Origin of the sequence: Mucilaginibacter achroorhodeus, from assembly GCF_007846095.1 — a bacterium.
GTDB classification, from domain to species: domain Bacteria; phylum Bacteroidota; class Bacteroidia; order Sphingobacteriales; family Sphingobacteriaceae; genus Mucilaginibacter; species Mucilaginibacter achroorhodeus.
The window spans coordinates 1-53,950 of the sequence record NZ_VOEI01000002.1 but is presented as its reverse complement, the minus strand read 5'-3'; the positions used below and the strand labels follow the sequence as shown (position 1 = coordinate 53,950).

General features: G+C 42.6%; 66 protein-coding genes, 3 tRNA genes, 1 other RNA gene and 1 pseudogene (1 of these 71 cut by a window edge). 39 read left to right on the top strand and 32 right to left on the bottom strand.

The genetic code is table 11. The features are described from left to right. The 6 genes from FPZ42_RS06245 to FPZ42_RS06220 form a co-directional block, all read left to right on the top strand. Positions 1–363: the final stretch of a DMT family transporter gene (locus tag FPZ42_RS06245; protein WP_146269642.1), read on the top strand. The gene continues 516 nt to the left of window position 1, outside the view; only the last 363 of its 879 coding nucleotides appear in the window; its start codon lies off the left edge, out of view; its stop codon occupies positions 361–363. Continuing rightward, the gene (locus tag FPZ42_RS06240; protein WP_146269641.1) at positions 364–978 is read left to right on the top strand and encodes an IMPACT family protein; all 615 of its coding nucleotides are present in this window, start codon (positions 364–366) and stop codon (positions 976–978) included. 77 nt (positions 979–1,055) lie between these two features. Next, positions 1,056–2,405 (top strand): magnesium transporter, encoded by a 1,350-nt coding sequence (gene mgtE / locus FPZ42_RS06235; RefSeq protein WP_146269640.1) that lies wholly within the window; start codon positions 1,056–1,058, stop codon positions 2,403–2,405. A 115-nt stretch (positions 2,406–2,520) separates the two neighbouring features. Next, entirely contained in the window at positions 2,521–3,537 is a 1,017-nt protein-coding gene (gene bioB, locus FPZ42_RS06230; RefSeq protein WP_146269639.1) for a biotin synthase BioB, read from the top strand. A gap of 183 nt (positions 3,538–3,720) precedes the next feature. Then, positions 3,721–4,278 (top strand): DUF6624 domain-containing protein, encoded by a 558-nt coding sequence (locus FPZ42_RS06225; RefSeq protein ID WP_146269638.1) that lies wholly within the window; start codon positions 3,721–3,723, stop codon positions 4,276–4,278. Positions 4,279–4,325: 47 nt separating this feature from the next. Continuing rightward, a complete protein-coding gene (locus FPZ42_RS06220; protein WP_146269637.1) occupies positions 4,326–4,640 on the top strand; it encodes a ferritin family protein in 315 nt (104 codons plus the stop codon). 2 nt (positions 4,641–4,642) lie between these two features. Here the strand turns inward: FPZ42_RS06220 and FPZ42_RS06215 are convergent, their stop codons facing one another. Beyond that, positions 4,643–4,921, bottom strand: coding sequence for a UBP-type zinc finger domain-containing protein (locus tag FPZ42_RS06215; RefSeq protein WP_146269636.1), 279 nt, complete (start codon positions 4,919–4,921; stop codon positions 4,643–4,645). 46 nt (positions 4,922–4,967) lie between these two features. After that, complete coding sequence (locus tag FPZ42_RS06210) at positions 4,968–5,324, bottom strand: DUF3140 domain-containing protein (protein ID WP_146269635.1); 357 nt, start codon at positions 5,322–5,324, stop codon at positions 4,968–4,970. Between the two features lie 124 nt (positions 5,325–5,448). Here FPZ42_RS06210 and FPZ42_RS06205 point away from each other — a divergent pair, with 124 nt between their 5' ends. The 4 genes from FPZ42_RS06205 to FPZ42_RS06190 all read left to right on the top strand — a co-directional run bounded on the left by FPZ42_RS06205 (position 5,449) and on the right by FPZ42_RS06190 (position 9,812). After that, a complete protein-coding gene (locus FPZ42_RS06205) occupies positions 5,449–6,705 on the top strand; it encodes a putative DNA modification/repair radical SAM protein (RefSeq protein WP_146269634.1) in 1,257 nt (418 codons plus the stop codon). After that, the gene (locus FPZ42_RS06200; RefSeq protein ID WP_146269633.1) at positions 6,705–7,463 is read left to right on the top strand and encodes a TIGR03915 family putative DNA repair protein; all 759 of its coding nucleotides are present in this window, start codon (positions 6,705–6,707) and stop codon (positions 7,461–7,463) included. The genes FPZ42_RS06205 and FPZ42_RS06200 overlap by 1 nt, the downstream gene beginning before the upstream one ends. 551 nt (positions 7,464–8,014) lie before the next feature. Continuing rightward, on the top strand, positions 8,015–8,251 hold the full coding sequence (locus FPZ42_RS06195) for a hypothetical protein (RefSeq protein WP_146269632.1): 237 nt from the start codon (positions 8,015–8,017) through the stop codon (positions 8,249–8,251). A 211-nt stretch (positions 8,252–8,462) separates the two neighbouring features. Further along, complete coding sequence (locus FPZ42_RS06190) at positions 8,463–9,812, top strand: PhoH family protein (RefSeq protein WP_146269631.1); 1,350 nt, start codon at positions 8,463–8,465, stop codon at positions 9,810–9,812. On the opposite strand, the gene FPZ42_RS06185 is transcribed toward FPZ42_RS06190, so the two are convergent. Further along, positions 9,813–10,136 (bottom strand): hypothetical protein, encoded by a 324-nt coding sequence (locus FPZ42_RS06185; RefSeq protein WP_146269630.1) that lies wholly within the window; start codon positions 10,134–10,136, stop codon positions 9,813–9,815. 390 nt (positions 10,137–10,526) lie between these two features. Here FPZ42_RS06185 and FPZ42_RS06180 point away from each other — a divergent pair, with 390 nt between their 5' ends. Further along, positions 10,527–10,721 (top strand): cold-shock protein, encoded by a 195-nt coding sequence (locus tag FPZ42_RS06180; RefSeq protein ID WP_146269629.1) that lies wholly within the window; start codon positions 10,527–10,529, stop codon positions 10,719–10,721. Between the two features lie 104 nt (positions 10,722–10,825). After that, a complete protein-coding gene (locus FPZ42_RS06175) occupies positions 10,826–11,002 on the top strand; it encodes a hypothetical protein (RefSeq protein ID WP_261382237.1) in 177 nt (58 codons plus the stop codon). A gap of 2 nt (positions 11,003–11,004) precedes the next feature. On the opposite strand, the gene FPZ42_RS06170 is transcribed toward FPZ42_RS06175, so the two are convergent. Genes FPZ42_RS06170 through argB form a run of 3 tightly spaced genes read right to left on the bottom strand, consistent with a single transcriptional unit; the run spans position 11,005 to position 13,393 of the window. After that, positions 11,005–11,769 (bottom strand): GDSL-type esterase/lipase family protein, encoded by a 765-nt coding sequence (locus FPZ42_RS06170; RefSeq protein WP_146269627.1) that lies wholly within the window; start codon positions 11,767–11,769, stop codon positions 11,005–11,007. 9 nt (positions 11,770–11,778) lie between these two features. Further along, positions 11,779–12,594, bottom strand: a complete 816-nt coding sequence (gene proC, locus FPZ42_RS06165; protein WP_146269626.1) for a pyrroline-5-carboxylate reductase — start codon at positions 12,592–12,594, stop codon at positions 11,779–11,781. A 7-nt stretch (positions 12,595–12,601) separates the two neighbouring features. Beyond that, the gene (argB, locus tag FPZ42_RS06160; protein WP_146269625.1) at positions 12,602–13,393 is read right to left on the bottom strand and encodes an acetylglutamate kinase; all 792 of its coding nucleotides are present in this window, start codon (positions 13,391–13,393) and stop codon (positions 12,602–12,604) included. A 163-nt stretch (positions 13,394–13,556) separates the two neighbouring features. Here argB and FPZ42_RS06155 point away from each other — a divergent pair, with 163 nt between their 5' ends. Both FPZ42_RS06155 and FPZ42_RS06150 read left to right on the top strand, forming a co-directional pair. Next, positions 13,557–14,855 (top strand): NAD(P)/FAD-dependent oxidoreductase, encoded by a 1,299-nt coding sequence (locus FPZ42_RS06155; RefSeq protein ID WP_146269624.1) that lies wholly within the window; start codon positions 13,557–13,559, stop codon positions 14,853–14,855. 36 nt (positions 14,856–14,891) lie between these two features. After that, the gene (locus FPZ42_RS06150) at positions 14,892–16,142 is read left to right on the top strand and encodes a cation:proton antiporter (RefSeq protein WP_146269623.1); all 1,251 of its coding nucleotides are present in this window, start codon (positions 14,892–14,894) and stop codon (positions 16,140–16,142) included. On the opposite strand, the gene FPZ42_RS06145 is transcribed toward FPZ42_RS06150, so the two are convergent. From FPZ42_RS06145 to FPZ42_RS06115, 7 genes are all read right to left on the bottom strand, one after another. Beyond that, positions 16,139–16,750, bottom strand: a complete 612-nt coding sequence (locus FPZ42_RS06145) for an FMN-binding negative transcriptional regulator (RefSeq protein WP_146269622.1) — start codon at positions 16,748–16,750, stop codon at positions 16,139–16,141. The two genes, FPZ42_RS06150 and FPZ42_RS06145, sit on opposite strands and share 4 nt — an antisense overlap. A gap of 56 nt (positions 16,751–16,806) precedes the next feature. Next, the gene (locus FPZ42_RS06140) at positions 16,807–17,757 is read right to left on the bottom strand and encodes an acetylornithine carbamoyltransferase (protein ID WP_146269621.1); all 951 of its coding nucleotides are present in this window, start codon (positions 17,755–17,757) and stop codon (positions 16,807–16,809) included. A gap of 64 nt (positions 17,758–17,821) precedes the next feature. Continuing rightward, positions 17,822–18,952, bottom strand: a complete 1,131-nt coding sequence (locus FPZ42_RS06135; RefSeq protein WP_146269620.1) for an aspartate aminotransferase family protein — start codon at positions 18,950–18,952, stop codon at positions 17,822–17,824. 107 nt (positions 18,953–19,059) lie between these two features. Further along, entirely contained in the window at positions 19,060–20,073 is a 1,014-nt protein-coding gene (gene argC, locus FPZ42_RS06130) for an N-acetyl-gamma-glutamyl-phosphate reductase (RefSeq protein ID WP_146269619.1), read from the bottom strand. Continuing rightward, complete coding sequence (locus FPZ42_RS06125; RefSeq protein WP_146269618.1) at positions 20,054–20,404, bottom strand: cupin domain-containing protein; 351 nt, start codon at positions 20,402–20,404, stop codon at positions 20,054–20,056. Before FPZ42_RS06125 ends, argC begins: the two co-directional genes overlap by 20 nt. Positions 20,405–20,406: 2 nt before the next feature. Beyond that, positions 20,407–21,603 (bottom strand): argininosuccinate synthase, encoded by a 1,197-nt coding sequence (gene argG / locus FPZ42_RS06120; protein ID WP_146269617.1) that lies wholly within the window; start codon positions 21,601–21,603, stop codon positions 20,407–20,409. 109 nt (positions 21,604–21,712) lie between these two features. Beyond that, a complete protein-coding gene (locus FPZ42_RS06115) occupies positions 21,713–22,366 on the bottom strand; it encodes a GNAT family N-acetyltransferase (protein ID WP_146269616.1) in 654 nt (217 codons plus the stop codon). 433 nt (positions 22,367–22,799) lie between these two features. Here FPZ42_RS06115 and FPZ42_RS06110 point away from each other — a divergent pair, with 433 nt between their 5' ends. The 3 genes from FPZ42_RS06110 (at position 22,800) to FPZ42_RS06100 (ending at position 24,565) form a co-directional block, all read left to right on the top strand. Next, positions 22,800–23,306 carry a 2'-5' RNA ligase family protein gene (locus FPZ42_RS06110; protein WP_146269615.1) on the top strand — a complete coding sequence of 169 codons (507 nt, stop codon included), beginning with the start codon at positions 22,800–22,802 and terminating at the stop codon, positions 23,304–23,306. Between the two features lie 92 nt (positions 23,307–23,398). Continuing rightward, positions 23,399–23,497: signal recognition particle sRNA small type (gene ffs, locus FPZ42_RS06105), an RNA gene on the top strand. Positions 23,498–23,608: 111 nt separating this feature from the next. Then, entirely contained in the window at positions 23,609–24,565 is a 957-nt protein-coding gene (locus tag FPZ42_RS06100) for a YpdA family putative bacillithiol disulfide reductase (protein WP_146270791.1), read from the top strand. Between the two features lie 84 nt (positions 24,566–24,649). Here the strand turns inward: FPZ42_RS06100 and FPZ42_RS06095 are convergent, their stop codons facing one another. Together FPZ42_RS06095 and FPZ42_RS06090 are read right to left on the bottom strand one after the other, a co-directional pair. Next, complete coding sequence (locus FPZ42_RS06095; RefSeq protein ID WP_146269614.1) at positions 24,650–25,216, bottom strand: 2'-5' RNA ligase family protein; 567 nt, start codon at positions 25,214–25,216, stop codon at positions 24,650–24,652. A gap of 1 nt (position 25,217) precedes the next feature. Next, positions 25,218–25,820 carry a 2'-5' RNA ligase family protein gene (locus FPZ42_RS06090; protein WP_146269613.1) on the bottom strand — a complete coding sequence of 201 codons (603 nt, stop codon included), beginning with the start codon at positions 25,818–25,820 and terminating at the stop codon, positions 25,218–25,220. 71 nt (positions 25,821–25,891) lie between these two features. On the opposite strand from FPZ42_RS06090, the gene dinB reads away from it, so the two are divergent. Next, complete coding sequence (gene dinB / locus FPZ42_RS06085; RefSeq protein WP_146269612.1) at positions 25,892–27,076, top strand: DNA polymerase IV; 1,185 nt, start codon at positions 25,892–25,894, stop codon at positions 27,074–27,076. A gap of 81 nt (positions 27,077–27,157) precedes the next feature. Next, on the top strand, positions 27,158–27,910 hold the full coding sequence (locus FPZ42_RS06080) for a DUF481 domain-containing protein (protein ID WP_146269611.1): 753 nt from the start codon (positions 27,158–27,160) through the stop codon (positions 27,908–27,910). A gap of 12 nt (positions 27,911–27,922) precedes the next feature. Here FPZ42_RS06080 and FPZ42_RS06075 read toward each other — a convergent pair whose 3' ends face one another. Further along, positions 27,923–28,723, bottom strand: a complete 801-nt coding sequence (locus tag FPZ42_RS06075) for a hypothetical protein (RefSeq protein ID WP_146269610.1) — start codon at positions 28,721–28,723, stop codon at positions 27,923–27,925. Between the two features lie 401 nt (positions 28,724–29,124). Between FPZ42_RS06075 and FPZ42_RS06070 the strand changes: the two genes are divergently transcribed. After that, positions 29,125–29,784 (top strand): hypothetical protein, encoded by a 660-nt coding sequence (locus FPZ42_RS06070; protein ID WP_146269609.1) that lies wholly within the window; start codon positions 29,125–29,127, stop codon positions 29,782–29,784. A gap of 116 nt (positions 29,785–29,900) precedes the next feature. Here the strand turns inward: FPZ42_RS06070 and FPZ42_RS06065 are convergent. Then, positions 29,901–29,980, bottom strand: a tRNA-Leu gene (locus tag FPZ42_RS06065). Positions 29,981–29,999: 19 nt separating this feature from the next. Next, positions 30,000–30,524: a Fe-S protein assembly co-chaperone HscB gene (gene hscB, locus FPZ42_RS06060; protein ID WP_146270789.1), complete on the bottom strand. Its 525-nt coding sequence runs from the start codon at positions 30,522–30,524 to the stop codon at positions 30,000–30,002. 47 nt (positions 30,525–30,571) lie between these two features. On the opposite strand from hscB, the gene FPZ42_RS06055 reads away from it, so the two are divergent. The 5 genes from FPZ42_RS06055 to FPZ42_RS06040 all read left to right on the top strand — a co-directional run bounded on the left by FPZ42_RS06055 (position 30,572) and on the right by FPZ42_RS06040 (position 33,057). Continuing rightward, positions 30,572–31,381 carry an ABC transporter substrate-binding protein gene (locus FPZ42_RS06055; RefSeq protein WP_146269608.1) on the top strand — a complete coding sequence of 270 codons (810 nt, stop codon included), beginning with the start codon at positions 30,572–30,574 and terminating at the stop codon, positions 31,379–31,381. A 60-nt stretch (positions 31,382–31,441) separates the two neighbouring features. Beyond that, a tRNA-Leu gene (locus tag FPZ42_RS06050) sits at positions 31,442–31,523 on the top strand. Between the two features lie 39 nt (positions 31,524–31,562). Next, a complete protein-coding gene (locus FPZ42_RS06045) occupies positions 31,563–32,342 on the top strand; it encodes an AAA family ATPase (RefSeq protein ID WP_315898390.1) in 780 nt (259 codons plus the stop codon). 60 nt (positions 32,343–32,402) lie between these two features. After that, positions 32,403–32,564, top strand: coding sequence for a hypothetical protein (locus tag FPZ42_RS19135; RefSeq protein ID WP_186458695.1), 162 nt, complete (start codon positions 32,403–32,405; stop codon positions 32,562–32,564). Between the two features lie 4 nt (positions 32,565–32,568). Then, positions 32,569–33,057, top strand: a complete 489-nt coding sequence (locus FPZ42_RS06040) for a nucleotidyltransferase (RefSeq protein ID WP_146269607.1) — start codon at positions 32,569–32,571, stop codon at positions 33,055–33,057. Between the two features lie 27 nt (positions 33,058–33,084). On the opposite strand, the gene FPZ42_RS06035 is transcribed toward FPZ42_RS06040, so the two are convergent. Genes FPZ42_RS06035 through pbpC form a run of 3 tightly spaced genes read right to left on the bottom strand, consistent with a single transcriptional unit; the run spans position 33,085 to position 36,698 of the window. After that, positions 33,085–33,798 carry a 3'-5' exonuclease gene (locus FPZ42_RS06035; protein WP_146269606.1) on the bottom strand — a complete coding sequence of 238 codons (714 nt, stop codon included), beginning with the start codon at positions 33,796–33,798 and terminating at the stop codon, positions 33,085–33,087. A 1-nt stretch (position 33,799) separates the two neighbouring features. Beyond that, positions 33,800–34,246 (bottom strand): hypothetical protein, encoded by a 447-nt coding sequence (locus FPZ42_RS06030; RefSeq protein WP_146269605.1) that lies wholly within the window; start codon positions 34,244–34,246, stop codon positions 33,800–33,802. Positions 34,247–34,304: 58 nt separating this feature from the next. Beyond that, a complete protein-coding gene (gene pbpC / locus FPZ42_RS06025) occupies positions 34,305–36,698 on the bottom strand; it encodes a penicillin-binding protein 1C (RefSeq protein WP_146269604.1) in 2,394 nt (797 codons plus the stop codon). Between the two features lie 26 nt (positions 36,699–36,724). Here pbpC and FPZ42_RS06020 point away from each other — a divergent pair, with 26 nt between their 5' ends. Genes FPZ42_RS06020 through FPZ42_RS06010 form a run of 3 tightly spaced genes read left to right on the top strand, consistent with a single transcriptional unit; the run spans position 36,725 to position 38,646 of the window. Further along, positions 36,725–37,450, top strand: a complete 726-nt coding sequence (locus tag FPZ42_RS06020; protein ID WP_146269603.1) for a glycosyltransferase family 2 protein — start codon at positions 36,725–36,727, stop codon at positions 37,448–37,450. After that, positions 37,451–38,149 carry a tRNA1(Val) (adenine(37)-N6)-methyltransferase gene (locus FPZ42_RS06015; protein ID WP_146269602.1) on the top strand — a complete coding sequence of 233 codons (699 nt, stop codon included), beginning with the start codon at positions 37,451–37,453 and terminating at the stop codon, positions 38,147–38,149. It begins immediately after the preceding gene. Positions 38,150–38,151: 2 nt separating this feature from the next. Continuing rightward, the gene (locus FPZ42_RS06010; RefSeq protein WP_146269601.1) at positions 38,152–38,646 is read left to right on the top strand and encodes a metallophosphoesterase family protein; all 495 of its coding nucleotides are present in this window, start codon (positions 38,152–38,154) and stop codon (positions 38,644–38,646) included. 61 nt (positions 38,647–38,707) lie between these two features. Here FPZ42_RS06010 and rnhA read toward each other — a convergent pair whose 3' ends face one another. The 4 genes from rnhA to FPZ42_RS05990 form a co-directional block, all read right to left on the bottom strand. Further along, complete coding sequence (rnhA, locus tag FPZ42_RS06005; protein ID WP_146269600.1) at positions 38,708–39,172, bottom strand: ribonuclease HI; 465 nt, start codon at positions 39,170–39,172, stop codon at positions 38,708–38,710. A gap of 61 nt (positions 39,173–39,233) precedes the next feature. Further along, positions 39,234–39,482: a hypothetical protein gene (locus FPZ42_RS06000; protein ID WP_146269599.1), complete on the bottom strand. Its 249-nt coding sequence runs from the start codon at positions 39,480–39,482 to the stop codon at positions 39,234–39,236. 121 nt (positions 39,483–39,603) lie between these two features. Continuing rightward, positions 39,604–39,677 (bottom strand) — tRNA-His (locus tag FPZ42_RS05995). 95 nt (positions 39,678–39,772) lie between these two features. Next, positions 39,773–40,444 carry a MarC family protein gene (locus FPZ42_RS05990; protein ID WP_146269598.1) on the bottom strand — a complete coding sequence of 224 codons (672 nt, stop codon included), beginning with the start codon at positions 40,442–40,444 and terminating at the stop codon, positions 39,773–39,775. A gap of 151 nt (positions 40,445–40,595) precedes the next feature. Between FPZ42_RS05990 and FPZ42_RS05985 the strand changes: the two genes are divergently transcribed. The 5 genes from FPZ42_RS05985 (at position 40,596) to FPZ42_RS05965 (ending at position 44,360) form a co-directional block, all read left to right on the top strand. Continuing rightward, positions 40,596–41,567 (top strand): ABC transporter substrate-binding protein, encoded by a 972-nt coding sequence (locus FPZ42_RS05985; RefSeq protein ID WP_146269597.1) that lies wholly within the window; start codon positions 40,596–40,598, stop codon positions 41,565–41,567. Between the two features lie 2 nt (positions 41,568–41,569). Continuing rightward, on the top strand, positions 41,570–42,439 hold the full coding sequence (locus tag FPZ42_RS05980) for an ABC transporter permease (protein ID WP_146269596.1): 870 nt from the start codon (positions 41,570–41,572) through the stop codon (positions 42,437–42,439). Beyond that, a complete protein-coding gene (locus FPZ42_RS05975) occupies positions 42,436–43,185 on the top strand; it encodes an ABC transporter ATP-binding protein (RefSeq protein WP_146269595.1) in 750 nt (249 codons plus the stop codon). The genes FPZ42_RS05980 and FPZ42_RS05975 overlap by 4 nt, the downstream gene beginning before the upstream one ends. A gap of 34 nt (positions 43,186–43,219) precedes the next feature. After that, the gene (locus tag FPZ42_RS05970) at positions 43,220–43,462 is read left to right on the top strand and encodes a hypothetical protein (RefSeq protein ID WP_146269594.1); all 243 of its coding nucleotides are present in this window, start codon (positions 43,220–43,222) and stop codon (positions 43,460–43,462) included. 379 nt (positions 43,463–43,841) lie between these two features. Beyond that, entirely contained in the window at positions 43,842–44,360 is a 519-nt protein-coding gene (locus tag FPZ42_RS05965; RefSeq protein WP_146269593.1) for a tetratricopeptide repeat protein, read from the top strand. Positions 44,361–44,393: 33 nt separating this feature from the next. Here FPZ42_RS05965 and FPZ42_RS05960 read toward each other — a convergent pair whose 3' ends face one another. After that, entirely contained in the window at positions 44,394–45,701 is a 1,308-nt protein-coding gene (locus FPZ42_RS05960) for a PQQ-dependent sugar dehydrogenase (protein ID WP_146269592.1), read from the bottom strand. Between the two features lie 278 nt (positions 45,702–45,979). Between FPZ42_RS05960 and FPZ42_RS05955 the strand changes: the two genes are divergently transcribed. Beyond that, positions 45,980–46,828, top strand: coding sequence for a hypothetical protein (locus tag FPZ42_RS05955; RefSeq protein WP_146269591.1), 849 nt, complete (start codon positions 45,980–45,982; stop codon positions 46,826–46,828). Between the two features lie 80 nt (positions 46,829–46,908). Here the strand turns inward: FPZ42_RS05955 and FPZ42_RS05950 are convergent, their stop codons facing one another. The 6 genes from FPZ42_RS05950 to FPZ42_RS05925 form a co-directional block, all read right to left on the bottom strand. Then, positions 46,909–47,859: an aldo/keto reductase gene (locus tag FPZ42_RS05950; RefSeq protein ID WP_146269590.1), complete on the bottom strand. Its 951-nt coding sequence runs from the start codon at positions 47,857–47,859 to the stop codon at positions 46,909–46,911. A gap of 14 nt (positions 47,860–47,873) precedes the next feature. Continuing rightward, positions 47,874–48,089: a hypothetical protein gene (locus FPZ42_RS05945; protein WP_146269589.1), complete on the bottom strand. Its 216-nt coding sequence runs from the start codon at positions 48,087–48,089 to the stop codon at positions 47,874–47,876. Between the two features lie 160 nt (positions 48,090–48,249). After that, positions 48,250–48,768 (bottom strand): GNAT family N-acetyltransferase, encoded by a 519-nt coding sequence (locus FPZ42_RS05940; RefSeq protein ID WP_146269588.1) that lies wholly within the window; start codon positions 48,766–48,768, stop codon positions 48,250–48,252. Then, positions 48,768–49,358 carry a hypothetical protein gene (locus tag FPZ42_RS05935; RefSeq protein WP_146269587.1) on the bottom strand — a complete coding sequence of 197 codons (591 nt, stop codon included), beginning with the start codon at positions 49,356–49,358 and terminating at the stop codon, positions 48,768–48,770. Before FPZ42_RS05935 ends, FPZ42_RS05940 begins: the two co-directional genes overlap by 1 nt. After that, the gene (locus tag FPZ42_RS05930; protein WP_146269586.1) at positions 49,345–49,845 is read right to left on the bottom strand and encodes an RNA polymerase sigma factor; all 501 of its coding nucleotides are present in this window, start codon (positions 49,843–49,845) and stop codon (positions 49,345–49,347) included. Before FPZ42_RS05930 ends, FPZ42_RS05935 begins: the two co-directional genes overlap by 14 nt. Positions 49,846–49,887: 42 nt before the next feature. Then, positions 49,888–50,415, bottom strand: a complete 528-nt coding sequence (locus FPZ42_RS05925; RefSeq protein WP_186458694.1) for a hypothetical protein — start codon at positions 50,413–50,415, stop codon at positions 49,888–49,890. A gap of 47 nt (positions 50,416–50,462) precedes the next feature. Between FPZ42_RS05925 and FPZ42_RS05920 the strand changes: the two genes are divergently transcribed. The 5 genes and pseudogenes from FPZ42_RS05920 (at position 50,463) to rpmA (ending at position 53,706) form a co-directional block, all read left to right on the top strand. Next, positions 50,463–51,860: a dicarboxylate/amino acid:cation symporter gene (locus tag FPZ42_RS05920; RefSeq protein ID WP_146269585.1), complete on the top strand. Its 1,398-nt coding sequence runs from the start codon at positions 50,463–50,465 to the stop codon at positions 51,858–51,860. 90 nt (positions 51,861–51,950) lie between these two features. Next, positions 51,951–52,250: pseudogene (locus FPZ42_RS05915) on the top strand (four helix bundle protein); the annotation flags it as partial. 161 nt (positions 52,251–52,411) lie between these two features. After that, the gene (locus FPZ42_RS05910; protein ID WP_255563173.1) at positions 52,412–52,834 is read left to right on the top strand and encodes a hypothetical protein; all 423 of its coding nucleotides are present in this window, start codon (positions 52,412–52,414) and stop codon (positions 52,832–52,834) included. Positions 52,835–52,925: 91 nt separating this feature from the next. Then, positions 52,926–53,234: a 50S ribosomal protein L21 gene (gene rplU, locus FPZ42_RS05905; protein WP_146269583.1), complete on the top strand. Its 309-nt coding sequence runs from the start codon at positions 52,926–52,928 to the stop codon at positions 53,232–53,234. Positions 53,235–53,283: 49 nt separating this feature from the next. Continuing rightward, complete coding sequence (gene rpmA / locus FPZ42_RS05900; protein ID WP_146269582.1) at positions 53,284–53,706, top strand: 50S ribosomal protein L27; 423 nt, start codon at positions 53,284–53,286, stop codon at positions 53,704–53,706. The last annotated feature ends 244 nt before the right edge of the window (positions 53,707–53,950 follow it).

Here is a 53,950-nt window from a genome sequence, read left to right as displayed (position 1 = left end):
GCTGTACCCTATACCACTTCTTTATTTTTCATATATGCATTGTCTTTTGTTATTGCGCTCATAAGCCTTGCAGTAAAAGTTATTTCAGGTAAAACACGTGTACATTGGGCGCACATTATGTTTGGGTTAATATTGGGTGTAGCCAATTTTGGTAACATTTTATTTTATTTAAAAGCGCATAAGGCCTTGTCAACAAGCCCCTCGCTTGTGTTTTCCGCAATGAATATTGGGGTAATTTCTGTTGGCGCCCTGGTGGGTTTGGTTGTATTCCATGAACGGCTCAGCAAGCTCAACAAGTTAGGTTTGGCACTTGCCATCATATCAATTATCATGATCACTACGGTGAATATTATGCACTGGTAAATGCTTTTTCAAGATACTTACAAAACAATTTCCGAACCTGTCGAAGCTATTTTTCGCGACAGGGGCAGCAAGTTTCTTGCTTACGCTTACCCGGTTAGCAGCGATAGCGATATTAAGCCCATAGTCGCAAAACTAAAGGCAGATCATCCAAAGGCAAATCATCATTGTTGGGCTATCAGGCTTGGGATAGATCGCTCTGTATTCCGCGTTAATGATGATGGCGAACCGTCCGGTACAGCAGGAAGACCGATTTTAAATACGCTGCTATCCAAAGATATTACCAATACACTGGTGGTCGTTGTGCGCTATTTTGGAGGTACGCTTTTGGGTGTGCCGGGCTTAATAAACGCCTATAAAACGGCAACGGAAATGGCACTTGCCGAAGCAAGTATTATTGAGAAAACCATTAACGATATTTACACCATAAGCTTTGATTATCCGCAAATGAATGATGTAATGCGCATCATTAAAGATGAACAGCTACAAGTTTTAGAGCAACGCTCGGAATTAAATTGCTCTATCCAATTCTCCGTTCGTAAAACACAAATAGAAGTTGTAATGAGTAAGCTCAACAAGCTTACCGGCGCTAAGATCAGATACGATTACAGCGGCTGATATTTTGCAAAATTCTTCCTGAAACTACACGCTTTGCAGGCTCATTTTTTGTATAAAAATGCCTAAATTGCCTGCATATGCAATCATTTGAGATAGATAAATCAGATCTGCTCCGCATCAAAACCGCGCTTGAGGGTGGTGATGCTGAATTAGAGTTGGTTCTGAAGGATTACCATGCCTCAGAGATCGCTATTTTATTTGAGCGACTGCCGCAGGAAGCCCGCGAACGCATCATCAACATCCTGCCTGCCGAAGAAGCATCAGAAGTTATTACCGAGATGGACGAAGAAAGCCATCCGGAAGACTTACTGGTAAATCTTGACCCCGAGAAGCGTACCGAAATTGTTGAGGAACTGGATTACCATGTGGCTACCGACATCATCAGCCAGATGGACGAGGAGGATCAGCAGGAAATTCTACAGGAGATCGATCAGGAAGATGCTATCAGCATTCGTGCACTGTTAAACTACGATGAAGATACTGCGGGTGGTTTGATGAATTCGCAGGTGATCTGCGTGAACATTAATTCCGATAAGAAAGATGCTTTAGACGAGATCATCCGCCAGTCTGAAGAGATGGAGGAGTTTTACACCATTTATGTGGTGAACGATGACAAGATATTGCAAGGTATTGTCTCCATCAAAGATATCATCAAGGCGCGTAGTGAGGTTAAGATCCGTGATATATACCAGCACGATCCGGTGTTTGTAAAAGCTGATCTTGACCAGGAAGAGGTTGCTAAATTGATATCTCAATATAATCTGACCAGTATCCCCGTTGTTGACGACCATATGAAACTGCTGGGCCGCATTATGGTTGATGACATTATCGACGTAATGGAGGAGGAGAACACCGAGGATATCTTGAAGATCTCCGGTGTATCTGAAGATGAGGAATTGAGCGGTAACTGGAAAGATGCAGTAAAGAGCCGTTTGCCCTGGCTCGTTATTAACCTGGGCACAGCATTTCTGGCTGCGGCGGTTATCAGGCAGTTTACGCACGTAGAAGAGGAGTTGCCCATTATAGTTGCTTACGTAACCATTATTGGTGGTATGGGCGGTAACGCTGCAACACAAGCCCTGGCGGTTACGGTAAGACGTATCTCATTAAGTGACCTTACAGACAGGCAGACTTATCGCACGGTGATTAAAGAGATTTCAGTGGGCTTGATCAACGGCATGGCCAATGGACTGATCGTATTGTTGTTTGCTTTGTTGTATGATAAAAACCCGATGCTCGGTTTGGTGCTTTTCCTGGCTATGACTGGTAATCTCATTGTGGCAGGTTTAACGGGTGCGGGCATTCCGCTCATATTAAAACGCCTGGGCATAGATCCGGCAGTGGCATCGTCCATCATCATTACTACTTTTACAGATTGTATAGGATTTCTGCTACCTCTATGGTTGGCGAGCAAACTTTTATTGTAGCTTGATTTTCAAATCAATATCATTAAAGTGATTTGCATTTGTTGAAATAGAAAATAATCTTTGAATATTTGCATTGTTAAGCCACGCTTTTATTACTGTTAACGTAATCACACATATGACTGAAGTAAGATACGACTGGACCCAGGAAGAGATCTCAAAAATATACCACTCACCTTTATTGGATTTAATTTACCGCGCAGCTACTATTCACCGCGAGAATAAAGACTATGCAGAAGTGCAGATCAGTTCGCTGATTTCTATAAAAACAGGCGGTTGTCCCGAGGATTGTGCTTATTGCCCGCAGGCAGCACGTTATAGTACCGGTGTTGATGTGCATGCCTTAATGCCTAAAGAAGAGGTCATAGCTGCTGCAAAGCGCGCTAAAGAAGGTGGTGCGTCAAGGTTATGTATGGGCGCTGCATGGCGCGAGGTACGCGATAACCGTGATTTTGACAAAGTGTTGGATATGGTTACAGCTGTAAACGAATTGGATATGGAAGTTTGCTGCACCCTGGGTATGCTTACCGAAAACCAGGCACAACGCCTGGCTGATGCCGGTTTATATGCTTACAACCACAACCTGGATACCTCTAAGGATGATTATAAACGTATTATTACTACCCGTACCTATGATGAGCGTTTAACCACACTTGAGCACGTTCGCAAAGCGAAAATATCTGTGTGCAGCGGTGGTATCATTGGTTTGGGTGAAACTACAGCTGATAGGATCTCGATGCTTAAAACGCTTTCAAATCTGCCTAAACACCCGGAATCAGTGCCTATTAACGCATTGGTACCTGTTAAAGGAACGCCACTGGCAGAGCAACCCCGCGTGTCTGTTTGGGATATGGTTAGGATGATCGCCACAACGCGTATCATAATGCCTAAAACAGTGGTGAGGTTATCAGCTGGTCGCACTGAAATGAGTACCGTTGAGCAGGCCTTATGCTTTATGGCGGGCGCTAATTCGATATTTGCAGGCGAGAAATTGCTGACTACACCAAATCCTACGTTTGACGAGGACATGTTCATGTTTGAACTATTAGGATTAAAACCCCGCCAGGCATTTAAGAATGGCCGCCCTAACGAGCCTAAAGAACTGCGTGAAATGAGCATTAACGAGGTGTTCTAATTTCCTAATGTAAAGTTCGGTTTGTAGTTTTACGTAAATCGTAAACCTGCTATGAACCGCAAAGTATTCTTCTTTATAGTTCTTACGCTGTGTTTTATTCAAGTTAAAGCACAGCGTAAGATTAATCTTTCCCTCAAACATCAGCTCGACAGCTTGTATGCACTTGATCAACATTATCGGGCAATGATGTCAGAGAAGTTGACTATCAAACAGATAGATTCCATAAAGAAGGCATTGAATCTTAGGGATGGAGATTTTTTTTCACAGATAAATAAAATATCTGATCATACCGATTCATCAAACACAAAAAGGGTAGAAGCCATTATAGCGCAATATGGTTACCCTGGAAAGTCGCTTGTAGGTGAACCAACTAACGAGGCTGCTTTTTTTGTTTTGCAGCATTCAACGGTAATAGACAAGTATCTTCCCATTGTAGAAAAGGCAGCACACGAAAAGGAATTGCCGTTCTATTTATATGCCATGATGAAAGATCGTTCCCTGATGTATAACAACAAAGAACAAATTTGGGGTACGCAGGTTAAGGGCATGCGCATGACTAACAAGCAAACCGGCAAGCCTGAGTTTAAAATGTTTGTGTGGCCTATACAAGATGCGGCTAATGTGAACGAACGTCGAAAAGCTGCAGGCTTCCCGCAAACTGTTGAGGAAAATGCTAAACGCCTTGGTGTTAGTTATAAACCGTACACGCTTGAGCAAGCGCTTAAAGGCGATGTAAATTAAAAAACAAAATCTCATAGCATTGCTTTTATACTAAAAATATAAACGCCATGGGATTTGACCAATATCACGAACCTCCAGAAGAACTTTCTGCAGAAACACGCACTTTCGCCCGCATGATCGTATCATTAGGCGAAGAGGCTGAAGCCATTAACTGGTACGAGCAACGTATATCTGTTGAAACAGATGAACAAGCCAAAGCCATTATGCAAAACGCCCAGCACGAAGAATTTAAGCATTTTGGTATGGACTTGGAATTTCTGCTACGTAAAAAACCTGTTTGGCGTAAAACACTCGAAGCCATTTTGTTTAAGCAAGGCGATATAGTGGAGCTTGGCGAAAAAGGCGAGGAAGCTTCAGAATAAAATCAATATTCTGCAAATTGTTCATCCGGATAGCACCAAAGCCAACGTTCACCGGGTTGCGCAGAGGCAATAACAGGGTGACTGCTGGCATTGTAATGCTTGGTCATATGTTGTTCCGGCGATTGATCGCAGCAGAGTGTAACCCCGCAAGTTTGACAGGTACGTAAATGAAACCAGGTAGTACCTTGTTTTATGCATTCTACGCAAACGTGTTCGTCGCTTAATTTTATTTCGCTGATAGCTTGCAGGTGCTGGCAAAAGCCGGGATCTAAATCGGGCATATAGATAATGTTTGCCTAAATATAGTAAAGCTCAAAATATTGAGCTCTACTTTTTAGAAAAATCATGGCCCCAGTTCTTCAAAGAATAATCCCAATTAGAATCTTTTGCATCCTTTGGTTTTTGAGCTAAATGGCGGGAAATATAACCGTGCACCTTGGCCATGTGTTTATAATCGGTCGCCGTTAGCTCACTTTTCTTTTTGTGCAGTATATCTATTATCCTTTCACCGGATTTATGACCAACTGATTCGCCGTCGCCGCTGTCCCATCCAACCTTTTTTGACTCATCGGTTTTTAGCCACTTTTCGAGGGCCGAGGCGCTCATGTTAACAGCATTCTTAAATTCTTTGTAGATATTTTCCTTTTCCGCTTTTTGCTTATCTTCTTTTTCTGCAGTTTTCATAGTAGTACATTTTATTAAAAGCGTAACCAACATCATACCATCAGTAACGCTATACTCCTAAAAAGATTAATAATATTTCTTTTTAATTTAATAATGCTAAAAATATTAGTATTTTTGATTTGATATGGATGCAGACAGGATAACCGAAAAACTGAATATTTTAGCTGATGCAGCTAAGTATGATGTGTCGTGCTCAAGCAGTGGCAGCAAGCGTAAAAACGAAAATAAGGGCCTTGGCAATGCCAGTAACGGTATTTGCCATTCCTACACGGAGGATGGCCGTTGCGTCTCGCTATTGAAAATCCTGCTCACTAATCATTGCATTTTTGATTGTGCGTATTGCGTTTCTCGGAAGAGTAACGATATAAAACGTGCTGCCTTTACCGTACAGGAAGTGGTAGACCTTACCATTAATTTTTATAGGCGTAATTACATAGAAGGTTTATTTCTAAGTTCAGGTATTTTTAAAGATGCCGATTTTACCATGGAGCGTTTGGTGCGCGTGGCGAAGAAACTAAGGTTGGAGCATAATTTTCATGGTTATATCCATCTTAAGTCTATACCTGGTGCCAGTGACGAACTGATGAACGAGGCGGGGCTTTATGCCGACAGATTAAGCGTTAATTTAGAGATGCCTACAGAGGCTGGTTTAAAGTTACTGGCACCCGATAAGAGTCATCAGGAAATGATAAAGCCGATGGGCTATCTTAAAAACGCCATAATTAAACATACCGAAGAGAAAAAGCTGTTTAAGAAAGCGCCAATATTTGCGCCTGCCGGGCAAAGCACTCAAGTAATTATTGGTGCAACGCCTGAAAATGACAACCAGATACTGCACTCTGCTAATTATTTTTATAAGAACTTTAAGCTAAAACGAGTTTACTATTCCGGTTATGTGCCTGTATTGGAAGATAGCCGATTACCTGCACTTAATACCAGCGTACCCATGGTACGCGAGAACAGGCTTTACCAGGCCGATTGGCTGATGCGCAATTATGGCTTCCATGTAAGCGAAATTGTTAATAATCATCAGCCACACCTTGATCTTGATATCGATCCTAAATTAAGTTGGGCTATCAGGAATATGCAAGAATTTCCGATAGATGTTAATCGCGCTGACCTCAAAATAATATTGCGTGTACCGGGCATTGGCGTATTATCTGCTCAGAAGATAGTGAGTGCGCGCAAGTTCGGAAAACTTAATTGGGAACATTTGAAAAGAATGGGCGTAAGTGTTAATCGGGCTAAATATTTTATTACTTGTCAAAGTAAGGAGTTTGAGCGCCGGGACTTAACAGGTAACGCCATCAAGCAATTTATTTTGGCTACATCGCATAGCAAATACATCAAAAATGTTCACACCCAGCTTAACCTATTTTAATGACCACGCTTATTTACGACGGTACTTTTGAAGGATTGTTAACAGCAGTTTTTGATGTTTATGCACATAAACTGGATGTAGTTAAATTGCATCAGGGTGAGTGGTTAGAGGGGGCACTATTTGACGAAAAGATGCAGGTTATTACTGACGAAACCCGCGCAGGCCGTGTGTTAAAAGCCCTAAAGCTTAAATTATCAACCCTTGGAGTTCAACGTTTATATGCGGCGCATTTAGCTGAAATCCCCGGGGAGGATAATAATTTGCTTGGCTTTATTCGTTACGCTATTGATACCGATGAGAATATAGAAGAGGATTACGGAAACAGATATGTGATGCGGGTTTCAGAAATGGTGCGTATGGTAAGGCGCGAGAAACACCGTATGGAAGCCTTTATTCGTTTTCAAAAACTGCGTGACGGATCTTTCTACGCTGCTATCGAGCCGGATTTTAACGTGTTGCCATTATTGATCAAACATTTTAGAAGTCGGTACGCTGATATGAAATGGATGATCTACGACCTTCGGCGCAAGTACGGTATTTATTATGATCTGCACGACACGCAATTTATTACGCTCGATTTTGCTGAGAACAGTCGTCAGGCTGATATAGTTGCCGCTTATACCGAAGATGAAGGTATGTATCAAAATCTTTGGAAAAATTATTTTAAGAGTGTTAATATCACTTCACGCAAAAACACCAAACTGCATGTGAGGCATATCCCCAAACGATACTGGAAACATCTTACGGAGAAAATATAGTTACTGAAAATTGGAAATGCTTTCTTACGCCTCATTGCAAGGAACAAAGCAACCTCCCTTGAGGACATGCAGCTTTGTACGGATCGAAAACTTCGTCTTTCTTTGCAATTGCTAATTTAATTGCTCGTTCAAAGTGACAAATTCAGGCGTAATGTTAATAACCGTAAGTGTTAACAAACCAATCAAAACTCCTACTTTACCTTAAAAGCCCTGTTGATAACCATTATATAAATGTTAATAAAGTGTTTAAATAAAATACTTGACATGGGTATCAAAAAGTTCCGATATTGTAAATATCAAGAACGACGTACTTTGACAGCCTCACAGGATAACACAAACTGAATCGGGTGAACTTTCGGGCGAACTAAAGATCAGGGACGTGCCTGAATTACGAAAAGGAGCAAAGAGCTACGGCACTTTACCTGGAAGGTAATTAGCGGGGTATTATCATATAGCCAAGCAATTCTACGGAAAAAATGGCTTAGATAATGATCGCAGCAGGAATCGGCGTTAGCGTAACAAAGAGAAATCGGTATTCACTACAGAAGAAGATGATCAGTGTTGCACGGAACGATGACAGGGTCGACTTCCCCTCGGGAGGAAAGGCAGATCAGCATCCGCAAACATTAAGGCTGCCAGGCTCGCAAGAGCAGGGACATAGCGAAGGTTTGGCAGGGTATGATAAAGCACCTCCGCAAGGTAACAGACAATGTGCATTGTATACGTACCAACAAAGTGATCCATCGGTATTCTCAAGGATAAAAGATAGATCAGCGTTCGCAGTATAACAACGAGGAGAGCGGGTCGGTTAAAGATCACACAAAACTTGATGCTTCATTGCGGCTATGGCCAACATGAGGAAAGGAAAAACGGAAGTCGTTTCGCAAGAGAGGCTTCCGTTTTCCATTTTATATACCTGTTGTTGTTACTGATTCCAATCAAACATTTAGCAGCACAACAATTAAACATCTCACAACTATTTCGTTATTTTAGCCTTCTATGAAGGAATCTACAGGAAAAACAGACGGAAAAAAGAAAATATTTGTGCTGGATACCTCGGTTATCCTGTACGACCATAACGCCTTCGAAAATTTCCAGGAACATGACGTTGCTATCCCTATCCAAGTGCTGGAAGAGCTGGACAACATGAAAACCGGAAACGACACGCGCAACTTTGAGGCGCGTAGTTTTATCCGCATCATGGATGATCTGGCTAAGAACCGTCTCATCAATCAATGGTTGCCGCTAAATGGTAAAAGTCATGGCCAGTTTAAAGTAGTTTTAGATACCAAAAATACCAGCGCCGATGCCGAACTGGTTTTCGGCTCGGATAAAACGGACCACCGCATACTTAATGCTGCCCTCGGCGTACAATTTGAACATCCCGACAGGAAAGTGATTTTGGTATCAAAAGATATTTGCTTGCGCCTCAAAGCAAAGGCGTTAAACTTGTTCGCAGAGGATTACGAAACAGGTAAGGTTAAAAACCTGGAAGAGTTGTATAGTGGTAAAACCACTCTCAATAAAATCACAGAGAAAGTTTTAAGTAAGCTTAACAAACAAGAATCTATTGGTGCAGAGGTCGTTAACATACCCGAAAATGCGGGTAATCATTTTATTATACTTAACGGTAAAAACGGCACCACAGCGGCGTTCTATAATTCGCAGAGTAAAACGGTCGAGAAAGTTAATGAGCAGCCTGTATTGAATATAGAGCCCCGTAACCTTGAACAGGCCTTTGCCATACATGCTTTGCTTCACCCGGATATTAAACTGGTTACCATACAGGGTAACGCAGGCACAGGCAAAACCTTGCTCGCCCTTGCCAGCGCTTTGGAGCAACGCAAAAACTACCGGCAAATATTTGTTACCCGCCCAACCATCCCGCTTAGCAACCGGGATATAGGTTTTTTACCGGGCGATGTATCTTCAAAGATAGACCCCTATATGGCACCGATATGGGACAATCTTAAATTTATAAAAGACCAGTTTGTAGAGGATGCCAAAATGCAGGCTAAATTGGATGAATTGGTCACTAATGATAAAATATCCATTACTCCGCTGGCCTTTATAAGAGGGCGTACGCTAAGTAAGATCTTCTTCATAGTAGATGAGGCTCAAAATCTTACACCGCATGAAGTTAAAACCATTATCTCAAGGGCAGGGGAGAACAGTAAATTTGTTTTTACGGGCGATATTTACCAGATAGATACCCCATACCTTGATGCCGAAAGTAACGGCCTGTCATATCTTATTGATAAAGCAAAGGGACATCCGCTTTACGCGCACATTACCCTGCAAAAAGGTGAACGCAGTGAACTTGCAAATCTTGCGAACGAACTTTTATAGTTAATTACGCGGGCGCTTGGGATTATAGGCAACCAAATACTGCAGTTCATCTAAATTGATGGTTTGTTTATTCGCTGCCTCTTCTTCCTGCGTAAGCGGCAGGTTTAGCTTGGTTTTTATAGAGTGTAATACCTGAAGCAGTATATCCGGCGAAATTTTTGCTACATTATTGGGATAAAAATCACGCTGGATCCTGGTTTTGCCTACAGTACTTTGCATACTTAATTCCCAGTTCTCCTCTGGTTTAAAGCCGTGTTCTTTTGCAAGATTTGTCAGGTCATATACATACCTGCTGGTTTCAAATATTATATCTTTATCAGTCATGTTATTTCTTTTTAACAGGTATAACTGCGGACACTGAATTTTTTCCAGACTGATAATCAGACTGTTTTTTATTGACGTTAACAGATGGCGCTTTCTTGTTCTCTTTCGAACTTTTTTTCTCTTTACTCATTATATATAAGTTAAATTTTAAACGGCAGAAAATATTCAACCGCTTTGTTTTGCAGCGAAATGCAACTAAGGAGGTTTTTAAAGGTAGTCTTTATATATTGAAAATCAGCGCATTTTATTTTTAACAATTAACGCTTGCGGATAAGTTGTTACCATTCAGTAATATAGCTTCTGTAAATATTTAAAACAACGTTAAATAATTTTATTTTAAGTAAAAGGCGGATTTTATTGACTACATTGCGTACTTAATTAAAAATAATAATGCAAAAAGAAGGAACAGTAAAGTTTTTCAATGCCACTAAAGGTTTTGGATTCATTTCTCAGAGTGAAAGCAGAAGCGATGTTTTTGTACACTCGACTGGCCTCATTGACGAAATTCGTGAAAACGATAAAGTAACGTTTGATGTAGAAGAAGGCAAAAAAGGCCTTACCGCGGTAAATGTAAAAGTAATTTAAAAAATCACTATAAAATTTAATCGTAGCACCTGCCTAACCGGCAGGTGCTTTTTATTTCATTTAAACCCGATATATAAAATATGGCTAAATCACAAGCAACATTTATGAAGAAACAACTGGAAAAAAATCGCCAGAAAAAGAAAGAAGATAAAGCACAGCGCAAGCAAGAACGCAAAGAAAATGGTACTGGCGCAGATGATATAGCTTACGTTGATGAATTTGGTAACCTAACCTCTACACCACCCACTCAAAAACAAAAATCTGCCGACGAAGATCAGTAGAACTAATTACCGATAACCTTAGCCAAAGCCTTTCCCCAGTTTTGGCCTAATATTTTTGCACCCTCTTTATTGGGATGCAGGTAAAATACACCCTGATGGCCTTGTTCGGGTATAAAAAGGTGTAGATAGTCCTTTTTAAAATCAGCAAAGCCATTTGTGTAACCCAAATATACATGGTTGGGGTTGGCTGTGTTGTAATGCTTTACTAAAGCATCTACCTGAGGATAGTAAAGCTGCAAACGATCCAAACCCTCCTGCAAATACATCGCACCGTTATAGGTGTTGGGGCTGAAATAAATAGGGGAGTTGAAAACTATTTTGCTATTGGGGTAACGTTTTAAAATACTATCAGCAATTGTGCTTAGGTTTTTGAGATATTGTTCAGGAGAGACCGGCGCTCCATAAGGGCCATTTATAGCGCTATCATTAGTGCCCAGCATAACTGAGAATATCAACTGTGCAGAGTTGTCTCTGTAATAAACATCGGCATCTTTCACCACCTTTTCAAAGTCAGGTTCACCGGGTAAAAAATTTTTAGTGGTGTATCCGCTCACTCCTCGGTTGGCCTGTATGAATTGAATTCCTTGAAATTTCTCTTTCAGGAAATTCAGCGCATAAACCGAAGGCTGCAACTCGGCATTATTTTGGCCGTAAGTGATGCTATCGCCGATAAATACGATATTAACTTTAGATGGTCGAGTTACCGTAAAAGCAAGTAATCCTAATGAAAACATTGCGATCGCGGCTCTTTTAAGATACGTTTTCATAACGGTGTTTTATTCGCTTTTGTAAAGCGCACCAGCTTTTTCGGCTGATGTCTTGATGCCCTTAATTAGTGCCGAACTGAATCCGTTGTGTTCCATCTCGTTTAGTCCGGCTATGGTGCAACCCTTAGGAGAGGTAACCTTGTCTATTTCCTGCTCGGGATGCGATGCCAGTTGCAGCAGCAGATCTGCAGCACCTTTTGCCGTTTGTGCAGCCATTTTAAGCGCATCATGTGCATGAAAACCAATTTCGGTGCCGCCTTGCGATGCCGCACGTATAGAACGCAGGAAAAAGGCAATACCGCAAGCACATAAGGCCGTTGCTGAAGTCATCAACTCCTCGTTTATCTGTATGCTTACACCTACAGTATCGAAAAGTGATTTTACCAAACTGATATTCTCTGCAGAAGCCGTGTCTGTAGCAATACAGGTCATGCTATGGCCAATGGCTATAGCGGTATTGGGCATAGCGCGTATCACCTCAACATCAAGCCCAAGTTGATTGCGGATATCCTGGCAGCTTACCCCGGATACCACAGAGATGAGCAAATGCTTACCATAAGTAACAGCCGGTTTTATCTCATCAAGCAACTTATTTAGTTGTTGCGGCAATATGGCCAGGACAACAATATTAGCTTTGGTAACGGCTTCAGCATTATTGGCTGTAACTTTGTAACCTTCTATAGCAAGATGATCTAAAGCCGCAACGTTGCGGCGCGTTAGCGTAATTTGCGACGGCGCAAAAATGCCCGCCTTTACCAACCCCTTGGCTAAAGCCAAACCAATATTACCGCTGCCTAAAATGGCTATGTGTTGTTTTGTTTCCATGTGTGTTTTATTCGCTTAAACGTGTACCAAAGGCATGTTTGCCTTTCAATTGCCCCAGGTCGTCAGAATGGCCGATGACTACAGCTTTTACTCCGCAAGATATGGCTGCAAATGCATTATCCAGCTTAGGGATCATGCCGCTATGTATCACCTGTTCTTGTTTAAGTTTATGATAACGTTCGGGATTAATCTCCCTGATCAATGATTCATCGTCGTTAACATCGTGTAATACGCCTTTTTTTTCAAAACAATAAATAAGCGTGGTTTCATACTTATCTGATAGCGCCACTGCCAGCGCTGAGGCAATAGTATCTGCATTTGTATTAAGCAATTGGCCTTCGCCATCATGCGTTAAGGCACAAAAAACAGGGGTAAAGCCTCCATCAAGCAATTTGGCGATATTTTCAGCATTAACAGATTCTTCTTTAAGATCGCCCACAAAACCATAATCAATGGTTTTTACCGGGCGCTTTTGTGCGTGTATCAGGTTACCGTCTGCACCCGTGAGGCCAATAGCATTATTGCCGTATCGCTGCAATTGGGCTACAATGTTTTTGTTGATCAAACCGCCGTAAACCATGGTTACAATGCGCAAGGTATCAATATCAGTTATGCGGCGGCCATCAATCATTTTAGCTTCAATACCCATACTTTCAGAGATCTGGGTAGCAACTTTGCCGCCACCATGTATCAATATCTTATGGCCATCAAGTGCGGTAAAATCCTTTAGAAACCTGTGCAGGTTTTCAGAATTATCAATTACGTTACCACCAATTTTAATTACATGAAGCGCTTGCATATTATTTACTATATGAGTTCGGTAGCAATAATAGCTATTTTATGGTTGTAAGAATAATTTACTTGCTATTGTAAAAATACCTTCATTTAAAACACATAAGTGGTTATCATGTTAGCAATATTCATCAGGGTTTGTAGCTTAGATGCACAAGGCCATTGTTGCTATGAATAAACAGGAAAACAAACAACCACGAGTTATAATTATAGGCGGAGGATTTGGCGGGGTACAGTTAGCAAAAAAATTAAAAGATGCACCGGTAGATGTGCTGCTCTTAGATAAACATAATTATCACACCTTTCAACCGCTTTTATACCAGGTGGCCACAGGTGCAATTGAGGCCGATTCTATAGGTTTTCCAATCAGGCGGATTTTCAGCAGGCAAAAGAACTTTACTTTTCATTTGGCCAGCGTTGACAATATCGATACCAAAACCAATACAGTAGAAACCGATGCCGGTAATTACACTTATGATTACCTGGTAATAGCTACGGGGGCTAACACTAATTTCTTTGGCAACCAGGAACTTGAGCATTATGCCATGCCCATGAAAAATATTGCGGAAGCTTTAAACATTCGCAGTTTGATGTTGCAAAACCTTGAAAAGGCACTGGTGACTTCAGATAAAGCGGAACGTGATGCCTTGCTTACTTTCGTAATAGTTGGCGGAGGGCCAACCGGGGTGGAGCTTGCCGGGGCGATATCAGAACTGCGAAAATACATTCTTTGTAAAGACTATCCCGGCTTGTGCAATGCTGATATGAAGGTTTATTTGGTAGAGGGCAAGCCAGAATTGTTAGCCGCTATGTCATCAGAAGCTTCATTGAAGGCAAAGCAATTTTTAAAAGAGATGGATGTGAGCATACATACCGGTGTTCACGTATCAAGTTACAACGGGTCCATTTTAAAAATAGATGACGGTACGGTTATTCAAACGCGCAACGTGTTGTGGGCTGCTGGCGTAAAAGGCGAAGTACCCAACGGTATGCCCGAAGAAACAGTTGCAAAAGGTGGCAGGTTGATCACCGACGACATTAACCGCATAAAAGGCTACAGCAATATTTTTGCGATAGGTGATGTATCATTTGTACAAACTGATGCTAATCCGGCTGGCTACCCCGGGGTAGCGCAGGTGGCCCTGCAGCAGGGTAAGCATTTGGCAAAAAACCTCCGGAACATTATCGAGGGTAAACCGACAACGCCATTTGCATATCACGATCTGGGTACCATGGCCACCATTGGCCGTAATAAAGCGGTAGCCGACCTTAAGAAATTTAAGTTTCAGGGCTTTTTTGCATGGTTGTTGTGGATGTTTGTACACTTGTTATCGTTAGCCGGATTTAGCAATAAAGCGATTGTTTTCTTAAATTGGGCTATAAACTATCTAACCCGCAACAGTGATAACAGGTTAGTGATCCGATACTTTAAAACCGATACCATGACCGTGGATCCCGTCCCTCGTTAGGATGGCTTTCAGTTAAGGTATCTTCAAACCATGTAAATGCATCTCTTCTTTATAATTGCGCTACTTGTAATTTTAAGCGCCCTGTACTCATATATCAATGCCCGATGGCTTAAGCTGCCCGGTACTATCGGCATTATGTCCTTAGCTATCATTGGGTCGCTAATTACCATCGTAATAGACAAGTTAGACCCCAGCATTGCAGATTATCTTACCATGCTGGCTAAAAATATCAACTTCTCCAGAACGGTGTTAAATATTTTATTGGGGTTTTTATTGTTTGCAAGCGCTTTTAACCTGGATAAAAAGCGTTTGAAAAAGGAGATGAGGCCGGTTTTCGTGTTGAGTACCATAGGCGTTATCATATCTACTGCAATATTTGGTTCATTACTGTATTTCATAACCAATCTGCTCAAGATAGATATGCCCTACATATACTGCCTGCTATTCGGAGCACTTATTTCACCAACTGATCCGGTTGCAGTAAGTGCTATTATCACCGGGTCTAAGCTGCCAAACAATCTGGAAACCATTATATCAGGCGAATCATTGTTTAATGATGGTATAGGGCTGGTGCTTTTTATTACGCTATTGGAGATCACGCAATCAGGCGTTAACAATGTTGATTTTGGCAAAGCAGTAATACTTTTTGTGCAGGAAGTGTTTGGAGGTATTGCTTTGGGTGCAATCACCGGGTTTTTAGCACACAGGCTAATGAAATCGATAGATGATTTTCAAACCGTGGTATTGGTTTCGTTCGCTTTGGTTATGGCTAATTCTTTGATAGCTACTTACCTGCACCTGTCTATTCCTTTGGCTGTGGTTACTGCCGGGCTGTTTGCAGGTGGTCGCTCTATCAATGTTGATAAAACGGACCGCTCGCACCAGGCGCTTGAAAAATTCTGGACCTTGATAGACGAACTGCTGAATACTATGCTGTTTGTTATGATAGGCTTGCAAATGGTGAATTTTCCATTTTTACAGCATTACTGGCTATCGGGGGCTTTGGGTATTGCCCTTATCCTGATAGCACGCTGGGGAAGCATTATGCTGCCTTTAACATTTTTGCGCAGAAGTCTTAACGTTAATTATGGCAGCATCAATATATTAACATGGGCGGGTTTGCGTGGTGGTATTTCCATAGCTTTGGCGCTTTCTCTGCCAACATCTGAATACAAACATTTTATACTCGCCGGAACTTATTTTATTGTGATATTTTCAATCATTGTCCAGGGACTAACACTTAATAAGGTTATTAATGCCATTTACAAAAATGGCCCCGAGAGTTAGTGCTTTAATTGCTTCATGTAATCCGCAATTTCTTTTTCATTGTCGGTTTCTGAGCTGTCTAAGTTGTTGATTATATTTTGCTGCTCAATCTCGCTGCGATTTTGGCTTAGTTTATATTTGGCTTGCAGGTCCGTAACCACAAGCTCAAAAGCTACAATGCCGTTCATCATCTTGTGCTTATAATCGCCTGGCAATCTGTTCCACTGTTTCAGATAATCCTGCTCATAAGTGCTGATGGTTTTAGCCAGCAGGGCGCCTACGGCTGTTTCGTCTTTTAACAGTTTGGCTTTGCCGTAGGCATGTATAGCTATATAGTTCCAGGTAGGTACATTGGTTTCTTTCTCGTAATTCTTTGGCGAAATGTAAGCGTGTGGCTCGGTGAATATCACTAAAGATGCTTCCTGCTCAATTACATCAACCTGTGGATTTGCTTTCGCAAAATGTGAGAGCAATACAACCTCATCACCACGCACTTCAATCACAAAAGGCAAGTGCGTTGCCTCTGGTATGCCATTCAGTACCGTCACTATTGAAGCAAAGCTATACTTTCGCATAAAGTGGATAGCTTGCTGCTTTTCAGTTATTTGGAAGTGTTTAGGTATATACATTTTGCAAATAATCAGGAAATATAAGAGTCAGAAGTGAAGACAGTCGTGGATGCTTATTATAAGGCTTCCAGCATCTGTTTTAATACTGCCTGCGCAGCCCAAACACGGTTGCCGGCTTCATGTACTACGATAGAACGCGGGCCATCTAATATCTCTGATGAGAGCTCCAGGTCCCGGCGAACGGGAAGGCAATGCATTACCTTTGCTTGGGGTGCAAGCTCATTCAATTTGGCATTGGTCAGCATCCAATCTTCATTGCCGTTGGTAACAGCGCCATAAGGTTCATAAGCCGACCAGTTTTTTACATAGATAAAATCTGCGTCTTTTAATGCTTCTTCCTGATTGGTTGTTATAGTTGCTCCCTCAGTAAATTGTTCTGAAAGGGCATATCCTTCGGGATGTGTTACCACAAAATCAACATCTGCTTTACACATCCACTCTGCAAATGAGTTAGGCACTGCCTGCGGAAGTGCTTTGATATGCGGGGCCCATGTCAACACCACTTTTGGGCGTGACCTGGTTTTTAATTCCTCGATAGTTACCAGGTCGGCAAGGCTTTGCAGCGGGTGGCGTGTAGCAGACTCCAGGCTAACAACAGGTACCTTACAAAATTCAACAAACTTATTAAATATGCTTTCGCTATAATCCTCATCACGGTCTTTTAAACCTGGAAACGAGCGCACTCCAATGATGTCAGAATATTCACCCATCACTGCCGCAGCCTCGCGGATGTGCTCTACGGTAGTACCATTCATAATTACATTATCACGCAATTCTAAAGCCCATCCTTCTTTATCGATGTTAAGTATTATAACGTTCATACCCAAATTCATGGCTGCCTTTTGGGTGCTCATGCGTGTACGCAGGCTGGGATTAAGAAAAACCAGGCTTATGGTTTTGTTTTTGCCCAAATGCTGGTTAGCAAACGGATCTTTTTTTGCCGCTAAAGCCTGTTTTACCAGTGCCTGTAGATCAGTAACATCGTTTACAGAAGAGAAGAGTTTCATGAGCCTTGTTTTGCGTTATTCAAACCCTCGTTAAAAGAAGAGGGCTTGAATAGCGTATAATTTATTATGCGTTATTTAAAGTTGCGTCAAATGCCTCCAGGAACCTATCTGCGTAAGTTTTTGTTAAATTAAGTGCAGGTAAGAGCCTGATAACGTTTGGTTTAGCCTCTCCGGTAAAGATATGGTGCTTAAACAACAGATCTTTTTTCACATTAGATAATTCTTCCGGAAGATCAATGCCTATCATTAAACCCCTGCCGCGCACCTCTTTCACCTGATCAAATTTCTTAAGCTCTGTTATCAGATAATCGCCGATCTCTGCGGCGTTTTGCATCAGGTTATCTTGTTCAATAACTTCAAGAACGGCTAAGCCTGCCGCACAAGCCAGGTGATTACCACCGAACGTAGTACCTAACATACCATACGAAGGCGCTATCTTTGGCGAGATAATGATACCGCCGACCGGGAAGCCATTACCCATGCCTTTAGCCATTGAATAAATGTCAGCGTTGACACCGGCAAAATCGTGCGAGAAGAATTTACCTGTACGGCCATAACCACATTGCACGGAATCAGCTATGAAAACAGCGTTATGTTCGTCACAAAGTGATCTTATTTTTTGAAGGAAGTTAACCGCGGTAACTTGTATGCCGCCAACACCTTGTATGCCTTCAATGATAACTGAAGATACCTCGTGTTCTTTAAAAGCTTGCTCAAGAGCTGCCTCATCGTTCCACGGAAGAAAAACCACGTTATCGGTTTCGTTTACCGGTGCAACAATTTTAGGGTTATCAGTTGCCGCCACCGCCAACGATGTGCGGCCGTGGAAAGCTTTTTTAAACGCAATAATTTTCTTTTTACCATTGTAAAATGATGCAAGTTTTAGAGCGTTCTCATTTGCTTCAGCGCCCGAATTACAAAGGAACAACTGGTAATCTTCTTTGCCAGAAACACGGCCAAGTTTCTCTGCAAGTTGCTTTTGCAATGGTATCTCAATTGAGTTTGAATAAAAGCCTATCTGGTGCAGTTGATCCTCCAAACGTTTTACGTAATGTGGATTAGTGTGACCGATTGATATTACCGCATGGCCGCCATAAAGGTCAAGGTATGCTGTGCCTTTATCATCATAAACCAGGCTTCCCTGGCCTTTAATTATATTGATTGGATTGATTGGATATACGTCGAATAATTTCATTATACTGAGGTAAAAGGTTAACGGCGAAAGAATAAAGGTTTTGTCTTCCTTGTTGATGATTGGAATGGGGTCACCTTTCGCCTTTGACCTTTATCCGTTCATCCTAATTAAAATGCCACCCCCTTCAGTCGTAATCCGGCGCTCTCGTTCAGGCCAAACATTAAGTTCATGTTTTGTACTGCCTGGCCGGATGCGCCTTTAAGTAAGTTGTCTATAATACTGATAATAAATACCTTATTATCAAATACCTTAACCTGTATAAAGCATTTGTTTGTGTTAACGATCTGCTTAAGGTCAATATCTTTGTTAGTTACATGTGTAAACGGGTGCTCCGCATAGTAATCTTGGTAAAGCTTTAATGCTTCTGCTTCGGTAAGGTTGCTTTCCGTATACATGGATGCAATAATGCCACGGGTAAAATCGCCACGATATGGTATAAAATTTAGAGCCCCCCAACCCCCTGAAGGGGGAGTAAAAGCACTTGCAGCCTGATTAAGCGATTGTCCGATCTCGTTTAGGTGTTGGTGGTTAAAAGCCTTGTAAACAGATAGGTTATCGTTTCTCCATGTAAAGTGTGAAGTAGGTGACAAGCCTTGACCGGCACCGGTTGAACCCGTTGTCGCCGTAATATGTACCTCGTTTTTTAGTAAACCTTTTGATGCCAAAGGCAGCAGGCCTAATTGTAAACAGGTAGCAAAGCAACCAGGATTAGCGATGTTATCAGCTGATTTTATGGCATCTCTATTCAACTCGGGCAAGCCATATGTAAAGTTTTTGCTTTTGATTGTTGAATTTTGATTCAGCCTGAAATCCTGACTTAGGTCTATAACCTTTACATGATCGGCAATTTGATTTGCCTCTAAAAACTTACGAGCATCACCATGGCCAACACAAAGGAACAGCACATCAACGTTGTTTGATAGTTCAGCCGAAAACTTAAGGTCGGTATCGCCAAACAGGTCTTTATGAACATCATAAACATAGTTACCCGCATTGCTGTTGCTGTGAACAAAAATGATGTCAACGTTGGGGTGATTGATCAAAATCCGCAGCATTTCGCCACCGGTGTAACCGGCACCGCCAATAATGCCTGCTTTTATTTTAGAGGTTAATTCTGTCATTTTTAGTAGATGGTGAGGAGTAAAGGATGAACTCAAGGTCGTTGCTTTCTTTATTACTAATAAAATGCTGCTGACCGGGTTTTATCTCAATACCCTGCTCAGGTTTCAAAATGCTTGTCTCACCGTTAATGGTAAAAGTTGCTCTGCCTTTGAGCACAAAGAAAAACTGTGAAGCCCTCTCGTGATAATGCAGTTGCTCAGATGTATCAGGAGGCATCAATTCTTGTTTTATTGATAGCGCATCTGTGTCAACGTAGTTCCAGCCATAGCAGTCATCACCCCATTTGTAGGTGCTTAAGCATTCGCTTCTCGAAAAAATGGGGTTTGCCATAATTAGTCCTGTCCGTTTACTTTGTGATATATCATCACCTGGTTGCCAAATATCTTGCTGAAGCCTTTTACATCTTCGCCGCTCCATGCGTTGTTCATTTCGCCATAGCTGCCAAATTTATTGCTCATCAGGTCATGATCTGATTCGATACCAACAACCTGGAAGCGATACGGATGTAACTCAACAAATACTTTACCACTAACCTGTTTTTGGGTATCCGTTAGAAAAGCCTCAATGTTACGCATGATTGGATCATGAAACTGACCTTCATGCAACCAGTTGCCATAAAAAGAAGATAACTGGTCTTTCCATGATAACTGCCATTTAGTAAGAACATGTTTTTCCAGGGTGTGGTGCGCTTTAATGATCACCATTGGAGCAGCGGCTTCAAAACCAACGCGGCCTTTAATGCCGATGATAGTGTCACCAACGTGGATATCCCTGCCTATACCGTAGGGCTGTGCAATGGCTTGCAAAATTTGTATGGCTTTAGTTGGATGATCATAATGCGTCCCGTCAATAGCTTTCAATTCGCCTTTCTCAAAAACTAACTCGAGCGTTTTTGGCTCTGAACTGGTAACTTGTGTTGGCCACGCATCCTCGGGCAGGCCAAGATGTGATGTAAGGGTTTCCTTACCACCCACAGATGTTCCCCAAATACCTTTATTGATGGAGTACTTTGCTTTTTCAAAATTCATCTCTACACCATGTTTTTTCAGGTATTCTATTTCCTCCTCGCGGCTAAGTTTCAAGTCGCGTATAGGTGTAATGATCTGCACCTCGGGAACAAGGATGTTAAAGATCATATCAAACCTTACCTGATCGTTACCCGCACCGGTACTGCCGTGGGCGACCGCAACGGCGCCAATTTCTTTTGCATAGTTGGCAATGGCTGTAGCCTGACTCACGCGCTCGGCACTAACCGATAGCGGGTAAGTATTATTCTTTAGCACGTTACCGTAAATAAGGTAACGTACGCAGGTATTGTAAAAGTTTTCGGTCTCATCAACCACGTGGTGTGATGTAACACCCATCTGGTAAGCACGTTCTTCAACGTTTTTCAGCTCTTCTTCGCTAAAACCACCGGTATTAACAATTACTGAGTGCACTTCATAACCCAGGTCGCGTGTTAAATAAATACAGCAGAAAGATGTATCTAATCCGCCGCTGTATGCCAATACTACTTTTTGTTTGTCCATTGTTGTTTTCTCATGGTACAGATGCCGCGTGGCATCTGATGTTATCTAAAACGCGGTCACCGCGTGTTGTATTCTTTTTTGGGGGAGAAGCGAAGCGACGCAGCTCTTATTAATGCACGGTTACCAGTTTCTCCATTCTCCGCTTAATTGCTGCTTCTATGCGCTCTAAAAGCGTCGCTTTGTGCGTTATCTTTTTCATCTTCTCTTCGTATTGCTTTTGCACTTCTTCCGGGTCAAAAAGCATGGCAGTGCACATGCAATTCTTTCGGTTCTTGCTCATTAAGATATCGTAGTTAACGCAGCTTTTGCAACCTTTCCAGAAATCCTCGTCCTGGGTTAGTTCAGAATAAGTAACAGGCTCATAACCCAAATCTGAATTGATCTTCATAACAGCCAAACCGGTAGTCAAGCCGAATATTTTTGCATTGGGATATTTTTTGCGTGATAACTTAAATATTTCTTTTTTGATAGCTTTAGCCAAACCCACCTTGCGAAATATCGGACTTACAACCAGGCCGGAGTTGGCAACAAAATCGCCGTGGCTCCAGGTTTCGATGTAGCAAAAACCTGCCCATGTGCCATCTTTGTGCAAAGCAATTACAGCTTTACCTTCCAGCATCTTATTGGCAACATACTCTGGCGAACGCTGTGCAATACCGGTACCGCGTGCCTTTGCAGACTCGGCCATTTCATCACATATCATAGCGGCATAGTCTGCGTGCTGTGCAGATGCTACAATTATATCAAAATCTTGTATGGTCATTATTATAGGGAAATACCGTTAAATTATTGGCCTTTTAAGCCTTATAATTAGAGAAACATTGTTTAAAGAAGTTTGATCTTCTTTCCGGTTGATTGATGATTAAAATCAATTCAAACCCTTGGTATAAACAATCGTCGTCGGTTAGGAGGGAAGAACAAAACAACAGACATTAAAGCAGTGATAGCAGGCGCAATTACTGACCTGATATTCATTCTGTTTATGTTTTGTTTTTTCATTTTAATTAAAAGGTGGTTGCTTTTAAAATTTGTGCAAATTATTGCATTAAATTTTATTTATGCAAGAAAAAACTTCGATAATTTACACCTCAACTTAAAACATTACAATACGGAAATATTAATATAACTCACAAAATGCGTGTAAGCATTGATTGGTGGTAGAAACGTTCGGCACGAGTATTGTTTCCTGGTGAAATATGCATGCCGATCTATTATTATTAACATTAAAGATAGACAACAAAACACAAGAATATTTTGATGCCCTGCGCAAGCAGTATTTCCCTTCCGATCGCAACTGGCTTGATGCTCATGTAATGCTATTTCATCAATTGCCTGCGGGTGAACAGCAGATAATCAGAGATGTTGTCGATATCGCCACATCTACTTCCGTTTTTGAAATGGATATCACCAGCCCAAAACACATCGGCAGGGGCGTGGCCTATAAGATAGAGTCACCACAACTGTTGATGATGCACAAACACATGCAGGCACTTTGGGAACGATGGCTTATCCCGCAGGATAAACACACGCTTTGGCCACATATTACTATACAAAACAAGGTAGATCCTGTAGTTGCACAATCAACATTACTAAAAGTTTCTGACCATTTTGAGCCGTTTAAAGCGGTAGCCCAGGGCTTAACCCTTTGGGAATATAAGGGTAGCCCCTGGGAGTTTGTAGATGAATGGTTATTTAAAAGCTAAATAAAGCTTCTCATAATCAACCTACTAACCTTGTTAGGCTGCTTTTTTAACATTTTCTTAATCAAAAACGCATCTTTTTCTATCTTTGCCCCGGGTAAGTCTTTTACGGCCAGCTCCTCTTGAACTCCCCCAGGGTGGGAACGCAGCAAGGGTAGAGAGTTGAGCGGCGCGATAAAAGTAGCTTACCCATTTTTTATGCCCAAAAATTCGGTTTGGGCCGTAATAGTCTCCTCAAATTCATAATTCTAAATTAAGCACCCTTTACTAAGCATTCCTCGGCTGTGCTGCTTATATTAGCTGCCATGCTTGATATATTGATCATTGGTGGTGGCCCCATTGGTATTGCCTGCGGTTTGGTGGCTCAAAAAGCCGGACTAAGCTTTGTAATTGTTGAAAAGGGGTGCCTGGTTAATTCGCTGTACAATTACCCGTCTACCATGACCTTCTTTTCCACATCAGAGAAGCTGGAGGTAGGAGGCATCCCGTTCGTCACCATCAACAATAAACCTACACGTGCCGAAGCATTGGAGTATTACCGCCGTGTTGCAGTATCTAATCAATTGCCTATCAATTTGTTTGAAGAGATAACCGGCGTTAAGCCCATAGACGGTGGGTATGAGATCACATCAGCTAAGCAAACTTACCAGGCAAAAAAGGTAATCCTTTCTACCGGGTTTTATGATATTGCCGTGAACCTTGATATCCCCGGCGAAGACCTGCCAAAGGTTAAACATTACTACAAAGACCCGCACTACTATGCCATGCAGAACATTGTGGTAGTGGGCAGCAGCAACTCGGCCATTGATGTGGCCTTGGAAACCTACCGCAAGGGTGCCAATGTTACCCTGGTAGTACGCGATAGCGAGATCAGTCACCGGGTAAAGTATTGGGTAAGGCCGGATATCATCAACCGCATTAAGGAAGGTGCCGTTAAGGCTTACTTTAACAGCAACCTCGCAGCTATCCGCGAAACCGAAGTAGACATCGATACCCCCGATGGCCGTGTCACCATTCCGAACGATTTTGTAATGGCCATGACCGGTTACAAGCCCAATTTTGAGTTTTTAGCTAAGCTTGGCATCAACCTTACTGAAGATAAGTTCATACCCGAGTACAACCCGCAAACCATGGAGACGAACCAGCCGGGCTTATACCTTGCGGGCGTAGTATGTGGCGGGTTGGATACCCATTTGTGGTTCATTGAGAACTCGCGCATACACGCGGACATGATAATTAATGATATTTTGGCAAAAAAGTAAGTGTTCACGTTCACGGCATGAACACTTGTGAACATCGTGAACGCCTGTGAACGCTGACAAAAATTTGTCAGTAAGTATTGAAACCTAATTTCCTTTTCTCAGCGAGATATCCTTGTACAACTGGTAAGGCCCGGCCTGGTTGCTGGGATTATGCAGCACGGTTATGTTCCTTACAGTGAAGCGGTCTTTAAAATCGATCTTTTGAAAGTGCGGCCAGAGTTTATTGAATGAAGCCACAGGTATTTTGCGCGCGATAGTGATATGGGGTTTAATTTTCTGTTTAGCAGGGAAGATTTTTTCAAAAAAGCTAAACCAGCGCATAGTAACCGGATCAAGTTCAAGCGCAGCACATATGGTTCGATACTGGTCGCCGTGCTGCAGGTACTCGAAACCCTTCACTTTTAAACTGATTGCAGGCACGTTTCCCAAAATGCTTTCTATCACGCGGTAGTAATCATCATAATTAAAGGAAGTGGCAGAGGTATTTTCATCAAATACCAAAGCTGGGAACGAGATATGCGCCCTCGAGTTCATGCTTGCAAACTGGCCGATGTGTTTGGCACATGCGCGTTTAAACCGCATAATATGTGCGTTGCTCTCGTCGGGTAACGAGATCAGGTTCATAAACATTATTTGCCGCACGTCCGTCATCTTAAAACAAGTTTATCTGTTCGTTACTATCGGTCTTGTTAGTTGTTTCAGCAAGGCCCTTGTTCCCTTTGAAAGAAATGCGCTTTAGTGTTTGCCATTTGGCGAAGGGTTCAAAAGTCTCGCGGCGGGCTATGGTAAGCTCGTTGGCCCAAAACGGTTCCGTCCAGCGTTTGTGCCTAAAATGGGGCCACAACGTGTTAAACTGTTCATTTGAAATGTTGCGGCAAACCGTTACATGCGGCAAAAAAACTTTTTTGATACCCAGGTTCTTCCTCATCAATTCAAACCAATCATCAACAGCAGGCGTGTTCCTTATGGCTGCATAAATTGTTTTTTTATCGTGCAGGTGCTCAAAGTATTTAAATCCATCAATATGCAACAATATGGGCGGCATAATGGCCAGGCGCTGCTCTAAACGACTTAAAGTATTCTCCGCAAAATAAGGTTTCTGGCGTTCGGCTGTCATAACGCTGATATGCGCATTAGAGTTCATGCTGCTGAAATCGCCAATGTGTTTGGCCGAGGCTTTTTTGTACCGCGCAACTTCGTCAATAACAGGTTGCGGTGGCGATAATAAGAAAAGATAGTCGGCGTAACCTGTCATTTTGATGTGAATTGGTCTGACAAATTTTGCTAATTATTTTAGCAAATGAAAATAAATTTTCATATTTGTGTATGGATGCAAAGCGGTACATCGTACACATTGATCTCGACTCTTTCTTTGTTTCCGTTGAGCGAAAGTTTGATCCTTCGCTCATTGGCAAGCCGGTTATCATCGGCGGATCAAAGGACAGGGGGGTGGTATCATCTGCCAGTTATGAGGCCCGGGCTTACGGCATCCATTCTGCAATGCCTACCAGGCAGGCGCTTAAACTTTGTCCGCATGCTATTGTAGTTCGCGGCACCCATGGGCGCTATTCAGATGCCTCGCGCGAGGTAACGCAGATCATCCATGATATGGTGCCGCTATACCAAAAATCGTCGGTAGATGAGTTCTATATCGATCTTACCGGGATGGACAGGTTCTACGATCCATACAAACTGGCTACCGAGCTGCGGCAGAAAGTGATCCGAGATACCGGCCTGCCTATCTCATTCGGCATGGCATCAAGCAAAACCCTGGCAAAAATGGCTACTAACAGTGCTAAGCCTAACGGACAGCTTTGGATACCGCATGGTAAAGAGAAAGAGTTTTTAGCGCCGCTGAATATTCGGAAACTACCCGGACTGGGCGAGAGTACCTGCCAGAAGCTTTATCAATACGGACTGGAGAAAATAGGCGACCTGCAGCGCGTAAACCTTAAGTTTTTAGAAGCTGTTTTTGGGAAGATGGGTTTGTTTATTTACAACAAGGCCAACGGGATTGACGATAGCGAGGTTGCGCCGCATGGCGACAGGAAATCTATCTCTATTGAACACACCTTTGAAAGCGACATCAAAGATCAGCGTACACTGGAGAATATCCTGATAGCCATGACGGAAGAACTGGCAGGCAAACTGCGCCGCGAGAACAAGCTGGCATCATGCCTGGCCATCAAGATCCGTTATGCTAATTTTGAGACCCATACCCAGCAACAAAAGATAGCTTTTACGGCCGCAGAACATATTCTGATACCCGGCATAAAAAACCTGCTGCGTAAATCCTGGAACCATCACCGGCCCATCAGGCTGATAGGCGTGCGATTAAGCAACCTGTGCAGCGGCAGCTACCAGATCAATTTGTTTGAGGATAACGAGGAGCGCATACGGCTTTACCAGGCCATGGATGATATTAATTTCAGGTTTGGCGATAAAACCATTTGCCGCGCATCGGGCATGGAAATAGGGGCGCGAACTTTTAACCCGTTTCTGGCTAAATAGGCGATGTAATTTGTGGCTGATCATATCTGATAGACATTTCCGCAAACCATCCCGCTAAAAATATTGTTGCCTTTAAAGCTTATGGGAATAAAAAGGCCGTATTTAATAACCCTTATCGCAGCTGCCGTCTGTTTGCTGCTTGGCAATAAAACCTTTGCGCAATTTAACGACAGCACTTTTTACCACACCGCTTTCCAGTCTACCGGCTCCATCAATAAAACCCGCGATGGCAGTGCCTACCTGCTAAACAATGCCTTAAAGTTTAATGTAAAGCGTAAGGATATTTCGCTCAATTTTAATAACAGTTGGGTGTATGGCAAGCAGAACGGCATTTTAAGCAATAATGATTTTTCGTCGTCATTAGATTTTAACCTGTATAAGGGCATTCCGCACTTTTATTACTGGGGACTGGCCAATTATAACACCAGCTACTCGCTTAAAATAAATAACCAGTTACTAACCGGCGCGGGTATAGCCTATAACTTTATAGACAGCAAAAATAACTACCTTAACCTGAGCGAGGGCGTGCTTTTTGACACCAGCGACCTGATGCTGCCTGATAACACACGCGATGAGTACACAACCTTTCGCAACTCGCTGCGGCTGCAGTTCAGGTTTAACATAGGGGATAGGGTAGTGCTCGATGGTTCTAATTTCCTGCAAAATTCCTTCGACCGTGGCAGCGATTTCAATATCCGCTCAACCACCAACCTGTCCTTTAAACTGCAAAGCTGGCTGGCGCTAACCACCTCGCTCAACTACAACCGCGTAAACCGAACGCTAAGCGAGAACTTGCTGTTTACTTATGGATTGACTTTAGAGAAGTGGTTTTAATGAGAAGTTTTATCAGCTAAGCTGTGACTTTCGTTTCCTTTCGGTTAGCCATATTCCCAATGCAAGGCTTACCGGTATCAGGAGGAATATAGATACCTTGGATATCATGTGCGAGGTTTCACTGTCCTGGAGCAAACCTACAGCTCCGTAAAAACCGAACAAGGCGCCGCTGGTAAGTATAACGGTAACAACACGTCGGGCAGCTGATTGCGGGAAAATAATTTGAAGCGCTTTTGGCGCGAAAAGTGTCAGGAAATGTAGCAGAATGAGAATGAACAGAACGCCAAGCGTTATGCAGATGACCCAGGGCGAGATATTGAACCCTTTGGCAAGTGTATACATATCGCCCGACTTCCCGAACGTTCGCACCGGAACATAATCGATTAAATTACCCACGCTGGCTACACATAGCCAATAGCTGAAAAAGGCCAAGTATTCCTTCTTACGCCGTTTTGCATAATAATACAACCACAAACTAAGCGGATAAGTAATTAAAAGGTTGCCGATGAGTAGTCCAGCAAGCGCAATAAAGCCTGCCTGGTGCCCGTGGCCGCTTGAGAAGATAGGCGCGTAGTCTACATTTTCATCCATCTGGATCTGGATAAGTATATTAGCCAGATTAAAGTTCCCGTAATTTAAAGCTACAGGATTACTTTTCCAGCCGAGTATCCAGGCTGTAAAGGCATGCGCATATTCGTGCGGGAAGAAGGCAACCGCATGTGCAAGCCAAAGAACAGCAAGGGTTGCAAAAATAAAAGCTATCCAACTTTTACCCGGAAGCCAATCAATGGTATCACTGTGTAAGGTGTTCATTGTTAGTAATGATATGGAATTTCTACAGTATCACTGTCTTTGGTTTGTTAAGATTTATTTGGGTGGAGAATAGTTTTTAAGTATTCAAAGCTGCCTTTATTCGAAAATAAACAAAGGCGCTTAGACTGTAAATCTGTATGCGTGATTATTGCAAATTAAGAGCTGAAAGGTTTAGCTAAAAAACATACATTGCCAAACCGCTATCGACCCACATCGTCTGAAACACATTCGCGCGGATGGCCATTGATAAGGTCCACAAACCCCATGGCGACGAGAGCTCTTAGGGTAGAGTAGTTTTAAAGTGCACCGACAGTACTTCAAGGATATTCGGAACTATCAAATTCTTGACGATGCTGCGAATAAGATATTTAACTTATCTTAGCTCAGCCAAAATCTTATCCATGTCTAAAGCCACTTGTTATATGTGTGATCAGCCAGCCACCACAGTTGAGCACGTCCCCCCAAAATCTTATTTCCCAAAGAATAAAAGGGAAAATTTAATTACCGTCCCTTCTTGTACTTTACATAATAATGCAACATCAAAGGATGATGAATATGTAAGAGGAATCATAATTTCATCCTCAGGTAATAATGGAACTGCATTAGGTCTTTGGAAGGATAGTGTAAGGAGAGGTTACATTAATAGTCCAAAATTATTCTTACGGACCTTTAAGACCAGGTTTGAAGACTCATTTCTTCATGACCGTATAAGGGTTGACTCAGTGATGTGTAAAATCGGTTATGGACTATATTATCACATATACAAAAAGGTTTGGCAATCTCGACCTGCCCCATTCTATAATAGATTTTTGACCGATGACGGTATCACCGACATACAATTTCGATTAACAGGTTTCGAACATATTAATTACAATATCTTTGATGGCTCAAACCCGGAGGTATTTAAATTCCAGTTTTTTGAAGGAAACATAAATGGAGAATTTAACTGTTATTTCAGGCTAATTTTTTATGAAGGTTTCGAGGTAACGATTATGCCTGTTGTAGATAACAGTAAGGGAGCCAAGCTTCACATTGACCTTAAAAATCGCTTTATTCGATAAAGTTGTCGATATTGTACCGATAGTAGATAACAATACAGTCGTATATAATCATGTTTATCATAAAATAAAAATCCCCGTAACTTTTTAAAGTTACAGGGATCAATCGACGTCTGTCGTACCCAGAGCCGGAGTCGAACCGGCACGGTTTCCCACAGGTGTTTGAGACCAGCGCGTCTACCAATTCCGCCATCTGGGCATTTGCTAAGCGTGTTTGCTTATAAGCGGGCTGCAAATGTATCTAAACTCTCTTTAATTCGCAAAAGATATTTTTGTCTGTAGTAAATATTTGCAATTTCGTTAAGCCTGTTTTCTTTAGCGGTATCGTTCAAAGTATCGTAATCGCGGGTAAGGCTTTTAAGTTCTTCGTTCATATCGCCCTCAATGGCAGCAACTTCTGCGCTTATCTCCCCAAACTGCTCCGCATTTTCAATTTCCATAAGGCGCTCGTTGATGTCCATCATTTCCATTAAAAAATCTGCAGGTAATTGTGGTTTTGCACCCTCGCTAACCAGGTCGTGCAGCTTTAAAACGTACTCCAGCACCTTATTTGGGTCGCTTAAGGTCTGGTAAGCCTTGTTGTTCAGCGTAGAAAGTTCCAGTATTTCCTGCTGCTTTTCATCGTCGGCATTGGCATGGAAATCCGGGTGAAACTGCTTGCTTAAAGCATAAAACTGTTTCTTTATATGGGCGGCATCCGGGTGAAAGCTCTCGGGGATGTCGTAAAATTCAAAATAATTCATCATCGCAAAACTACTAATTTTACTGTTGTACAAATCAAGCCAAAAATATGCCGCTATTTGTTGATCAGATGAACCGTAATGTAGAGATGCCTGATAGACCAAAACGCATCATCTCGCTGGTACCTTCGCAAACCGAGCTGCTGTTTGATCTTGGCCTTGCGGACAGGGTGGTGGGCATCACTAAATTCTGCATCCACCCGGCAGACCAGGTGAAACGGGTAAGCAAAGTTGGCGGTACAAAGCAACTGAACATGGAGGAGATCCATTCCCTAAAGCCCGACCTGATCATTGCCAACAAGGAGGAGAATGAGCAAAGCCAGGTAGAAGACCTGATGCAGTATTATCCGGTTTGGATAAGCGACATTCACGACTTGGACACTGCGCTTGAAATGATCGAACGCGTAGGCCAGATTACAGACACAGCCGAAAAGGCCGTGCAGATGGTAAACAATATCAGATCGGGATTTGATGCGCTTGCAGGTCTACAAGCAAACCTTAGCTGCGTTTACCTCATCTGGAAGAACCCGTACATGGCCGCCGGTTCGGGTACCTTTATCAATGACATGCTCCAACGCTGCGGTTTTAAAAACCTGGTAACAGAAAGCCGTTACCCTCAACTTACAGATGATGCCCTCAAAGATTTGAACCCTGAAATACTGCTGCTATCCTCAGAGCCTTATCCCTTTGCAGAAAAACACGTTACTGAGTTTAAAGCGATGTTACCAAACGCCCAAATAAAACTGGTTGACGGTGAGCTTTTCTCATGGTATGGCAGTCGTTTATTGCATTCGCCGGGATACTTTAATACGCTAATTGAAAATTTATCGCCAAATAATGAGGCAGATACGCAAAATTGAATATTTTGATTTTATAGTTTACAGAGAAACGCTATCTTTGCGGTCTCTTAAAAACCAAACGCGGAAGTGGCGTAATTGGTAGCCGCACCAGACTTAGGATCTGGCGCCGCGAGGCGTGGGGGTTCGAGTCCCTTCTTCCGCACAGCAATTTTAAAGCCCTGATAGCAATATCGGGGCTTTTTTGTTGAGCACTCCGCAGGTTTACATTGCTCCATTTGATATATTTACCAAAGCGAAGCCTGCTTTAAATAAAATATTATGCCCGCCAATTGAGAACAGCTACTTGCAACAGATTTCCAGTCTAAGCAATGGCATAAATCTCGAGTTGAAAAGTAACGTCACGTTCTTTGTGGGCGAGAACGGTTCCGGAAAATCTACTTTGCTGGAGGGTATAGCAGAACAATGTGGCTTTAATTTGCGGGGAGGTAACCGGAACCATAACTTAAATACCGGTCACAGGTTTGAAGGCTATGAATCGGCACTGGCAGAGTACCTAAAATTGATCTGGTCGCCCAGGCGGGTAACAGAAGGTTTCTTTATGCGGGCGGAAAGCTTCTTTAATTTTGCTTCTTATATTGATGAGATCGCTAAAGAAGACAGTCGGATTTTAAACGCATATGGCGGGCGTTCGCTGCATCAACAATCTCACGGCGAATCTTTCTTAGCTTTATTTAACAACCAGTTCGAGAGTGGAGTTTATATACTTGATGAACCGGAAGCTGCTTTGTCGCCTGCAAGAGTATTGGCGTTTATGTCGGTGATCAGCGAATTGGAAAAAGGAGGCCGGGCGCAATTCCTGATAGCAACACACTCGCCCATATTACTTTGTTATCCGAGTGCCACGGTGCTGCAATTTGATGATAGTGGAATAACTGAAGTGAGTTACACTGACACTGAACATTTCACGCTTACCAAATCCTTTTTAAATAACCCGGAGTTATACCTGCGGCATTTGATGTAATGATGATCAATGAATTTGTTAGGGTATTGTTTTTGCGTAAATTTGTAATTAACAACGGTCATGACTGAAAAAGCAACACTTACTGAAGCTGAAATTTCCCAATTGAAAGAAGGCTTAAAACGGACTTACAAGGACCGTTTTCTTTTTTGTACCATGCTATATAAAACCCAGCTTACCATGCAAAAGGCCAAGATTACTCATAAATCATCTATAGCAAAATAAGCCAATGGATATTTTTGATGAAGAAATATTGGCGTTTTGGGGAGCACTTGAGAATAATCAGGTAAAATATATAATGGTGGGCGGATACGCTTTAAATTTACATGGTTATCAGCGCTTTACAGGAGATATGGATATTTGGCTTAAAGATACACTTGAAAATCGTAAAAGTCTCCGTCAGGCATTTTTAGATTATGGTATGCCCGATTATTCTATGATAGAAACAATGCAATTTATTGCCGGTTGGACATCGTTTCGCTTGAACAATGGTTTAGAATTAGACATCATGACTGAGATGAAAGGTCTGGAAACCTATTCATTTGATGAATGTATGTCAATGGCTTCAATTGCAGAAATCGATGGCGTGCAGGTTCCTTTTCTGCACATCAATCAGCTAATCGAAAATAAAAAGGTAATTGATCGGCCTAAGGACCGAAGCGATGTGCTCGCCTTAGAACAAATACGCAACTTAAGGAATAATGATGGCTCTATATAAGGTAGAGCCCGTTACCGGGAGTATTCCTCACTCCACCACCGTAACACATTCATCCTCGATCAAACTTTCTCCGCGGTAACGGCGTATGAGCTGTGCCGTAGCAACAACATCTTTTTGGCAATAGGTACAAATACGTTCTAAAGCTTCCTCAACCCAGTAAACGTGGCCTACCTGACTGCCATCTATATCATCCTTGGGTGTTGGTATATCAAATATCGCCGTTAGCAAATTCAGCGAAGTATAGCTCTTATAATCACCAAATTTCCAAAGCTCCATAGTGTCCAGGTGCTGTATTTCCCATGGTTTTTTGCCCTGCATTTGTAAGTGCGGTGGAAAAGGTATGCCGTGTATCAACATCCTGCGGCAGATGTATGGAAAATCAAATTCTTTGCCGTTGTGGGCGCATAGGATAACACTCAATGGTTGTCCGCTCAGCATCCTTGAAAACTCTTTCAGCAGTTCTTTCTCGTCGTGTCCCGCAAAGGATTTAATCCTTAACCCCGGCCGCTTGCCACTGCTATTGATGAAAATGCCAACGGAGATACAAACAATCTTACCAAACTCGGCCCAGATACCCGCGCGCTCGTAAAATTCCTCCGCTGTTGCTTCACCACGCATGTTGCGGGTTTTGTGCGCCCAAAGCTCCTTCAGTATTTCCGGCATGTCGTTATATAAAGGGTATTGCGGCACAGTCTCAATATCCAGCACCATAAGGTTGCCAAGGTCGTATTGTTCAAGCATGTTAAACTATTCTCCGGTTAAGTCTTATTTTCAAAGATAGCGAAAACGTATTTTCCTGATATCCCAAATAGGGAAGGTGAGCTATACCTTCTTCTATTTCATCGATGTTGTCATATTCAATACCTGTAATTTTGTATTTCACCCTGCGGTTTTTTATCAGATAGTAACATCTGTAGTCTTCGCTAAATCCGTCTGGGTTACCCTTGCTATCAACTGTTGATTCAACGTATCCCTCAAAATAATCAAATGGATACTTTTTAATTGTTCTAAATGGAAAAGCTTTGAATGTGACTGTTCTTTTCTCAGTATCGATAAAGATTTGTTTAAATTCATTATAGATGAAATAAGGCATCCAGGCCGCACCGATAAAGCAAAATGTGGCGAAAATAAATTGCCTTTCCGTAAAGAAACTCCATCCTAACCATGCAGTAGAAAAAACCAACAACATAGACGGGTATTTAAATATTCGATACCGAAATGTATGTCTGGAAACTATCATGACTGTTTTATTTATTCTTATCCAGTACTTCAAAATTTATGTTGATAGTGTTACCCTCGCCGTCAACAAGGGTAAGCTTATGTTTGCCCGGCTTAGGGTTTAGAGCCATTTGCTGAAATGCGCTGCTTTGCCCTACATATTCGCCATCCAGGTGCCAGAATATTTTACTGCCGGCAACGCGGTGCGCTGCATTGCAGATCATCCTGCCGCGTTTGCCATCTGCCTCAAGCGGTACGTAAACCTTTGCACCATCTTTGGGGTATATTAGTTCCATAGGGTTAGCGTCATTTTGTTCGCACCCCGGCGCAAAAGGTGGCAGCACGTGGTACTGGTAATTTTTTGTTTTGTAATAATACTCCATAGATGGCGGCAGCACAAACCAGGGCAGGTTCACCATCTTATCAGGCGAAACACAGTTGGCCGTTACCTGGTACTTTCGGTCTGCCGACAAGTGCACCATTTTATGCCATGGACAAACCGGTGCTTTTAAGCAAGTTTTGGGTACATATCGCTCAACGGGATCAGTACAATATTGGCCGGCACGGTAACCGCTTTCCCTACATATATTGATCTTCACCAATTCGCCTGATGGCACATCGAACCATTCGCGTGCAGCTGGCAACAAACGAAAGATCTCGAATAAAACTGGTGCGGCAGTGTTAATACCGGTCAATCCCGGACGGCCCTCGCCGTCGGTATTGCCAACCCAAACGCCAACCACGTATTTTGGCGTAACGCCAATTGCCCAGCCATCTCTAAAGCCAAAGCTGGTGCCGGTTTTCCAGGCTACCCGCTGGCTGGAGCTAAATTGCTGCCAAAGCATTTCTTCACCCGGTCGCATTACTTCTTCCATGGCCTGTAGGGTGTAGTAAATAGAACCGGCATCCAACAGGCCATTGTTTTGCAGATCAGGTTCTTTTGCGGCGGCGTAAAAGTATTGCGGGTGATGGTAATCTTTAGCATTGTACTTACCACCATTTTTGTTGTAATGGTTAAGCACGCGTGCCATATCCGCATAAGCGCCGGTTAATTCCCACAATGTGTTTTCCCCCCCGCCCAGGATCAGGGCAAGCCCATAGTGGTCGGCAGGTTGATTCAAGGTAGTGATGCCTGTGCGTTTCAGCATATCATAAAAACGCTCATACTTATACTGCTGCAGCATTTTTACTGCGGGCACATTTAATGATCTCGATAGCGCGTTCGATGCCGGTACGGCTCCATCATATCCAAGGTCAAAATTTTCAGGGTGGTAGCCAGCAATCTGCGTGGGTACATCAGGTATTAAACTATTTGGAAGAATCAAACCATCATGCAGCATACTGGCATAAAGCAAAGGTTTCAACGTACTACCCGGGCTGCGGGGTGCGCCTATTACATCTACATCGCTTTCCGTTTCAGGATCTTCACGGTGCGATACATTACCAACGTAAGCCAGCGTAGCACCCTTTTCCACATCGAGTACTACCGCCGCCAGGTTATTGATATCGTTAGCCTTTAAAACCTGGTGGTGCTTTTCTACCACATCTGCCACTTGTTGCTGCAGATTGCTTTTAATGGATGTTGCTATATGGGTGTCGGTTAAATGAGCCGCTTTTGCATCCGCTTTAAAGCGCTGCAGCAGGTGAGGAGCGAGTTGCGGCAATGGCATGGGCTTATCAGGCACGGGTTCAAAACGGGCCAGGGCAGCGGTGGTGCTGTCAATAGTGCCTTGCTGCTGCAAACGGGCGAGCAGCAGGTTTCGTTTCTTTAATAAGATCTGGCGGTTCTTGCCAGGGTGTACCAGCGATGGTGAGTTGGGCAGCACTGCCAATGCGGCCATCTCTCCCCAGGATAATTTATCTGCGCTTCGCCCGTAGTAGCGCCAGGCAGCAGCATCCAACCCAATAACATTGCTACCAAAAGGGGCATTGCTTGCGTACATGGCCATTATTTCTTTTTTACTGTAACCAATCTCCAGCCGGGTAGCCATTAATATCTCGGCAATTTTGTTCCATAGGGTACGGTTGTGGTGTGTTGCTAAACGGATCACCTGCATGGTAATGGTACTGCCACCGCTGGTTACACGCTTATTGCGCAGGTTTTGCCTAACGGCCCTGCCGAATGCCAAAGGATCAAACCCCCAGTGACTATTAAAGCGCTTATCCTCAAAAGCAATAATACATTTACTGAATTTACCAGGAACGTTAGAATTATAAGGGAAGCGCCATTGGCCGTCTGCAGCAATGGAAGCCCCGAGTAACTGGCCCTTATCATCGTCAATTACATAAGAAGTAGTGCTTTTAAATAAAGGTTTGGGCAGGCAAAATGAAAACCAAATCAACAAAGCCAGTAAAATAGCGGCACTAATAATTACTTTTGGCCGTTTAACGTACTGTTTTAAACTTTTTTTGCTGATCCGCATTATTTAGCTGGCATAGATATCACCGAATGAAAATAGATAAATTATCAATAATTATCCCTGCTTATAACGAGGGCGGAACCATCCACCTCATTTTAAACAAGATAAAAGCAGTTGAATTAATGGATAATATTCAAAAGGAGATCATAATAGTTGACGATTGCTCGCGCGATAACACCGAACAAGCCGTTGCTGCTTATCGCGACGAAAACCCTGACCTGAATATCCGGTACTTTAAACACCCTGTAAATAAGGGCAAAGGTGCCGCGCTTCATACCGGCATTGCCCAGGCAACAGGTGATTATACGATTATACAAGATGCCGACCTGGAGTACGACCCCGAAGAATATAACGACCTGCTTAAACCCATTTGCAAGGGCTTTGCCGATGTGGTTTACGGTTCGCGCTTTATGGGCAGCAATCCACATCGCATACTTTTCTTTTGGCATACCATAGGTAACCGCTGGCTTACGTTTTTGAGCAATATGCTTAGTAATTTAAACCTAACGGATATGGAAACGTGCTATAAATTGTTTGATACCAAGCTTTTACAGTCGCTTAACTTGCGGGAAAAACGTTTTGGTTTTGAGCCTGAGGTAACCATCAAGATGTCGCGCATTCCGCAGATCCGTATTTACGAGGTAGGGATTTCTTACTATGGCCGTACGTATGAAGAAGGCAAAAAAATAGGATGGAAGGATGGCTTCCGCGCTATCTATTGTATACTCAAGTACGGTTTGTTCACCGGTAAATAGATGAGCTTTTTTAAGTTTAAGCAGTTTGATGTTGACCAAACCGGCTGCGCCATGAAGGTGAACACAGACGGCGTGCTATTAGCTGCTTTAGCTAAAGGACATGATGCAAAAACAATACTGGATGTTGGTGCCGGTACGGGTGTAGTGGCTTTAATGCTTGCGCAGCGTTTTCCTCAGATTTACATAGATGCAGTTGAGATCGATGACCATGCCGCCGATACTGCGACAAAAAATTTTACCAATTCAAAATTTGCTGAACGCTTGAGACTTTTTAAGGGCGACTTCGCCAATCTGGAGCGTATGGAATACGACCTGATAATTTCCAATCCACCGTTCTTTATCGATTCCCTTAGATCTGCAAAAGATAATAAGGCACTCGCGCGCCATACGGATAGCTCATTTTTTGAACGATTGGTGAGTTTTGCTGCTGAGAATTTGAGTGCTGAAGGAATATGCCAACTAATACTGCCTGTGGCAACGTCAGAACTAGTTATAGGTATGTTAGCTACAAACTCCTTGTATTTACAAAGCGTTATCAATATCAGATCATTTGCTACCGATGATCCACACCGTGAGGTAATAACATTTGGTAAAGATAACGTAACGAATGAGGTGACCGAGGTGGTTATCTATGAATCACCAAAAGTTTACACAACACAATACTCCTCGCTTTTAAAAGATTTTTTGACGATATTTTGAGCATGACCCGCATAGGCCTTATATCTGATACCCACGGTTACCTTGATGATGCCGTTTTTAAGCATTTTGATAAATGCGACGAGATATGGCATGCAGGGGATTTTGGCACACTGAAACTGGCCGATCAGCTTGCCGCTTTTAAACCTACACGCGGTGTTTACGGTAATATTGATGGTGCTGACATTCGCCGCGTTTATCCCGAGCATTTACGCTTTAAATGCGAAGAAGTAGATGTATGGATGACCCACATCGGCGGCTACCCGGATAGGTATAGTCCTTTGGTAAAGCCGGAGATCTATAACAAACCGCCGCAACTTTTCATTGCAGGACATTCTCATATCCTCAAAGCTATTTACGATAAAAAGATAAGTTGCCTGCACCTTAACCCCGGTGCGGCAGGTAAACACGGCTGGCATAAAGTACGCACGCTGATGCGTTTCAGCATTACAGCTGATAAAATACATGACCTGGAAGTGATTGAATTGGGCGGAAGGTAGTTTAAAGTCGAAAGTGTTAAGTCAAAAGTTTGAAGTGACTTCGGGCTAACTACTTTTGATTTTAAGCTTGCGACGCTGCTTCTGCTTCAAAAACCGAATCGATAAGCAGATCCTTCTGTTTGCCTGCGGCAACGGCAAGCTGGTCGCAGCGCTCGTTCTCCGGGTGGCCGTTATGGCCACGCACCCAAACAAATTTAACCTTGTGTAATTTGGCTATATTCAGATAACGCATCCAAAGGTCCTTGTTTTTTTTGCCGGCAAAACCTTTGGCAACCCAGCCGTTAACCCAACGCTTTTCAATAGCATCGATCACGTATTTAGAGTCGGAGTAAATGGTGACGTTTTGATTAGGCGATTTAAGCGCTTCCAGTGCCGTGATAACAGCCAGCAATTCCATGCGGTTATTGGTTGTCTTGCGGAAACCCGCTGATAGTTCCTTATAATGCTGCCCTGAACGCAAAATAACACCATAACCTCCCGGCCCGGGATTACCACTCGAAGCACCATCAGTAAAGATCTCAATCATGACGGCAAAGGTAAGAATTAGGCGCTTACCCTATAGGTGTTAATTTGGGTGGTTGTTAATTTCAACCACCTTTCTTGCCAGATTTTCCAAGAGGTTTGATTACTGAGTCGCGCTTAACTACTGTTGAATCAGCTGTTTTTGTACCATCTTTAGTTGTAGTATCTTTTCGCTCCTGTACTTTTGCACTGTCTGTAATTTCAGTCTTACTTTTCAGCGTATCCGATGTAGTGTCTGCATTTTCTTTCTTTGTTGCCGAACTACAGGCAGTTAATGCAAGTAAAAACGTTAAAGCAATGTAAGTGTATCTCATATCATGATATAGTTTAAGCAATAAATCTATAAAATATTTTGAGCTATAAGGGATATAAGCTATCCAGTGTATAATTGGTGGTAAAACAAAAAAAGCCTCTCATTTTCATGAGAGGCTTTTGGGTAAATGATGGGGCTCGAACCCACGACCCTCGGTACCACAAACCGATGCTCTAACCAACTGAGCTACATCTACCGTGTTGGGATTGCAAAAATAGAAAATTGCGTGCTATTTGCAATAATTTTTTAAAAATATCGCATCTGTCATTCAGAATGAGCTTGTTGTATTTTTTAAAACTTAAAAATGGCCCGCAGCCCGGAGATGGCTATCTGCAAACCCACGCAAAATATCAGGAAGGCCGAGATGCGGTTCACGATGTTTTCGCCATTGCTGCCAAGATAATTAATAAGCGTTTTAGTGTTAAGATAAAGGATGTAGATCAACACGCACATTACAATGATAGCTATCATCACAGCAAGCAGGCTGATGTAATATTCTTTGCTCCCAAATTTTTCGCCATGGGCGCTAAGGGTAAATAATACAGATATGGTTCCTGCACCGGTTGTCATCGGGAAGGTGATAGGGTAAAATAGTTTTCGGGTAAGCTGCTCGTAAGCAGATATAGGTGTTTTTATCTCAACAGTTTCATCTGAGGTATCTGATACCTGGTCTGACGAAAGGAATTCCCAACCTATTTTACAGATCATGATACCACCGGCAAGTTGCACCACGGGTATAGAAATACCGAACAGTTCCAGTATCCAGTGGCCGGCAAATAGGGCCACGGTGCAAACGCAAAAACCATAAAATGCAATTCGGCGTACTGCCTTACGCTTCTCTGCCCGCGAAAGGTGCTCAAAGTATGGACTTACAATAAACGCCGACCCAACAGGGTTAACTACCGGGAAAAGGGCTATGATACCCATAAAAACCAAATGTATAAACGACTCGAACGATGGCATGTGATAAGCGCATAGTTGCGCGGCTACCAAATATAGAAGAATTATGTGCTATAATAAAAGCCCAAACCAAGCGGGCCATTAAGGGTTATCTGTTATGGATTTGATTGATTAAAATGTTTTTGCTTTGCCGCTGATTATCTACTTTAGTAATATGAAAATTGTACGTTTAGCTACGTTATTTGCCGCTATTATCGCTATTGCTGCCTGCAGCCCACCAAAGAAAGATGGGGTGCCGGTTGTAGGCTTTATTGATGCGTTTGAAGATGCCACCATATCGCAAGCCAAAACCGGTTTTATTGATGCCCTTAAGCAAAACGGTTTCAGCGAGGAGAAAGGTAATATTACCATTAAGTACAATAACGCACAGGGGAGTATCCCAACGCTAACGCAGATAGTGAACCAGTTTGTTTCAGATAAAGTTGATCTGCTGGCTACATCGACCACGTTGGCTACGGTGGCTGCCATCCAAAAAACTAAAACTATCCCTATTTTCCAGATGGTGTCGCCTACGCCCGAGCGTATGAAGGTTGCAGATGCATCAGGCAGGGGGCCTGCAAATTTGTTCGGGACGATGGAAGACCTTAATTACATTGACACTTCTTTTGCACTGATACCGAAATTACTAAAACCTAAAAGCGGACAAGTAACTGTTGGGATGATCTATAATCAGTCTGAACCGCAGTCTGCAGATGCGCTGCAACGTATACAAACGCTGGCTGGTAAAATGAACATCAAAGTGGTTGCCCTGCCGCTAAACTCCTCTGCAGATGCTCAACTGGTTACACAAAGCTTATTAAGCAAAGGCATCGATGCATTTTTTGCCAATCCGGATAATACGGTGTTCGCCGCTTTCGAAACTATACTTAAAAGTTGCAACGATAAGAACATACCTATTTTTACCAGCGAAGCCGGCCTGGTCCAGCGCGGGGCTGTAGCGGCCTTTGGTGCAGATATTTATCAATGGGGCTACCAATCGGGCTTACAGGCAGCTCAATATTTAAAAACGCATAAAACAGATGGCTTAAAGCTGGAGATGGTGAAGGTGCGTAAGCATGTGTACAATCCTGCTGCTGCAAAAAAATACAACGTCATCATACCAGCAGGTTTTGAAGCTGTAAAATAATAATGGATTTCTACATCACCGCGCTTATACAGGGACTTTGCTTCGGGGGAATTGCCCTGGGCATTTACCTGTCCATGAAAATATTTAACATTCCGGACATCACTACAGACGGAAGCTATACCTTGGGCGGAGTAGTGACCGGCTCGCTGATGACTCATCATCAATCGGGGTTTGTTATTGCGCTGGCAGTTATTGTTTCCGGAGCTATTGCCGGGGCATTAACAGGTATCATCCACACCAAATTAAAAATCAACGCCTTGCTTGCCGGTATCCTGGTCATGACGGCGCTTTACTCTGTTAACCTAACCATACTTGGCCGCTCAAACCTGCCTTTGCTGGGTTTGCCTGGCTTGTTTATGTCCATCAATTTTATTGCTGATAATCCTAATCAAAATGCGCTTCTTATATCATTAATATTTGTTGCGGCCATTACATTGGCCATCGGTTATATGCTTAAAACCGACTTTGGTATTGCCATGCGCGCCACCGGTAACAGCGAAGCAATGGTTCGTGCGCTTGGTGTAAATACTGATAGGATGAAGATAATCGGTTTGGCGGTGGCAAACGCTTTAACAGCGCTAAGCGGCTATCTGGTGGCGCAACAGCAGGGTTTTGCGGATATCAGCATGGGGATAGGAATTGTGATCACGGGCCTGGGTTCTGTTATTATTGGCGAAACGGTGATCAATTGGTTGCAGATCACCTCCGTTTGGCTTAGCCTGACATTGGTATTGGCCGGGGCAATAGTTTTTCAACTGGTGCTGGCCTTTACCTTAAGCATCGGTGTTGATGCCAATCTATTAAAATTGGTAACTGCTGCTTTTGTACTGGTGATTGTCGGTTTACCACGTTTAACAGGGAGGGCAGCATGATATCGATAACAGGTTTAAAAAAAACATTTAATGCAGGTAAACCTAACGAAGTTATTGCCTTACAAGCAGTTGACCTTGAAATTAAACAAGGCGAATACTTGGTAGTTATTGGTTCCAACGGTTCAGGAAAATCTACGCTTTTAAATCTTATTGCAGGTAGTATGTTGCCAACAGGGGGTAGTGTTAATATAGAAGGGAACGATGTATCCAAACTGGCAGAATACCAACGCAGTAAATGGATAGCACGGATATTTCAAAATCCATTATCGGGCACGGCAGCCGATCTGAGCATCATAGACAACTTCAGGTTAGCTGCGCTCCGTACAAAGAGTAAAAACCTGATCATCGGTAAAACTGAGCAATTTAAACAACTTGTGAAAGAACGTATCGCTGCGCTTAACATGGGTTTGGAGAATAAACTGGACCAGCCGATAGGCACCCTTTCCGGCGGGCAACGGCAGGCACTTACCTTGTTAATGAGCGTGATGGATGAGTGCAAGATATTATTGCTTGATGAGCCCACGGCGGCTTTAGACCCGCGCTCGGCAAACAATGTTTTAAAGATTGCTGATGACCTGATAAAGCAATACAAACTGACCGCTTTACTGGTTACACATAACTTGCGGGATGCCGCTGTATACGGCAATAGAATCATTCAAATGCACGAAGGGCAGATCTTAAAGGATATTTCTGGTGCAGAAAAAACTCATATACAACAAAACCAACTATTTGAATGGTTTGCATAACAAATGGCAAAGAAATTGTATTGCCATTTGTACTATGAAAAACACAACTTTTGAAAATATATTTGACGCCTACCAGTTGGTAGCCGGTGCCAAAATAAAGGCAAAAAACCAGGACGAGATTTTTGAGCTTGGTGCATACGATGGCAATAAACGTGGTTACACGCTTTATGCATTCGAAAACGGGATCAAATTTGAGGATTTTAGCGTCATCATCTCAGAAAATGAATTGATGAATAACTACCAGATAGAGAAGGTAAAAGTTAGCATAGCTGCGTAAGCAGCTACAGGTGGCGTCGTTAACAAACTTTTTTGCGGAGTGCACTTTACAGGTGCTGTAATGCCTTATCAGCCGCAATAAAAGCTGGCCGGTAATGGCGCCTTTTTTATCACTACTACTTTAACGTTTTATAAACGTTTGACTTTCTTCTCCTTAATTATTAACTTCGCCGCCAGATTAATAATTACTACAATGCTATTTAACAAACTTTCCCAATTACAGAAACAGCCCATGGTGCTGCAAGGGAAAGGTATTGCCTCAATTACGGCACTTTTCTCACAACGATAAGGTTTTAAAAACCCGTTTACCATCACACACAATTTTAATTTTACAGGCGTAACTTATCAGTTGCGTAGTTAATTTTTTTGACAGAATTTTTATGGATATATATTATACCATTGATGAGAAATATGCGCAGGCGGCAGAGGAATATAGGTATGGCGAGTCGGCAAAGGCATTGCAATTGCTCAACGAGATCATTGCCAATAATGCTGAATATGCGCGCGCTCATCATTTATTAGGTAAGGTGAATTTTGAGGACTTGAAGGATTATCAAACCGCAGGATATCATTTTAAAACTTGTATGGCACTTGAGCCGTCATTCCCGGATAATTATACACGTTATCTGGAATTGTTGGTTTTCCTGCAAATGGATAAGCAAGTTAAGGTCGTTGCCGCAGCTGCTTTAAAAGTGCCGGGAGTCGATACCGCTTTGATCTACAAGCAGCTGGGCTTACATGAAGAGAAGCGCCGAAGCTTTGGCGAAGCCCTTAAAGCTTACCACAGTGCTTTTATGGATGCTATTGATAAAGAGGAAATGGAGGAGATAGAGGAGAGCATTAAACGCGTTAAAGCTAAAATGCAATCGGTGCTGAAGTATCAATATCAAAGCGAATAAAAAAACGGGGTCTTTTGAGCCCCGTTTTTCTTTTTACTTTTTGTACGATATTTTATAGATATAGCCTTTAGAATCTTCACTTACATACAGTGAGCCATCCGGGCCTTGTGCCAGGCCACATGGGCGGTGTACCGCCGAACCTTTAGCAGTATTCTCTGCCGAACCGGAAAAACCATCAGCAAATACTTTTCCCTCGCCATTTGGCTTACCATCCTTAAACGGTTGGAAAACTACATAGTAACCGGCTTGTGGCTCGGGTGCACGGTTCCATGATCCGTGGAAGGCGATAAAAGCACCATCTTTATACTCAGCCGGGAATAGGCTTGCAGTATAAAATAACAATGCATTAGGCGCAAGGTGGCCAGGGTAGGCTGCAACCGGATCGATAAATTTAGCGTCTCCTTCTTTTTTGCCATCGCCGCCGTATTCTGGTGCAACTATTTTTTTGTTTTGTTGCTGATCATAGTAAATATAAGGCCAGCCTGCATTATCACCTTTTTTCAAAGCATACATACACTCCGCCGGTAATTCTGCCTGTTGTTGTACAGTGTACAGATCAGGAAACAGGTCATGTAAACCATCACGACCGTGTTGCATTACAAAAAGCTGGTTATCTTGTTTGTTCCAGTCTAAACCAACCACGTTGCGTAATCCCGTTGCGTAACGTTGCCCATCTTTATAGGTTTGGTTAGGCTTATCAGCCTTAAATTGCCATATACCACCTGCAGAATCAAGTATAGGGCAATCTTTTTTACCTAATGATCCCTTCTCGCGATCTTTGATCTGGCACGAGTTAGAATAAGCGCCGATGTTTGTATATAAATTACCTGCGTCATCCAAAACGATTGATTTAGACTCATGCTGGTGGCGGTCAATAAGGCCGGTCACAATCTTCTCCACTTTAGCAGTGTCGGCAACCTCGTCGGCATCGTTTAGTTTATAACGGAATATCTCTGTATTTGATGAAGCATATAGATAGCCGTTTTTGATAGTGATACCTGTACCTCCGTATCCACCAAATGCTGCCTTAACTTCGGCTTTACCATCTTTCTCAATCAGCATCAAAATTCCTTTGCCATCCTTATTTGGTTTACCCAATTTAACATAGATAACACCTTTGGGCGATACTGCAATATGCCGTGCACCTCCAAGGTCTTTAGCAATAATTGTTGCGGTAAACCCCTCAGGTACCGCAATACCGGCTTCGGTTTTGGTAGTGTCTCCGCCTGCGGTCAGTGTGTCGGTAGCAGCGGTTTTTTTGCTATCGCTGTTACAGGCGTTAAAAAAAAGCGCGCCGGCAACCGCCAAAGCAGGTAAAGTTAGTTTCAGTGTCTTTTTCATTTCGTGAGAGTTTTAAGCAGATAGGGGAGTTTATCCTCGTTTTCTCAAATTAACTTATAATACAGTTGATTACGAAATCTGTTTCAACTTAAACAGTAAGGTTACAGAATTTTTAAAGTCCAGATCTGCTATATCAATGTATTTTACGAATTAAATATTGTATTTATATACTGAAGTAAAATATAAGTTTAATCAGTTAGGTGTGGGTAAAATATATCATGTAAGGCATTAAACTTTCATTATCGGTGGCCGTCCTATCAATACAAACATTAAATAAAATGAAAAGGTCAGTCTTACTTTCAGCAATAATATTTGGCAGTTTGTTTTATAACAGCGCCAAAGCACAGGTATCTATCCATTTCGGGTTCAATATTCCTGCGAGGCCGGTGTACGCACCTGCACCACCGCCTCAACCCGTTGACGTTTATGACGACGACGATTTTGACGACAGCGACGACTACTATTATCTTCCGGAGGTTGAAGCTTATTACAGTGTGCCGCGCCATTGCTATTACTACATGAACAGCGGTCAATGGGTGTCTGCAGCTTACCTGCCCGGTGCTTACCGCAATTACGACTGGCGTTCTTTCCGCCACTACGAAATAAGGGCAAGCCGTCCGTATTTTAACCACGATGTTTACCGCAATCGTTGGGGTGGAGATTTTAACCGTGGCCGCGACTGGAGCAGAAGAGGCAACGTTTATGCAGGTGGATCATACGGTGGCAATAACCGTTGGAACGGTGGTTACAACCGCCCTGATAACAATGGAGGATGGAACAAAGGTAACCGGGACCGGGATAACAACTGGGGCGGTGGCAGGCCTGATAACGGCAATTGGAACCGCCCGGACCGTAACAACAACGGCGGCTGGGGCAGAGGCCAGCAACCCAACAACGATAACCGCGGTAATAATGGCGGTTGGGGCCAACCACGCAATAACGGCGGCGGTTGGGGTGGTGGCCAGCAACAACCACAGCAGCAACAAGATCGCGGTAACGGCGGAGGCTGGGGCGGCAGAGGACGGAATAATGATGGTGGCAACAGAGGCGACCGTGGCGGACGTGGCTTTGCCGGACAATTTGCACAAACTAATGGTGGTATAAACGCGAGACAACCACGCTTTTAAACTTACCTCCTCTATATATAACAATTAAGCCTTCGGCGGGTAATCCACCGAAGGCTTTATTTCTTGGCTATCTGCAGTTATTAATAGCTGCTGGCTTTCGTTAGCTGCTCAATAGTTTCGCGGCTTAGCTCCAGTTGTGCTGCGTTGGCCAGATCATCTAATTGTTTAACACTTGTAGCGCTGGCAATAGGAGCGGTAATACCCTGCCTTGCTATAAGCCAGGCTATAGCTACGCTTGCAGGCGTTGTATTGTACTCTTGGGCAACTTCATCAAGCGCACGCAAAATAGTAAACCCCCGGCTGTTCAAATATTTTTTGATACCACCGCCACGTTTGCTTTTATTAAGGTCGTTCTCTGAACGGTATTTACCTGTAAGGAAACCGCTTGCCAGCGAGTAGTAGGTAATAACGCCTAAACCAGCTTCATGACAAAGTGCTTCGTATTGGCGCTCGTAATCTTCCCGGTCGTAAAAATTGTATTCGGGTTGCAGGGTTTCGTAGCGGGCGAAGCCGTTATCCTGACTTACCTGCAGCGCTTGGCGCAGACGCTGGTGACCGTAATTGCTTGCACCTATGGCCCTTACCTTGCCCTGTTTTATCAGATCGGTAAATGCCTCAAGCGTTTCTTCCAAAGGCGTTTCCTGATCATCGTCATGCGCCTGGTAAAGATCGACATAATCAGTTTGCAACCTGCGTAACGAGTCTTCAACGGCCTGTGTGATATATGCTTTTGACAGCCCTTTTTTATCATCACCCATCGGCTTGCCAACTTTGGTTGCCAGGATGATCTTATCACGCTTACCACCTTGTTTAAACCAGTTACCTATAATGGTCTCCGACTGACCGCCAACACCATCATGAGCCCAGCGCGAATACACATCGGCCGTATCGACAAAATTGAAGCCTTTGTCAACAAAGGCGTCCAGCAGTTCAAAAGATGTTTTTTCATCTGCCGTCCAACCAAAAACATTGCCCCCAAAACATAGTGGAAGCACCTCAATGCCTGATTTTCCTAATTCACGTTTTTCCATTATATCACGTCGCTTTATTTGGTTTGTATCTGTTCGGCAAGTTCATCTATCCAGCCGGATAAATATGGTTCTGAACCTGCAATGCGCTCCCAATTGCCTTCGGCATCCTTGGCAATGCTTAGTTCAATACTATCATCAATAGCTTTAAAGGTATATACACCGGCGTTAGCGGTAACTACGCCGTTGACATCTGTATCTGTACCGGTGAGTACTGCATCAAATTGTTCCATGTTAGTTCTTTGTTTTAAAATCTAACAAGTTGGCTTGGATACGGTTTGAAATAAGTTGGATAGAAGTTTTTCAATAGGTAGTCAAAGATCTCACGAAATAAATTTGACATATTGGCGAATGAGGATACACGCGGCAGGCGTGCGCCAGCTATGAATTTGATCAAATTAAATCTTTCTTCATTAAAAGGTCTAACTGGTTATCGGCACCCAATTTGAAGGGATGGCTGCCGAACACAACAAAACCTTTGCTTTGATAGAATGCAAGCGCCTTTTCATTATGCTCCCAAACGCCCAACCAGATAAATTTTTTTCCGGTTTCCATGGCTTTATTAATGGCATAATCCATCAAATATTTACCAACTTTTTGCCCCTGGAATTTTTCTAACACATAGATGCGCTCCAGTTCCAATGCATCATTACCTTGTTGTTCTGTTTGGGCATTATTAAAGTTTAGCTTGAGGTAACCTGCAACTTCGTTATCTGCCAAGGCAAAGTAAATTTCAGATTCAGGGTTGGAAAGCTCAGCGATTGTATTTGCTATAGTGAATGCTTCTTTTGCATAGGCCTGCATGTGGGCAGGATCGTTCTTTGAGGCAAAAGCATCAAAAAAAGTTTGCTGCCTTATGTTAAGCAATAGATCAGCTTCGTTTAAATCAACACGCCTCAGTGTAATCTTCATTAATCAAATTGTTGCTGCAGACGCTCTAACCGATCTATCATCAGGTTAAGCTTTTCTTCCTCGCTGCGCATCATGCGTGGCTTGATATAGAATGTGGTGAATAGGAACCAAATGGCAGTTAGTCCGTAAGTGGCAACTTTAAAACCTACCGAGGCATTTTCCAACACCTCAACAAAATATAAAGCCAACCCGGCACTAAGCAACAATATGTACAGATAATAAAACCAGCCCACCGTACGTGAACGGTCTTTTTGGTACTGCTTCAGGCTATCCAAATAGTCTGAGGGATTTTGAGTAAGATCATGCTTGTTAAGCATATGGTAATGGCGTATCATAAAATACAGATAGATAGCCATTGCAAATAAAATTATAAGGATACCGAACGTAGTGGCCGGCGATTTAAACGCCATAAAAAACATCAGGATAAATGCTGCCGCAACGGTGCCTATCATCGCCACAATACCCCAATACAGGCGTGTAGTGAACGCACGGATGCCCTTCTTAACCTGTTTGACTACGTCGTCAACAGATAAGTGCTCTTTAGGCGGCTGTGCCTGCCAAACCGACATTAAGTGATCAAAGTCCTTCATGATGATTGTATAACTCTGTCAGTTTTTGTTTAATACGGTGGATCTTTACTCTCAAATTTCCTTCTGATATGCCCGAAACCTCTGCGATCTCGGGATACGGCACTTCATCAAGTACCAATGTTATAATAATTCTTTCCGATTCCTCAAGTTTTGATATACACTTGTATAGCAAAGCAACCTGCTCATTTTTTTCAGAAAATTCCTCGCGTTTGGTTTCGGCTATCTGCGGGGTAAGCTCGTCCTTAGCCTGCCGTTTTTCTGATCGCAAATAAGTTAAACAAGTATTTACTGCAATACGATAAATCCAGGTTGAGATTAGTGCCTGATTACGAAATTTGTGTAGATTTTGCCAAACTTTCAGGAAGGTTTCCTGCAAAAGGTCGTTAGCCGCATCGTCGTCACCTGTGTAACCATAGCACAAATGGAAGATCTTTTTTGAATTGGCCTCATATATTCGCCTGAAAGCTTCTTCGTTGTTATCCGCCACTTGTTAATAATTTATAGGTTTGACAAAGTAAAGCACTAAAAGTTACAACTCGTAACTTTTTTTACTGAACCAGGCGTATTTGCCGTCGGCATCGGCAATCATCTGCTCATAGTCGTTAATGTAATCATACTGCAGATCCTCGTGCAGTTTACTCAACACTCCTTTAATTTTATCTATCTGGCGCGTTAGGATGAGCCTGATGGGTTTATGGGAAGTTTGCTTAACAACATACTGCATATAATTTTGGCAAAAGTTTATAAGCAATTCAACTTCGGCGGTTTTGTTGCCTATAAATTTGATGTATTTGGTAAGCATCTTTAAGATCTTGCGCAGGCCTTTAGCTGCAAAATATGGTTGTACAGGCAGCTGACTAAACATAAAACCGGCCTCGGCCTTTACCGACTCTATGAAATCCTGCTCGTTATGCGATTCAAACAACAGATAAGCCAGCAGCTCTTTGTTTTCTTTTTTGTAGCGGATAAGGCGAAGGCATAACTCGGCCAACTGCTCGGCAGGTAGGTGCTGTAATTCCTTCTTTATTTGCTGTAATCCGTAGGTAGTAATACTCATCCGTTAACCTTAGCTTTATTTTCCTATTTTTGCGCCATACTTAAAAAATGCAGAAGAGCAAACTTACCCTTTACATTTTTATTGCTTTGGTGCTTGGCGTAATTGCCGGCTATACTTACAACGCCACGGTTATTAACAACATTAATACCACTATAAGCGCCGCCGAAGTAAAGATAAAAACATTAGACGAGCAAATTGCCGTTAGTGCTGATACCACGGCAATAAGCTTCAAAACGCTGAAGAAAGAACGCGCTGCCCAGGCTACCGTTCGCAAGGATGCCGACAAAGCCCGTGAGGATAAACTGGAGATTTTTACCATCTTGAGTGATGTTTTTCTTCGCCTGATAAAAATGATCGTTGCGCCTTTGGTATTTACAACGCTGGTTGTAGGCGTTGCTAAGGTAGGCGATATTAAAGCTGTTGGCAGGATAGGCGGTAAGACCTTGCTTTGGTTCTTAAGCGCTACGCTGGTATCACTACTGTTAGGTATGATGCTGGTAAACTTCTTCCGCCCCGGCGAGGCTATGCATTTACCATTGCCTGATAGCCATTTATCAACTGGTATTCAAAAAACGGCCCTTTCGCTGCGCGATTTCATTAGCCACGTGTTCCCAAGAAGTTTTGTGGAATCAATGGCGAATAATGAGATTCTGCAGATAGTGGTCTTTGCGCTATTCTTTGGCGTGGCAACCGCTGCCATTGGTGAAAAAGGTGATGTTGTAGTTAAAGCGTTGGATGCCATTGCGCATGTGATATTGAAAATAACCGGCTATGTAATGCAACTGGCACCGCTTGCGGTATTTGGTGCTATTACAGCGATCATCGCTAAACAGGGGTTAGGTATTTTATCTACTTACGCCATATTTATAGGCGAGTTTTATTTCTCGTTGCTATTATTATGGCTGGTGATCGTGTTAGCCGGATTCTTTGTATTGAAGGGTAGGGTATTTAACCTGGTAAGCAGGATAAAGGATGCTATACTTATCGCCTTTAGTACATCAACCAGCGAGGCCGCTTATCCTAAAGTGTTGTTAGAGCTTGAGCGCTTTGGCTGTAAAGACAAAATTGTAAGCTTTGTATTGCCCCTTGGTTACTCGTTTAACCTTGATGGCTCTATGATGTACATGACCTTCGCTTCATTGTTCTTAGCACAATCATACAATATCCATCTTTCGTTTCAGCATCAGCTATCTATGCTATTAGTACTTATGCTCACCAGTAAAGGAATTGCAGGTGTGCCGCGAGCATCATTAGTAGTGATCGCAGGTACCGTTTCCATGTTCAACATCCCTGAGGCGGGTTTGGCGTTATTGATAGGTATTGATCCGCTGCTCGACATGGGACGCTCCGCTACTAACGTATTGGGTAATGCGATGGCCACGGCAGTAGTAAGCAAATGGGAAGGAGAGCTATCTAATGAGGGACTTAGTGAAGGAGAAAAATAATTATTGAATTATTGATTTATCGAATTGATGAGTAACGAAAGAATAGAGTTTGCAGAAGCTTTTAAAAAGCGGACATAGAAATTCGTAGTTGATAATATCAAATTTTTCAGAACGCTGCCAAAAACTGAAGAGGCCAAAATAATAGGAAGACAACTATTGCGCTCATCATCATCTGTAGGATCTAATTATCGTGCAGTTTGCAGGGCTCGTTCTCAGGCCGAATTTCATGCTAAATTATCTATAGTAGTCGAAGAGGCAGATGAATCTGTATTTTGGATGGAAGTATTAATTGAAGCAGAAGTTGTTGCTAAAGATGCGATCTCTACATTGATGACGGAAGCTAATGAAATACTCAAAGTTGTGTCTGCATCTCGTAAAACTGTCCAATAATCAAAAAAGAAGTAATCAATAATTCGTTATTTCGCAAATTCAATAATTCTATAACTCAATAATTCGATAATTAAATAAAGATGTCTAATCGTGCAAAAAAAATATTTCTTCTTCTAAGTGTTGTTGTGCCGTTTATGCTGTATTGTGTTTACTATTACGGTATGATGGTTAAGAACGCACCCTATAAATTTGCCGAATTTGAAAGCTTGAAACTGGAATATGGTTTTAATGACAGTTTGCTAAACAAGTACAATTCTGCAACCGGCGATTACCAGTTTGTGAACCGTAAAGATTCTGTGGTGAAAATGCACATGAACCTGAGCAAAGATGATCTGCTTTATCTGCACCGCAAAGCTGCTGAGCTTGGTTTCTGGGATTTCCCCGCAAACGAAATCAAGAAAGACCCCAAAGAACGCTCAATGCGTTACATTATAGAGTATAAGTACAAGCGCAAAACCAAACGTGTAGTTTATGATGAGGCCTATGATGGTAATGAGAAGCTGAAAGATGCCAACGAGCGCCTGATAAAGGAAATACAAAAGAAACTTGATGAGAATGAAGCAAGGCTCAGAAATATCAAATAAAGCCCTGGAAGTAAAAATAAATTAAGGTTTCTTATTTACATATTAATGCATATATTTGCACCTCAAAATTTAAAACAATAATTAATCAACAATGTACGCAATAGTAAGTATAGCCGGGCAACAGTTTAAAGTTGCGAAAGACCAGCAGATCTTTGTACACCGTTTACAAGGAGACGAAGGCGCTAATATTGAATTTGACAACGTGTTGTTAGCAGAGAACGAAGGTAAATTTAAATTAGGTTCTGATTTAAAAGGCGCTAAGGTATCAGCTAAGATCGTGTCTCATTTAAAAGGTGATAAAGTAATCGTTTTCAAAAAGAAAAGAAGAAAAGGTTACAAAAAGAAAAACGGTCACCGTCAGCAATTCACCAAGATCGAGATCACTGGTATCACTTTATAATTAGATTTTAAACTTGCGGGAATTTAATTCCTGTTAAAAATATTAAGAAATGGCACACAAAAAAGGGGCCGGTAGTTCACGAAACGGCCGCGAATCGCATAGCAAACGTTTAGGTATCAAAATTTTTGGTGGTCAGCCGGCTATTGCAGGTAACATCATTGTTCGCCAGCGTGGTACACAACACAACCCGGGCCTTAATGTAGGTATCGGTAAAGACCATACTTTATTCGCTCTTATCGACGGTAAAGTTGTTTTCAAAAAGAAAGCTGATAACCGTTCATACGTATCAGTACTTCCTTTAGAAGATGCACCAGTTGCTGAAGTTGCTGCTCCTAAAGCGGCTGCAAAAAAAGAGGCAAAAGCTGTCGAAGCTCCGGTAGCTGAAGAGGCTCCAAAAGCTAAGAAAGCTGCTGCTCCAAAAGCAAAGAAAGAAGAAGCTGCTGATACTGCTGAAGAAGCTGCTGCAGAGTAATCTTCAATTACAGATATAGAAAAGCCCCGGTCAAAAATGATCGGGGCTTTTTTGTTGTTATTTAAGGCGTGATGATGAATTATTTGTCATGGTGAGCACGTCGAACCACTCATGGCGTGGCAAGGTCTTCGACAAGCTCCTTTAGATTTGCATAATTATTTTAGTAGGATAAAAGATCGCGAGGAGGCAGGGTGAACTATGACTTAGGCTCTGAGCTAATGGCTCATAATCTGAAGAAGACCCT

Excerpts from the sequence above, each read along its gene's own strand:
- FPZ42_RS06240 (WP_146269641.1), top strand. The coding sequence starts at position 364 with ATGCTTTTTCAAGATACTTACAAAACAATTTCCGAACCTGTCGAAGCT.
- mgtE (WP_146269640.1), top strand. The coding sequence starts at position 1,056 with ATGCAATCATTTGAGATAGATAAATCAGATCTGCTCCGCATCAAAACC.
- bioB (WP_146269639.1), top strand. The coding sequence starts at position 2,521 with ATGACTGAAGTAAGATACGACTGGACCCAGGAAGAGATCTCAAAAATA.
- FPZ42_RS06225 (WP_146269638.1), top strand. The coding sequence starts at position 3,721 with ATGATGTCAGAGAAGTTGACTATCAAACAGATAGATTCCATAAAGAAG.
- FPZ42_RS06220 (WP_146269637.1), top strand. The coding sequence starts at position 4,326 with ATGGGATTTGACCAATATCACGAACCTCCAGAAGAACTTTCTGCAGAA.
- FPZ42_RS06215 (WP_146269636.1), bottom strand. The coding sequence starts at position 4,921 with ATGCCCGATTTAGATCCCGGCTTTTGCCAGCACCTGCAAGCTATCAGC.
- FPZ42_RS06210 (WP_146269635.1), bottom strand. The coding sequence starts at position 5,324 with ATGAAAACTGCAGAAAAAGAAGATAAGCAAAAAGCGGAAAAGGAAAAT.
- FPZ42_RS06205 (WP_146269634.1), top strand. The coding sequence starts at position 5,449 with ATGGATGCAGACAGGATAACCGAAAAACTGAATATTTTAGCTGATGCA.
- FPZ42_RS06200 (WP_146269633.1), top strand. The coding sequence starts at position 6,705 with ATGACCACGCTTATTTACGACGGTACTTTTGAAGGATTGTTAACAGCA.
- FPZ42_RS06195 (WP_146269632.1), top strand. The coding sequence starts at position 8,015 with ATGATCAGTGTTGCACGGAACGATGACAGGGTCGACTTCCCCTCGGGA.
- FPZ42_RS06190 (WP_146269631.1), top strand. The coding sequence starts at position 8,463 with ATGAAGGAATCTACAGGAAAAACAGACGGAAAAAAGAAAATATTTGTG.
- FPZ42_RS06185 (WP_146269630.1), bottom strand. The coding sequence starts at position 10,136 with ATGACTGATAAAGATATAATATTTGAAACCAGCAGGTATGTATATGAC.
- FPZ42_RS06180 (WP_146269629.1), top strand. The coding sequence starts at position 10,527 with ATGCAAAAAGAAGGAACAGTAAAGTTTTTCAATGCCACTAAAGGTTTT.
- FPZ42_RS06175 (WP_261382237.1), top strand. The coding sequence starts at position 10,826 with ATGAAGAAACAACTGGAAAAAAATCGCCAGAAAAAGAAAGAAGATAAA.
- FPZ42_RS06170 (WP_146269627.1), bottom strand. The coding sequence starts at position 11,769 with ATGAAAACGTATCTTAAAAGAGCCGCGATCGCAATGTTTTCATTAGGA.
- proC (WP_146269626.1), bottom strand. The coding sequence starts at position 12,594 with ATGGAAACAAAACAACACATAGCCATTTTAGGCAGCGGTAATATTGGT.
- argB (WP_146269625.1), bottom strand. The coding sequence starts at position 13,393 with ATGCAAGCGCTTCATGTAATTAAAATTGGTGGTAACGTAATTGATAAT.
- FPZ42_RS06155 (WP_146269624.1), top strand. The coding sequence starts at position 13,557 with ATGAATAAACAGGAAAACAAACAACCACGAGTTATAATTATAGGCGGA.
- FPZ42_RS06150 (WP_146269623.1), top strand. The coding sequence starts at position 14,892 with ATGCATCTCTTCTTTATAATTGCGCTACTTGTAATTTTAAGCGCCCTG.
- FPZ42_RS06145 (WP_146269622.1), bottom strand. The coding sequence starts at position 16,750 with ATGTATATACCTAAACACTTCCAAATAACTGAAAAGCAGCAAGCTATC.
- FPZ42_RS06140 (WP_146269621.1), bottom strand. The coding sequence starts at position 17,757 with ATGAAACTCTTCTCTTCTGTAAACGATGTTACTGATCTACAGGCACTG.
- FPZ42_RS06135 (WP_146269620.1), bottom strand. The coding sequence starts at position 18,952 with ATGAAATTATTCGACGTATATCCAATCAATCCAATCAATATAATTAAA.
- argC (WP_146269619.1), bottom strand. The coding sequence starts at position 20,073 with ATGACAGAATTAACCTCTAAAATAAAAGCAGGCATTATTGGCGGTGCC.
- FPZ42_RS06125 (WP_146269618.1), bottom strand. The coding sequence starts at position 20,404 with ATGGCAAACCCCATTTTTTCGAGAAGCGAATGCTTAAGCACCTACAAA.
- argG (WP_146269617.1), bottom strand. The coding sequence starts at position 21,603 with ATGGACAAACAAAAAGTAGTATTGGCATACAGCGGCGGATTAGATACA.
- FPZ42_RS06115 (WP_146269616.1), bottom strand. The coding sequence starts at position 22,366 with ATGACCATACAAGATTTTGATATAATTGTAGCATCTGCACAGCACGCA.
- FPZ42_RS06110 (WP_146269615.1), top strand. The coding sequence starts at position 22,800 with ATGCATGCCGATCTATTATTATTAACATTAAAGATAGACAACAAAACA.
- FPZ42_RS06100 (WP_146270791.1), top strand. The coding sequence starts at position 23,609 with ATGCTTGATATATTGATCATTGGTGGTGGCCCCATTGGTATTGCCTGC.
- FPZ42_RS06095 (WP_146269614.1), bottom strand. The coding sequence starts at position 25,216 with ATGACGGACGTGCGGCAAATAATGTTTATGAACCTGATCTCGTTACCC.
- FPZ42_RS06090 (WP_146269613.1), bottom strand. The coding sequence starts at position 25,820 with ATGACAGGTTACGCCGACTATCTTTTCTTATTATCGCCACCGCAACCT.
- dinB (WP_146269612.1), top strand. The coding sequence starts at position 25,892 with ATGGATGCAAAGCGGTACATCGTACACATTGATCTCGACTCTTTCTTT.
- FPZ42_RS06080 (WP_146269611.1), top strand. The coding sequence starts at position 27,158 with ATGGGAATAAAAAGGCCGTATTTAATAACCCTTATCGCAGCTGCCGTC.
- FPZ42_RS06075 (WP_146269610.1), bottom strand. The coding sequence starts at position 28,723 with ATGAACACCTTACACAGTGATACCATTGATTGGCTTCCGGGTAAAAGT.
- FPZ42_RS06070 (WP_146269609.1), top strand. The coding sequence starts at position 29,125 with ATGTCTAAAGCCACTTGTTATATGTGTGATCAGCCAGCCACCACAGTT.
- hscB (WP_146270789.1), bottom strand. The coding sequence starts at position 30,524 with ATGAATTATTTTGAATTTTACGACATCCCCGAGAGCTTTCACCCGGAT.
- FPZ42_RS06055 (WP_146269608.1), top strand. The coding sequence starts at position 30,572 with ATGCCGCTATTTGTTGATCAGATGAACCGTAATGTAGAGATGCCTGAT.
- FPZ42_RS19135 (WP_186458695.1), top strand. The coding sequence starts at position 32,403 with ATGACTGAAAAAGCAACACTTACTGAAGCTGAAATTTCCCAATTGAAA.
- FPZ42_RS06040 (WP_146269607.1), top strand. The coding sequence starts at position 32,569 with ATGGATATTTTTGATGAAGAAATATTGGCGTTTTGGGGAGCACTTGAG.
- FPZ42_RS06035 (WP_146269606.1), bottom strand. The coding sequence starts at position 33,798 with ATGCTTGAACAATACGACCTTGGCAACCTTATGGTGCTGGATATTGAG.
- FPZ42_RS06030 (WP_146269605.1), bottom strand. The coding sequence starts at position 34,246 with ATGTTGTTGGTTTTTTCTACTGCATGGTTAGGATGGAGTTTCTTTACG.
- pbpC (WP_146269604.1), bottom strand. The coding sequence starts at position 36,698 with ATGCGGATCAGCAAAAAAAGTTTAAAACAGTACGTTAAACGGCCAAAA.
- FPZ42_RS06020 (WP_146269603.1), top strand. The coding sequence starts at position 36,725 with ATGAAAATAGATAAATTATCAATAATTATCCCTGCTTATAACGAGGGC.
- FPZ42_RS06015 (WP_146269602.1), top strand. The coding sequence starts at position 37,451 with ATGAGCTTTTTTAAGTTTAAGCAGTTTGATGTTGACCAAACCGGCTGC.
- FPZ42_RS06010 (WP_146269601.1), top strand. The coding sequence starts at position 38,152 with ATGACCCGCATAGGCCTTATATCTGATACCCACGGTTACCTTGATGAT.
- rnhA (WP_146269600.1), bottom strand. The coding sequence starts at position 39,172 with ATGATTGAGATCTTTACTGATGGTGCTTCGAGTGGTAATCCCGGGCCG.
- FPZ42_RS06000 (WP_146269599.1), bottom strand. The coding sequence starts at position 39,482 with ATGAGATACACTTACATTGCTTTAACGTTTTTACTTGCATTAACTGCC.
- FPZ42_RS05990 (WP_146269598.1), bottom strand. The coding sequence starts at position 40,444 with ATGCCATCGTTCGAGTCGTTTATACATTTGGTTTTTATGGGTATCATA.
- FPZ42_RS05985 (WP_146269597.1), top strand. The coding sequence starts at position 40,596 with ATGAAAATTGTACGTTTAGCTACGTTATTTGCCGCTATTATCGCTATT.
- FPZ42_RS05980 (WP_146269596.1), top strand. The coding sequence starts at position 41,570 with ATGGATTTCTACATCACCGCGCTTATACAGGGACTTTGCTTCGGGGGA.
- FPZ42_RS05975 (WP_146269595.1), top strand. The coding sequence starts at position 42,436 with ATGATATCGATAACAGGTTTAAAAAAAACATTTAATGCAGGTAAACCT.
- FPZ42_RS05970 (WP_146269594.1), top strand. The coding sequence starts at position 43,220 with ATGAAAAACACAACTTTTGAAAATATATTTGACGCCTACCAGTTGGTA.
- FPZ42_RS05965 (WP_146269593.1), top strand. The coding sequence starts at position 43,842 with ATGGATATATATTATACCATTGATGAGAAATATGCGCAGGCGGCAGAG.
- FPZ42_RS05960 (WP_146269592.1), bottom strand. The coding sequence starts at position 45,701 with ATGAAAAAGACACTGAAACTAACTTTACCTGCTTTGGCGGTTGCCGGC.
- FPZ42_RS05955 (WP_146269591.1), top strand. The coding sequence starts at position 45,980 with ATGAAAAGGTCAGTCTTACTTTCAGCAATAATATTTGGCAGTTTGTTT.
- FPZ42_RS05950 (WP_146269590.1), bottom strand. The coding sequence starts at position 47,859 with ATGGAAAAACGTGAATTAGGAAAATCAGGCATTGAGGTGCTTCCACTA.
- FPZ42_RS05945 (WP_146269589.1), bottom strand. The coding sequence starts at position 48,089 with ATGGAACAATTTGATGCAGTACTCACCGGTACAGATACAGATGTCAAC.
- FPZ42_RS05940 (WP_146269588.1), bottom strand. The coding sequence starts at position 48,768 with ATGAAGATTACACTGAGGCGTGTTGATTTAAACGAAGCTGATCTATTG.
- FPZ42_RS05935 (WP_146269587.1), bottom strand. The coding sequence starts at position 49,358 with ATGAAGGACTTTGATCACTTAATGTCGGTTTGGCAGGCACAGCCGCCT.
- FPZ42_RS05925 (WP_186458694.1), bottom strand. The coding sequence starts at position 50,415 with ATGAGTATTACTACCTACGGATTACAGCAAATAAAGAAGGAATTACAG.
- FPZ42_RS05920 (WP_146269585.1), top strand. The coding sequence starts at position 50,463 with ATGCAGAAGAGCAAACTTACCCTTTACATTTTTATTGCTTTGGTGCTT.
- FPZ42_RS05910 (WP_255563173.1), top strand. The coding sequence starts at position 52,412 with ATGATGGTTAAGAACGCACCCTATAAATTTGCCGAATTTGAAAGCTTG.
- rplU (WP_146269583.1), top strand. The coding sequence starts at position 52,926 with ATGTACGCAATAGTAAGTATAGCCGGGCAACAGTTTAAAGTTGCGAAA.
- rpmA (WP_146269582.1), top strand. The coding sequence starts at position 53,284 with ATGGCACACAAAAAAGGGGCCGGTAGTTCACGAAACGGCCGCGAATCG.